The sequence below is a fragment of the Pseudomonas sp. HP_01 genome (assembly GCF_055284355.1).
This window is the reverse complement of sequence record NZ_JBTOPV010000028.1, coordinates 1-53680: the sequence shown is the minus strand read 5'-3', so window position 1 is coordinate 53680 and position 53680 is coordinate 1. Positions and strand designations below refer to the sequence as shown.

Here is a 53680-nt window from a genome sequence, read left to right as displayed (position 1 = left end):
CCCCCCCCCCCCCCCCCCCCCCCCCCCCCCCCCCCCCCCCCCCCCCCCCCCCCCCCCCCCCCCCCCCCCCCCCCCCCCCCCCCCCCCCCCCCCCCCCCCCCCGCTCCTACAGGTTTTGCGACGGAAAATCATCCGGGCTCGGCCTTAGGAATTGCGACGAAAACACGCCGCGCACCTCGAAGCCTCAGCCCAAAATCCCGCGGACGATGAAGTACAGCAGGGAAGGCCCCAGCAGGCAGCCGAGCCCGGTGTGGAAGGTCGCCGTCAGCGCGCCGTAAGGCACCAGCCGCCGATCCGTCGCCGCCAATCCGGCCGTCACGCCGCTCACGGTGCCGGCCAAGCCGCCGAAAACCATCGCTGAACGCGGGTTATCGAGCCCCATCCAGCGTGCAGCCATCGGGGTGCCGACCATCACCAGAATGGCTTTGATCAGACCGGTCGCGATCGACAGCGCCATCACGTCCGAGCTCGCACCCAACGCCGCGCCAGTCACCGGACCGACGATGTACGTTACCGCGCCCGCGCCAATGGTGGTGATGCTGACAGCATCGCGATAGCCGAACGCGTACGCCACGCAGCAGCCGACAATGAACGGCAGCAACGTGCCGAGCAACAGCGAGAACGCGCCGACCCATCCGGCCTTTTTCGCTTCGGTCGCCTGCACTTCGAAGGCCGTGGCGACGATGGCGAAATCACGCAGCATCGACCCGCCCATCAAGCCGATCCCGGAAAACAACGCCAGGTCCGCCAGCCCTTTCTGGCCCCCGGTCATCGTGCCGCCGACCCACGCCAGCACCAGGCCGATGACGATCGCAATGGCCGAACCATGGATGCGCCCGAACGTCAGGCGCTTGGACAACACCACCGAAATCCACATCACCACGCCCACGACCGCAAACGCGGTAACGAGGCCCTGACTGATCAGGTCTTTCTGAATGAGCTCCCACATATCAGCGGCCTCCTGCTGGCGAAACAGTTGGCGCGATCACCGGAAGCGGGTTCGCCAGTTCGTCCTCTTTGGGCAGTGGCTCGCCCTTGTTGATCCGGCTGATGACCGCGATCGTGCAGCCACAGACCACCACTGACACCACCGCCGCAATGACCGCGATGGGCCCGCCCTTAAGCGCCGTAACGACATTTTGCTGAGCGGCCATGGCCACAACGACCGGGATGTACATGGCGCCCCAGAAGCCGACGCCCATTTCGCAGCCTTCGCTCATGCCGCCGCGCTTTTGCATGAACAGCCGTGCGCAGATCAACAGGATCATCGCGATCCCGACGCCGCCCACGTTGGATTTGACGCCCAGCAGCACGCCGAGCAGATCACCGAGAATCACCCCCGCGAGGGTGCAGATTGCGAGTAACGCCACGCCATAAATCACCATTGTTCTAATCCTCAAATTGCATCGTCGAAGTTGTTGTTTTTGTGTTCCTTCGAAAGCAGCAGTCGGTTTATGAGTGGCGGCGTTCCTCCTCTCGCGACAGCGCGCTGAGCGTGTCCAGCCGGGCGCCCTGAAAGGCAACGGCCGATCCTTGTTCGAAGACGCGGCGTGCCAGACCGGTAAGCACAGTGCCCGGCGGCAGTTCGATGTGCAGGCGTGCGCCGCGCTCGTACGCGGTTTGCACCGTGCTGCGCCAGTCGATGACACGGCACATGTTGAACGCCAGATCGTCGCGCACCTTGTCGGCGCTGAGCATCGGCCGCGCGGTGCTGCCGCTGAGGTATTTGAGCGTCGGCGCTTTCACGCCCACATGGGCAAACGCATCGGCGAGCGCCCGCGCAGGTTCAGCCAGCAGCTCGCAGTGGGACGGCACGCTGACCGCCAGCCGCTTGGCCGCCGCAGCGCCCTGCTCTTTTGCAAGCGCAGCGACAGCCGCCATGGCCTCGTCTCGCCCGGCAATGACGAACTGGTTATCGGCGTTGATGTTGGCCAGATAGACCGGGCTCTCAACGCTATGAATTCGGGCGATCAGGGCTTCGACGGTGGGTTGGTCAAGACCGATCAGCGCCGTCATGCCGAAGCCCTGTGGATAAGCGCTTTGCATCAGCTCGCCCCGCAGCGCCACCAGACGCACGGCATCCGAAAAATCCAGAGCGCCCGCGATGACGGCGGCGGGATAAGCGCCGATGGACAAACCCGCGACCATATCAGGGCTGTTTTCATCGGCCATCAACACCCGCGCACAGGCGACGCCAGCGATCAACAAACACAGCTGAACAGCGCGTGTCGATTGCAGGGCTGCGGCGGTGTCCAGGGTCAGGACGTCCTCTTTCAAAGCAGCGCTCGCTTCTGCCAGGCAGTGCGCGACCAACGGGTGCTCCGGCAGGCCGTGGAGCATGCCCGGCTGTTGCGCGCCCTGGCCGGGAAACGCCCAGAAGCTGCTCATGCCGCGACCGCCTGCGCCAGCCACGGGTTATCCACAAGCCTCGCGCCGTCTTCGGCTTTGAGGAGCACCTGACGAGACGGTCCTGCCCATTCGCGCAGCGCCACGGCGCCAAACGGGGTTTGCAGCTGAAGGTCGATTCGGCACACCGCGCCGGCAAGCTGCTCCACCAAACGAGCGGCGTGCTGGCGATCAAAGAAATCCGGGGTGCGCAGGATGAGATCGAGATCGCTGCCGGCGTGCAGGACCGGCACGCCACTCGCCAGTTCAAAACCGGCGCCACCCGCCACGCCCCACAGCAGGCCAAGCGCGTTCATCACGGGACGGATCTGCCGTAAGGCTCGCAACGCTGGCCAATCGGCGTCAGGCGCGATGGCGATCAACGCTTCAGGCCGCACGCGCTGTTGCACATCGTCGAGCTTCATGTGAGTGGCGTAACGCTGATCCCGCGAGCGCCCCCGCACACCCACCGCCACCAGGCCGGCCGCGACACGGGCGCGGCGGACCACCACTGGATGACCCAGGCCAACGACCTCGAAGGCCCATGCCGGCGCGTCGATCGGCAACGCAGCCGCCGATAAACCCCACAAAAGATCATGGGGGAGTACCGGCTGAAAAGTGCTCATCACCACTGCGCCCGCAACAGCTCGCGAACTTTCGACGACGCCGCACGGTTGGGCGCGCCCAGGCGTGAACTCAGGTCATTGCCACCGGCGAGGGTGTCTTTGATCGCTGCAATCAGGCAGTCCTGAACCAGGGTGATATCCGACGCCGTGGGCTGCTCGATCTGACTGACCGACAGGGTTTCCCACAGCAGGCCAAGGCTGGCGTAGCTGTCGATGTCGTAGGCCATCGGCGGCACGCTGGCGGCGAGTTTTTCCAGTTCTTCGACGCTGCGCAGTGTCACCCGCGCCGCCGAGGCCTTGCCCATGGCGTGAACCATGACGCCTGGGTCGCGCAGGGCAATCAGCCGATTGGCCTGATAACCGTGGGCGAGAAACGCGCCGGACATCGCCTTGCCTACCAGCAGCCCGATCACCGGATGCCCGGCCAGACGCGCCCGAGCATAAGCGTCTACCGCCCCGGCCAGTGCCTGGTGAATACCCAGCGCTTCCTCGCGGCGGCCATAGGCTTGACTCGGCACGTCGATGATCGCGATTAATGTCCGCTTGTTGTCGCTGTCCTGATCCAGCTCGATGGCGCTGTCCACGGCCTGGGCCAGCCCCCACCCTTCAAGCAATCCGACTTCGCCGTTTTGTGCGCGGGGAAAACGATTGGCAGGGTCGGCGACCACGGCCAGGAATCGCGCCGGGCGATCACCCAGCGTGCCGTCCGCTGCTTTCACCGACGCCGGCAGCCCCGCCACTTCAGCGGCGTTTGCGGCCAGTGCATTGAACCAGCTCAATCCACGCAGAGAGTAAGCACTCATGTCCGGTCTCCTTGATAGGCGCTGCGTACGGCAGCGGGCTCGATCTGATGGCCGGTGTCCACCTGCAACAAACGCTCAAGGAACCAGGCGAACCGGCTGCTGCGTTCCTGCTCGGGCTTGCCCTTGTGCAACAGCGCGTGCACCTGTTGCTGAATGGCGCTGATGTCGTCGGCGACAAAGGCGTCCACCAGACCGCTGGCAAAACGTTGCTCGCCCCCGGTCAGGCTCCAGATGAACGGACGGTCGCGGGAGTCGTATTCCTCGATGCCGGCTTCTTGTTCGATGACTTGCGGGCCGTTCAGGCCCAGACGTGCTTCCTGGGTGACGACCAGATAACTGCACAGCGCCGCCGCGATGGACATGCCGCCGAAGCAGCCAACGCTGCCCGCCACTACGCCAATCACTGGCTGATAACGACGCAGATCAACGATGGCCGCGTGGATGTCAGCGATGGCCGCCAGCCCGAGATTGGCTTCCTGCAAGCGCACGCCCCCGGTTTCCAGCAACAGAACGGCTGCCGTGGGGATGCCCTTGCGGTTGTCTTCGGCGGCCAACTCAAGCGCGCCGGCCATTTTGGCGCCGCCGACTTCGCCCATGCTGCCGCCTTGAAAGCCGCCTTCGATGGCGCAGATCACCACCGGTTTGGCATCGATCGTGCCTTTGGCGATTACCACGCCATCGTCGGCCTGGGGCACGACGCCCTGCTTGGCCAGCCAAGGGGAAACCAGACGCTCGAAGGGATCGATCAGCTCACGAAAACTGCCGTTGTCCAGCAGTGCGCGAGCGCGTTGCCGGGCGCCGAGTTCGACGAAGCTGTGCTGCTGCAGAAGCCGCGTGCTGTCAGTCATGACCGACCTCCTCGAAACCTTGCTCCAGGCGCAGCCGAACCACGCCCGGTGTCGCGCCGAAGTCGTGGATGTCGATGCTCATGGCCGGCGGGGTCTGGCCGTCGAACATGCGCTGGAAGAGATTTTCCCAGCGCGCCGAACTGCCATTGACCGACGTCAGCACCTGGATCGTCAGCTTGCCCGGCTGACCCGGCTCCAGCAGCACTTCCAGATCACCCGAACCGACGCAACCTACCAGCGCGCGCCCCAAAGGCGGTTGCCCGGCAGGGAATTCAAAAGACAGGGTTTCCATGGTCAGACGTTCCTCGTTGCATCGCCGAGCGCAGGCTCCAGGCGATCAATAAACAGGCAAGCGGCGAGCAAATCGGCAGCGCCGCCAGGGGAGGCGTTCAGGCTCAGCAGCTGTTGATCCAGCTGATTCAGCGCGCGACGGCCGCTGAGGGTCGCGCTGCCACCGGCGTCCAGTACCCGCTGGGCACCGTGTTGCATGGCGTGCAGGCCAGCTTCACCCGCGCGATACAGCACGCAGGTATCGGACAGCGTGGTCATGATCGCCAGCAGTGCATCGAGTCGCGCGTTCTGCTCGCCATGCCCGGCGGCGCGGCTGCGGATGAGTTGCGGCAAGCCGGTTTGAGTGACGGCAGGGAAACCCGCTTGCGCTTGCCCTCGGGCACCCGTTGCGCCGTATTTTTGCGCAACGGCCTGGCCATGGCTTTGACTCTCGCCCTGATGACGATCGTCGATCATTGCCAGATGGCTGGCGCGTTGGCACAGCCCTTCCGGACAGAGATCATCGGGGTCCAGCGCTGCAGCGGTGACCAACAAGCCCAATGCCCAGATCGCCCCACGGTGGGTGTTGACCCCATTGGTGGTGCGCATCATCGCGACTTCGCCCTCGCGACCGAGTCGGCCAATGGTTTCCCGCAACAGCAAGTTGATCTCGCCAATGGCAACAGCGGCGTCGGCCATCTGCTTGAACGCCGGCCACAGCGAGAGCGCTGATGCGTGCATCAAGCCCAGGTGCAGATCTGTGTGGGCACCACTGCTGCGACGATCGACCAGCGCCGGTTTTGGCGACAGGTCGGCTTCGTCGATCAGCGCATCCACGGCCAGATCGGCCAGGCGCTCTGCCAGTGACGCAGGGTTCGGCGTTGCATCGAAGGCATCGAAAGCTACATTGAATGCGCGCATCACCAACTCCTGAATTTCGCAGGCGGGTTGTACAAACCGCCGGACCATTCCACCAGCTCGGCGACGCTCTTGGCCGCCAGCAGTTCGCGGCTGGCATCGGTGCGACGAATGCCCAAATCCTCAGGCAGCGCAATCAGCCCTTCACGGCGCATGCGGGCGGTGTCTTTCGGGTTGTGGCGCAGGCCGATGGAGGTGACGCCTGCGACGGCGGCGATCATGGCCTGACGCTCTTCCAGGCTGCGCGCCTTATACAGATAAGCGATGCCTTCTTCGGTCAACAGATGGGTGACGTCGTCGCCGTAGATCATGATCGGCGCCAGGGGCATGCCGCTCTTTTTCGCGACTTCGACAGCGTCCAGCGTCTCGACGAAAGTGGGTTTGCCGCCCTCCTGGAAAGTCTCGACCATTTGCACGACGAGCTTCTTGCCGCGTTCAAGATAGGCGTCCGGCCCGTCACCGCTCTGCTGGCGCATGTCCAGCCAGGCGGGCGTGGCGTGACGTCGGCCGCGCGGGTCGTGGCCCATGTTCGGCGCGCCACCGAAGCCGGCAAGGCGCCCGCGCGTAACGGTGGAGGAATGGCCGTCGCCGTCGACTTGCAGCGTGGCACCGATGAACAGGTCCACGGCGTACTGCCCGGCCAGCTGGCACATCATTCGGTTGGAGCGCATCGAGCCATCGTGACCGGTGAAGAACACGTCGGGCCGCGCGGCAATGTAGTTTTCCATGCCCAGCTCGGTGCCGAAGCAATGCACGCTTTCGACCCAGCCGCTTTCGATGGCCGGGATCAGCGTCGGGTGCGGATTGAGCGTCCAGTTACGGCAGATCTTGCCCTTCAGGCCCAGCGATTCGCCGTAGGTCGGCAGGATCAGTTCGATGGCTGCGGTGTTGAAGCCGATCCCGTGGTTGAGGGACTGGACGTTGTGTTTCTCGTAGATCCCGCGAATCGCCATCATCGCCATCAGCACGTGCACCGGCTTGATGTGGCGCGGGTCGCGGGTAAACAGCGGCTCGATGTAGAACGGCTTGTCGGCGACGACCACGAAGTCGACCCATGACGCCGGGATGTCCACCCGCGGCAGGTCGCTGACGTCATCCACCAACTGGTTGACCTGCACGATGACGATGCCGTCGCTGAAGGCGGCCGGTTCGATCAGGGCGGGGGTGTCTTCGGTGCTGGCGCCGGTATAGATGTTGCCAGCGCGGTCAGCCATGAAACCGGCCGAGAGCACGACGTTGGGAATCAGGTCGACCAGCAGGCGGGAATACAGCTCGATGTACGTGTGAATCGCGCCGATTTCCAGCAGGCCGTCTTCCAGCAACTGGCTGATACGCAGGCTTTGGGTGCCGGCGAAAGAGAAGTCCAGCTTACGGGCGATGCCGCGTTCGAACAGGTCCAAGTGCTCAGCACGGCCGACGCTGGGCATGATCATGTGCAGATCGTGAAGCTTCCCGGGATCGGCCTTTACCAGTGAGCGGGACAGGAAATCCGCCTGCTTCTGGTTATTGCCTTCCAGCACCACGCGATCGCCCGGCGCAATCAACGCCTCAAGCGCGGCGACAATGTTGTCGGTCGGCAGTACAACGCCATCGGCGAAGGAACGCACCAGGTCGAGCCGTCGCAGCTTTTCAGTGCGACGACGCGACCAGCGCGGGTCAAGTTTAGTTGTTGTGGTCATGCTGACTCCACGAGTTCGCTGTCGTGGGGCAGATTAGGAGGGGTTCAGGTTCGGCATCAATCAAGCAAATGCGTAAATCATTACCGTGAGAGTAATGATCAGTCAGGCCAGTTGATCTGATAACGGGTGCTGCGCCCGCCGCCAGGCAGCTTTACCAGGCAGCCTTTTTCCAACAGGTCCTGAAGATGCCGGGTTGCGGTGGCTTTACTGACTTTGGCGACCGCCTGGTATTGAGACGCGCTGATGCCGGCGGCGAAACCCGCGTCCGGCTTCTCGGACAGCAGGTTGCCATTCAACAACCGATTGAGCACCTTGGTCTGCTCCACAGAGAGGCCGTCATCCCGATGGAATTGCCAGAATCTCGCCTTCGCCAACACTCGCTCGATACGCTGCATGGCCTGCTCAAGCGTGTGGAGCAAGGTCTGTAAAAACCAGACGAGCCACTCGGTGATGTTCAGGCCACCACGTTGGGTCGCCTCCAGAATCCGGTAGTAGTCCTGACGGCGGGCGAGGATGCTCGCGGACATCGCGTAAAAGCGTATGGCCTGATGTTCGCCCTGGGCCATGGCCAGGTCAGTGATCGCGCGGGTCAAACGTCCGTTGCCATCGTCGAACGGGTGCAGCGTCACGAACCAGAAATGCGCGATGCCCGCGCGGATCAGCGGGTCGAGGGTTGGATCGGCGCAGCTGCTGTTGAACCAGTAGAAGAAGTCATCGAGCTTTTGCTCCAGGCCTTCGCGTCCAGGCGCCTCGAAATGCACAACGGGTTGGTCGATGCGACCGGACACGACCTGCATGGGCTCAGGCCCTCTGAGCGTCCCGACCTGAATGGGGTATGCCGTCAGCGCGCTCGGCTCGGGAAACAACAACCGATGCCAGTGCATCAGCCGTTCAGACGTCAGCGGCGCGGCGTGCTGTTGAGTAGCATCCAGCATCAGTTCCGCCAGCCCCTCACTGCGTGCCGTCACGCGTTCATCGCTGGCGAGCCCGAGCCGCTTTGCCAGAGAAGAACGCACCGACTCCACATTCAGTTGCTCGCCTTCAATGGCCGATGAGGTGATGACGTTCTGCAGCAAAGCGTCCAGCTCGCGCTCAACATTCGCGCCAGTGCCTGACGCGCCCATCATCCCCAATAACTGACCCTGCGCCTGGGTGCAGGCCCGCAACAGCGGCGCCAACGGCTCAACGTCCCAGGAGAAGGAAGGCCATTTGAGGTGTTGCCAAATCCACTTTGCTGACTGTTTCACGGGACGCCTCGGAGGTGTGTGAGCCGATTAGCAATCCCATTCGGCTCACGGGATGAGCCGAATATGCGGGTTATTCGGCTCAGCGTCTAGGAGGGATTTGGTAGGAGTGCGATATATATGCACCGCAGTCGACCCTTCTTGACTGATTAAACTGTCTGCTTCACAAACCTGAAATCCGAGCGCAATGTCGCAGTTGCCTGAATTGCCTTTTCCGACCCAGACTCCTAGCTTTGAAGGCGATATGTATGCCTTTCAAGCGCCTGGAGATCTCATGTCATCGACTGTCCTGTCATTTCAAGCCGATGAAGAAACAGTACAAACGCTCGATCAGTTGGCCGGCGCCACTGAGCGTGATCGGCAATATCACCTTCAGCAAGCACTGAGCCGCTACCTCGAGGCCGAGATGCGCCAGATGCACGCTATCTCTGACGGCATAGCGGACGCCGATGCAGGAAACCTTACTGACATCGAATCTGTGAAAGCGAGATGGGTGAAGCGTGCTGACAATAGCCCTGACTGACAAAGCGCAGAGTGATCTAGAGGGCATGCATGAATACTACGCAGCAATGTGCGGCTCGGAAGTAGCCAACCGAATCGTGATTGACGTGCTTGGTCAGTTGGAGTCATTGAGGACGTTCAGTGGGCTAGGCCGGCCATCACAATCCCCGGGCGTCAGGGAGCTGGTGTTAAGTCGATACCCGTATGTGGCGCCGTATCGGGTGAAGGATCATCAGGTGGAGGTGCTGAGGGTTCTAAATCACCGGATGGATCGATGACAGCACGCCGTTCACGTGGGAGCAAGCTCGCTCTGGGCCGTATCCAGGCAAAGATGGCGGTACATCCTTTAAATCTTCAGCAGATGAAATGAAGCGTTCGCGAGCAAGCTCACTCCTACAGGGGCTGTGTCCGGCATGCACCCTGCGGCGTTTGAGAGCCGGGGAGTCTCTTACAAGCTCGGCGTCACCTGAATCAACCCTGCATCCACCAACCACTCCTCAAGCGCCACAAGGTCCGGGATCTTCGCCACGGTCTCGCCCACTTGCACCGCGGCCAGTTCCAGCTCGGCCAGCGGCACGTCGACGTAGCTGAGTTGGCTGTCGAGTTTGCAGGAGCGCGGAATGCCTTGGGTCAGCAGGGCGACGAATTTGAGGTCAGGGCGGCCGCCGAGGGCGTTGAGCACGACGATGCGGGCGCGACCTCCGACACGGGCTCGGCTGCCGCAGGCGGCTTCGAAGCTGAGCAGTGGCAGACTGCGGTGGCGCCAGTTGATCGGTCCCAGGTACCACTGCGGTGCGGCGGGATCGGCGACGCTGTCTTGATAGTCGATCAGCTCGGCGACCGCCACGTTGGGCAACAGCAGGTGCCGGTCACTCAGGGGGATCAGCAACCCGGTCAGGCTGGTCAGCCGCGCCGTTTGGGTTGTGGTGTCAGACATGGGCGTGGCTCCAGTGGGCGATGCTTTCCAGCAGTGCGGCTTCCTGATACGGCTTGCTCATGTATTCGTTCACCCCAAGCGCCATGGCGTGGTCGCGGTGTTTCTGTCCCGATCGCGACGTAATCATGATGATTGGCAGGTGCTTCAATGCGTCGTCTCCGCGAATCTTGCTGACGACTTCAAAGCCGTCCATGCGCGGCATCTCGATGTCCAGCAGCATGATGTCCGGGGTGTGCTCCTGCAGCAGCGCCATGGCATCGACGCCATCTTTGGCCGTCAGCACGTTCATGCCGTTGCGCTCCAGCAAGCGGCCGGTCACCTTGCGCACCGTCACCGAGTCATCCACCACCATCACCAGCAACGGCCGCGCCTGTTCGGGTTCGACATAACGCACCGGCGCATGCCCCGCGAATTGCAGCGCGAGCAGCTTGGCGTGAAAGCGCCGGATGTGCGCAAACAGGTCGAGAATCAGCACCACGCGGCCGTCCCCCAGAATGGTCGCGCCGGCAATGCCGGGTATCGAGGAAAACTGCGGCCCGAGGTTTTTCACCACGATTTCCCGCGAGCCGGCCAGCGCGTCCACCTGCACCGCGACCCACTGATCGTGGACATGCACGAGGAGCACGGGGAGCGGCTGCGTCTGTGTCTGGCCGTTCAGTTTCGGCGGATGACCGTTACTGAGCAGCTCGCCCAGATAACGCAATTCGTAGGTGCGCCCGCTGTACTCGTAGTGCGGTGGCACCGTGTGATAACAGGTCTCCAGCTCGCTCGGCATCACGCGCACGATGCCCTCGATGCTGTTGAGCGGGACGGCGTACAGTTCTTCGCCGCACTGCACCATCAGTGCACGATTGACCGACACCGAGAACGGCAAGCGGACACGGAAACGCGCGCCTTCACCCGCCTTGGAATCAATAACCATCGAGCCGCCCAGGTCCTTGACCTCGGCGTGCACCACGTCCATGCCGACGCCGCGCCCGGAAATCTGGGTGATGGTCTCGGCGGTGGAAAACCCTGGGCGCAGAATGAACTGCAGGATGTCGTGCTCGCTCAGCTCGGCGTCGGGACTGATCATGCCGCGCTTGATCGCCTTGCGCCGCACGGCCTCGAAGTCGACACCGGCGCCGTCGTCGCGCATCTCGATGACGATGTCGCCACCTTCGTGGGCCAGACTCAGCGTGATATGCCCCCACTCTGACTTGCCGGCGGCCAGGCGCTCCTCGACGCTCTCCAGCCCGTGATCGACGGCGTTGCGCAGCATGTGCTCCAGCGGCGCGACCATGCGTTCGAGCACGTTGCGGTCCATCTCGCCCTCGGCGTTGACCACGTCGAACTTGACCTTCTTGTTCAGCTCCCCCGACACCTGACGGACGATCCGGCGCAGGCGCGGCACCATGCGCTCGAACGGCACCATGCGCGTGCGCATCAGGCTTTCCTGAAGCTCGGTATTCACCCGCGCCTGTTGCAGCAGCAGGGTTTCGGCCTCATGGGCGCGGGTGTCGAGGGTTTCCTTGAGGTCCATCAGGTCGGACGCGGACTCGAACAGCGCGCGTGACAACTGCTGCAGCTGCGAATGTCGATCCATTTCCAGCGGGTCGAACGCTTCGTAACCCCGCCGATCGACATGATGATCGCGGCTGAGAATGCGACCCTGGGTTTCGATATCAAGTCGGCGCAGCTGATCGCGCATCCGCTCGATGGTGGTTTCCATTTCGACCAGCGTGATCTGCACGTCGCTGACCTGTTGCTCGACACGGCCCCGGAATATCGAGGTTTCCCCCGCCAGATTCGCCAGGTCTTCCAGCTGCTCGGCCGGGACCTTGATCATCTCCGGGCCGGTGCGCTCGCCATCGGCCTCGGCCTGTGCAGCCACCGGATCAACAGCGGGCACTGGCAGCGGAGCCGGCACCTCCTGAGGTTTCTCGGCAGGCTCGCGGGCGGCTCCGGACGAGGTGTAGTGAGCGATGCTCTCGATCAGCAGCGCCGGGTTGGGCAACGGTTCATAAGCGCGAACGGCATCGACCATGTCGGCGAGCATGTCGTGGCCGCTTTGCAGCAGGCCGTTGAGCAGTGCGCTGTTTTTAAGCGCGCCCGTCGACAACCCTTCATACAACGACTCCAGCTCATGGGCCAGATCGCCAATCGGCCCGATCTCCACCATTCGCGCACCGCCCTTGAGCGTGTGCAGATCGCGCAGCAGGTTTTCGACTTCCAGCGGGTTCTGAGTGTCGGCTTGCCAGCGCACCAACGCCCCGCTGCTGCTCTCGATGATGTCGTCGGCTTCTTCGAGGAAGATTTCCAGCAGTTCCGGATCGCGCTCGTCCAGCGAGTGAATCATCGAACTGACGTTGCGGGTCGCGCCGTCATTGGGCAGCAAATAGCAGTTGCGCTGACGAAACTCGCGAATCTTCTCGATCAGCGGCGCGGGACTGGTCAGCGGTGAATGGTGCTGCAACTGCTCAAGCATCAGCGACAGGTGATCGTGGCTGTGCACCAGCAGTTCGGCCAGTTGCGGCGAATAACCGCAACGTCGGTCGAGCAGGCCTTCGTACAGCGATTCCAGCTCGTGACCGAGGTCACCCACCGGGCCGATTTCGGCCATGCGCGCGCCCCCTTTGAGGGTGTGCAGGTCACGCTGCAACGATGACAGCGGCAGCGGGTTTTCCGGGTCGTCGAGCCAGCGCTGAAGCGCAGGGCCGGCGATGTCGAGAATATCCACCGCCTCTTCGAGGAAGATTTCGACGATTTCCTGATCGAAATCATCACTCGCAGGCTGGACGGGCTTGGCAAGGCGCTCGCTGACTTCCTCCATCTCCATGATGCGGGTCGCCCCACCGCCATCACTTTTGATAACGCCCATGGCGCCGGGGTCCAGCCCTTCGGCAAGCAGACCGCGCAAGGCGCCCACGCGCTCGGGGCACGGTTGGACTTCCTGTCCGGCGGCGACCTGGTCGAGCATGTTGATCAGCGCTTCGTGGGCCTTTTCGGCCTCATCGAAAAACCGTTCGCTGACCGCAAGGCTGCTTTCCTCCACCGCGCCGTACAGGTCGAGCAGCGCCTCGCAAAGCTCATCGACCTGAGGCAGGTCGGCCAGGTGCGCGCCGTGGCCAAGCATGGTCAGCTCGTCGAGCAGCGCGTTCAATTCCTGGCGATGGCCGGGGTGCTGGCGCCAGTCTTTGAGCAGGTTGTCTGCGTCCAGCAGGATGTCCATGCCTTCAGCCAGAAAGCTCGAGATCAGCTGCGGATTGCGTCGCGTGCGCAGGCCATTGCTGTCGTCGCTCAACGCATCGGCCAGTCGCGCGTCGAGCAGCTCTTGGGCCTGCTGAATCAGTGCTGCGGCGCCTTCGATGGGCATCAGCGGGTCGGCATTCAGCTGGGACAGGCCTTGTCGGAACAAAGGCTCGGCCGCACGCAGCAGGTCGATTTCGCCCTGGCCGACCGCAATCAGGTTGGTCTTGAACTCGCGCACCAATTGATCCAGCGGGCTCGCCAGCTCGGCGATCGGCAAGACGCCGGCCATGTACGCGCTGCCTTTGAGGGTGTGCAGCGCACGCAGCAAATCGTTGCTGAACACCGGCGCATCGGCGTCGTGCGCAGCGTCGAGGTAGCGGCCCATCGTGTTCAGGTGGGTGTGAGCTTCCTGGCGGAAAATCTCCAGCAACTGCGGATCGAAACCCTCTTCATCCTCCAGCCGCTGCGCAGGCTCGACATCGCCCGCCTCACCCTGGGCCAGCGCATGGGCCTGAGCCGCCAGTTGGTCGACATCGTCACGCTGGCGCTGAACATCTTCGGCGAAATCGCGAATCACGTCCGGCAGTAAGGCCTGCACGTCCGTGAGCAACTGCTGCACCCGCGTGTCTGGCTCGACGCTGTGTTCCAGTACGCGGTTCAGCAGGTTTTCCACCGACCACGCCAGCTCGCCCAGAATCAGCGCACGCACCATCCGGCCGCTGCCTTTGAGGGTGTGAAACGCACGACGGATCTCGCCCAGCGCCGAGAGATTGCCCGGATCGGCGCGCCAGCGCGGTACGTACTCGCGCAGTGCTCCAAGCATCTCATCGGTTTCTTCCAGGAATACTTCCCGCAGCTCGTCATCGATCGCCTGCTCGCCCTTGGGCGGCGGCAACAGGCTGGCCGGCATATCGCGCGCCGGCGGGTTGACCGCCGATAACGGGCTGGCCAGCACTTCGGCAAGGGTCCGACTCGGGCTGACCAATGCCTGGCGCTCGTGCAGGTCTTGCAGCTCTTCTTCGCTGATGACTTCTTCGAGCACCGGCACATCCAGCGCTTCGGGGGCTGGCGAGTAACCGAGCCGGGCGAGACTTTCCTGGGCCAGATCCAGCACGTGTTCGCCGGGCGCTTCCGGGTCTTCGGCCATGCGTTCGAGGTAATACTCGACGCCGATGATCACGTCCGCCAAGTGATCGAGCTGCGAGGCAGCCGGGCTTTCGGTGTCAACCAGCAAGTGCTCGGTGATGTAGTCGTTACAGGCCGCCAGCAGCCCGGATGCCCGGGCCAGCGGGATCATCGCCAGCGCGCCGCGCACCTGAACCAATTGCTCCGACAGCGGCAGCAGACGTGCCCGGTCCAGCTCGCCGTCGACGTAGGCGTCGATCACATCCTTGGCCTGCTGCAGGACGATGCGCGCTTCCTTGATGACCAGTTGGTGAATCTGGCTGAGGTCGGTGGTCGGCAGGCGGCTCTCTTCGGGGCTGCTCTGGTTGACGGTCCCGGCCATGCCCGCCAGGGTCGATTCGAGGTACAGCAACGCCCCGGCGACGTCCATTAACGTGGCATCGTCGGGCGCGCGTTGTCCCTGAGCCATGCCCTGCACCACGGTCATCTGATCAATGATGACTTTGCGCGGCTGCCCAAATCCCAGCACCGCCAGGGTGTCGGCGATCTGCCGCAGCGGCGGCAGCAACGCACTCAGCTCACTGACGTGCTGGCGATCTCCGCGCACGAAGACGTCCAGCCGCTCCTTGGTACGCACCAGTTCATCGCACAGGGCGATGATCACCGAGCGCATGGCGTCGCGATCCGGTCCGGCCATGCGCGCGCGTTCTTCAGCGACCAAGGCGCTGTGCGGCAGGGCATCAGCCAGCGCGTACTGGTCCTTCAAGTCCGTCATCTTCTGCGCCTCGCTGTCGGACTTGGCGATGTAAAACAACAGGCTTTTCAGGAGTTCGTCGGGCGCAGGCTGATTGATGCCTTCGACGCCCTGATCCAGCAGGCGTTTGAGTTCTTTGTCGGCGTCCTTGAACAGGCTGCGCAGCGCCGGACTGTTGGTGAAATTGCCGCTGATCATGTTTTCAACCAGCGCCGAAGCAATACGCCACAGCGGCTCAAGCGGGGCGTCCGCGCACAACACCTCAAGCCGGGCGAACACTTTGCCCATGTAACCGAGTTGGGTCTGCACGTCTTGATCCCGGAGCAGCCCGACCAGTGCCGTTTGCAGCGTTTGCCGCAGTTTGCGCAGCTTCGCGGGCAGTTCCGGGCTGTCGCGCTCGGCCAATGCGTCGGGATCAAGGGCGGGGATGGACAGCAATTGCGGCGAGAACAGGCTGGTCTCGGACAGCAGGCTTTCGCCCCGGGCGCTGCGCAGATCGTTGAGCAGCGGCAGCACCACCAGCGGCAAATCACGGCGAGCGGAATGCACACGCTCCAGGTAGACCGGCAGTTGGGTCATCGCCAGATTCAGCAGCTGAATCGCTTCGCTTTCCTGGGCGACATGACCCTGCTTCAGCGCCAGCGCCAGCTGCTCGATTTCCTCGGCGAACAGCGCGGCGCCGTAGAACTCGATCATCTGCAGGCTGCCGTGAACCTGATGGATGAGATCAAGGCACACGTCCATCGACGCTGCGTCTTGGGGCCGGGCGACGAAGGTGTCCAGCGCCTGTCGAGCGTGCGTGAGTGTTTCGGCTATTTCGCCTTTGACCCACTCTAGGGCCACGTAATCGTGACGGTCAGCCATGGTGACTCCGGTTGCCTGTGCCTTGACGCTGCTTCATTTGCATTAACGGGGCTATCAAACGGGCTTTCAAGACGGCCCTCAATGCCGCGATGTCGGCAGCGTGAAGCCGGACACCGAGCGGCGCATCTCGCTGGCCATCTTCGCCAGATTGCCCATGCTCCGGGCGGTGGCCGCCGTGCCTGAGGTGGTCTGCGTCGTGGTCTGCTGAATGACCAGCATGGTCGAGGATATCTGCTGACCCAGTGCCGCCTGCTGCTGCGCTGCATTGGTGATGCTTTCGACCAGCGCGGCGAGGATTTTGGACACCCCTTCGATTTCCTCGAGCGCGACACCGGCATCCTGCGCCAGCCGGGCACCGCGCACCACTTCGGCTGTGGTCTGCTCCATGGAGATCACCGCTTCGTTGGTGTCGTTCTGAATGGCGCGCACCAGCGTCTCGATCTGCTTGGTCGCCGACGACGAGCGCTCCGCCAGCCGCTGGACTTCATCGGCCACGACTGCAAAACCGCGACCGGCATCACCGGCCATGGAGGCCTGAATCGCGGCATTGAGCGCAAGAATGTTGGTCTGGTCGGCAATGTCATCGATCAGGCTGACGATGTCGCCAATTTCCTGGGAAGACTCGCCCAACCGCTTGATGCGCTTGGAGGTGTCCTGAATCTGCTCGCGGATGTTGTCCATGCCGGTGATGGTGTTATGCACCACCTCGTTGCCCTTGTTGGCGATGGTCACGGATCGCTCGGCCACCGTGACCGACTCGGACGCATTGGCCGAGACCTGATCGATGGAAGTGGCCATGTCATGGATGGCGTTGGACGCCGCTGCGATCTGCAACGCCTGATGCTCGGACGCCGCGGCCAGTTGCGTCGCGGTGGTCTGCGTGTCTTTCACGGCGCCGAACACTTGCTCGGCGGTGAGGTTGATGGTCGACACCAACTCGCGCAGCTGGTCGATGGAGTAGTTGATCGAATCGGCAATCGCGCCGGTGAAATCCTCGGTGACCGACGCGGCCACGGTCAGGTCGCCGTCCGCGAGGTTCTCGATCTCGTCGAGCAGGCGCATGATCGCGTTCTGATTGCGCTCGTTCTTCTCGGCGGTTTCGCGCAGTTGCCGGTTGGTTTCGCGCACCATCACCAGGCCAATCAGGATGATCGACGCCAGGGCCAGCAGGCCCAGGATGTAGCCGCCATAGCTGTACGCCGCGCGACCACCGGCCATGTGCTCGAAACTGTTGGCCAGCACCGAGGCTTCGTCGAGGAGCGTCTGCGAAAGGTTGAAGATGCTGCCCGACGCTTCACGGACCTCCAGCAGTTCCGGCGAGGTTTCGAGGATTTCGTCGACCGAGCCGGAGACGAACTGGAACAGCTCGGCGATCTCGGCCAGCCGCGCGCGCGCATCGCGGTCTTCGACCTGGGCGATCTTCAGCGTGGCATTACCTTCGAGCATGCCGTTGAGCACCCGCCCGAACTGGCTGGCATCGCGACCGAAAGCGTCCGCTGCCTGGACCGCCGTTTCGTCGCCCGATAACACCGTGTTAACTGCGCCCAGTATCCGCTCGGCCAACAACGACTGCCGTTGGGCGAGGGCGACCTGGCTGGCAGGCGCGCGGGTTTGCAGAAGAATGTCGACGACCTTCTCCGATTCGATCTGCAATTGCGGAATGGTCTCGGCGAGGGTTGCCGCCACCTGATGCAGCGAGAGCACGGTCTGCTCACGGGCAAGAATCACATCGGTGCTTTTGCGCAGGTTTTCCCAGTCGTTCTGCACGGCTTTCAGCTCATCGCTCACTGCGGCGGGCGCAGCAGGCAGGCCGGTGTTCTTGTCACCTTTCTTCAAATACTGCCAGCGCGTGTCGAAGTCGTTGCGCGCGTCGGCCAGCAACTTGAAGGCCGCCGCCTTGCCCGCCGCCGCTTCCGTGGCGTTCTTGGCAATGCGCTGGGACAGCACGCGCAGTTCGCCGGCGTGGCCGATGTATTGTTTGTCGTAGTTGGACTGCGTGCTGAGGTACGCGAAGTTGACGAACAGCAGCATGATGAAAACGATGAGGCAGATAAACAGCACGACGATCTGCGATCGACTGTGCGCGCCTTCCAGTGACTTGCCGGTATTACTCATTGCTCAGGGCTCCGCCTGATGTTCGATTTAGGAAGGGCCGCCAAGAGCGTAGTGGCTGGAATACGCACCATCCACTGTAGGAGGCGGCTTGCTGGCGACCCCGAGGTGTCAGCCAACGCCTCTGCAATGAACCCACCGCATTCGCCAGCAAGCCGGCTCCTACAAGGGCGGGCATCAGAGCGCCACGTCCATGAAATCCGGCGACTGGACCAGTGCTCTCGGGCTGAACACCTGCCAGGCCTGCTCGCGCACGAAACGCCCCTGTATGTAGGGCGCGACGCGGGGTTCGCTGTCGTGCCCCGGTTCCGGCATCAGACTGCGTTCGCTGAAATGCTGCATACCCAGCACCTCGTCGATGAGCAAGCCGACAAAGACCCCCTGAAAATCGATCACCAGCACGCGACGCTGTTTGCGCAAGGGCGAGAGCTCGTGGCCGAAGAAGGCGCACAGGTCGATGATCGGCAACAAGCGGCCGCGCAGGTTAGCGATGCCCCGGACCCATGCCTTGGCGCCCGGCAACACCGCGCAGCGCGGCTCGTGGAGGATTTCGTCGATCTCGCCCATGGGCGCCACGTAATGGCGCTCGCCCATGCGAAAGCCAATGCCGCCCCAACCCTGCTGTCGGGTTTCCTGCAGCGGCAGGCCCGCAGCGAGTGAACGGCAGCGCTGGTCGATATCGAGCAGCAGCTGGAAGGCGGTTCGTGACTGAGCCATGAGCGTCAGCCGGGGGTCAGCCCGCGAGCACCGCGTTCAGGGTTTTCATGAGGGTTTCTTCGTCCACCGGCTTGGTCAGGTAATCCCGCGCGCCCTGGCGTTTGCCCCAGACCTTGTCGGTTTCCTGATCTTTGGTGGTGATCATGATCACGGGGATCATGCTGGTGTCAGCGTCTTTGGTCAGCTGACGGGTCGCCTGAAAACCGTTGAGGCCCGGCATGACGATGTCCATCAACACGGCATCGGGCTTTTCCTGACGGGCCAGGGCCACGCCATCAGCACCGTTCTCGGCCTTGAGGACCTGATGGCCGTGCTTCTCCAGCATGCCGGTCAGCTTGTACATTTCGGTCGGCGAGTCATCGACGATCAGAATTCGAGCCATGGTGCTTCCCCATAGAAACAGCCGTCCCGCACGAGGGGGACAGCATCAAGATAGTTGTTGTTCGACTGCAACGAACCCGGGCACGTGGGCCTTGATCGCACTGAGCAGTTCTTCCTTGCTGAACGGTTTGGTCAAAAACTGATCGGAACCGACGATTCGCCCCTTGGCCTTGTCGAAGAGCCCGTCCCTTGAGGACAACATGATCACCGGAGTGGATTTGAACGCCCGGTTGTTCTTGATCAACGCGCACGTCTGATACCCGTCGAGCCTGGGCATCATGATGTCGACGAAAATGATTCTGGGATGATTGTCGGCAATCTTGGCCAGTGCGTCGAAGCCGTCGATGGCGGTGATCACTTCACAGCCGACGTTTTTCAGCAGCGTCTCGGCGGTGCGACGAATCGTTCGGGAGTCGTCGATGACCATCACTTTCAATGGGGCTGAATGCTGTTCCATATCTGCTCTACCATCGCCGCGGCGAATCAGATGGGTTGCCTTCTGCCGGGCATCTGGTTTCGGGTCGGAAGCATCGGCAAGTACCCAGTCAGTGCCAAAGCACGGCTGGCGCGACACCGGATGCCGAGCCTTTTTAGCACACTCTCCACGGTCAATCCATAAAGCCTTGCCCCTTGACCCAAAGCCGGCGCGGCGCCACCCTGACGCCTATTTTCGGCCTGTCGTGGCCATTACCGATCAGAGGATATTACCCATGAGCATTCGCCTGGGAATCGTCATGGACCCCATCGAGCGCATCTCCTATAAAAAGGACAGCTCGCTGGCCATGCTCCTGGCAGCGCAAGCCCGCGGCTGGTCGTTGTTCTATATGGAGCAGCACGACCTGTACCAGGACGCCGGCCAGGCCCGCGCCCGCATGAAACCGCTGAAAGTCTTCGCCGACCCGGCTCACTGGTTCGAGCTGGAAGCCGAGGTCGACAACGGTCTGGACGACCTGGACGTGATCCTGATGCGCAAGGATCCGCCGTTCGACATGGAGTTCGTCTACTCCACCTATCTGCTCGAACAAGCCGAGCGCGCCGGCGTGCTGGTGGTCAACAAGCCGCAAAGCCTGCGTGACTGCAACGAGAAGCTGTTCGCCACGCTGTTCCCGCAGTGCACGCCGCCGACGCTGGTCAGCCGCCGCGCGGACATCATTCGTGAGTTCGCCGCCAAACACGGCGATGTCATTCTCAAACCACTGGACGGCATGGGCGGCGCGTCGATCTTCCGCCACCGCGTTGGCGACCCGAACCTGTCGGTGATTCTGGAAACCCTGACCAAGCACGGCCATGAGCAGATCATGGCGCAGGCGTATCTGCCGGCGATCAAGGACGGCGACAAGCGCATTCTGATGGTTGACGGCGAACCGGTTCCGTATTGCCTGGCCAGGATCCCGGCCGCTGGCGAAACCCGAGGCAATCTGGCCGCTGGCGGTCGTGGCGAAGCCCGTCCCCTGAGTGACCGCGACCGCTGGATCGCCGCCGAAATCGGTCCGACGCTGCGGGAAAAAGGCCTGCTGTTCGTAGGCCTGGACGTGATTGGCGAGCACTTGACCGAGATCAACGTCACCAGCCCGACTTGCATCCGCGAAATCGACAACGCGTTCGGGACGGACATTGGCGGGATGTTGATGGATGTGATCGAGAAGAAGCTGCAGGCGCGGGCTTGACCAAGCCTTGAGATAACCCTCACGAGGCCCCCACCGTTTAGGAGCGCGCTTGCCCGCGAACGCGGTGTGTCAGCGAAAAGACTGAACCTGACATACCGCAATCGCGGGCAGGCGCGCTCCTACAGGGAACCGCACCTCCCACTAATCGGCCCAGCTGTATCAAACCCCAGGCAAGCCCTGACATTGCGTTATCATGCGCGGCCTGAATTTTTGCGCTAGGTGAGTAGTAATGCTGGCACATGTGCTGCCGGAGCGTGGATGAACGCTGCGGTCGACGATGATCTCCCCCTGTCCCTGACCCGCACCGGCGTGCGCCCTGCCGATCGCCTCGGGTTTACCCTGATGATCGCTGCACTGGTGCATCTGGCGGTCATCCTTGGCGTCGGTTTCACCTACGTCAAACCGGAAAAGATCAGCCAGACGCTGGAGATCACCCTCGCCCCTTTCAGAAGCGACACCAAGCCCAAGGACGCTGACTTCCTCGCCCAGGAAAACCAGCAGGGCAGCGGCACCCTCGACAAGAAAGCGGTGCCCAAGACCACCGAAATCGCCCCGTATCAAGACAATCAGATCAACAAGGTCACGCCACCGCCTGCCGCCAAACCGGTGGTCAAGCAGGACGCGCCGAAGACGGCTGTCGCCACGAAAGCCCAGTCCCCGCAAAAGACAGTCGCCAGGCGCGACGAGGTCAAGCCGGAAGAACAGAAGAAAGCCGCACCGACCATCGACAGCACGCAGCTGAACAGCGAAATCGCCAGCCTCGAAGCCGAGCTGGCGGATGAGCAGCAGGCCTACGCCAAGCGTCCGAAGATCCACCGCTTGAGTGCGGCCTCGACCATGCGCGACAAGGGCGCCTGGTACAAGGAGGACTGGCGCAAGAAGATCGAGCGCATCGGCAACCTGAACTACCCGGACGAAGCCCGCCGCAAGCAGATCTACGGCAGCCTGCGGATGATGGTGTCGATCAATCGCGACGGCTCCCTGTACGAAGTGCTGATTCTCGAGTCATCGGGCCAGCCGCTGCTGGATCAGGCCGCACAGAAGATTGTCCGGCTGGCCGCACCGTTTGCGCCATTCAGTGGCGATCTGGCCGATATCGACCGGCTTGAAATCATCCGCACCTGGAAATTCGCACGCGGGGACAAGCTGTCGAGTAATTGATCAGCCAATACCGCGCGATATGAAACCTGACCTGCGTCGCGATTTATCCGCCCGTGAGTCGGTTCTGCCAGTTGTCACAACAGCCCCGCAACGCCACACTAGGGCTCATGAAAAACGTCTCTCCGTCGTACCTCAAACACCAGTTTCTGATCGCCATGCCCCACATGCACGATGAGAACTTCGCTCAGACCTTGACCTACATCGTCGAGCACAATGCCAATGGCGCCATGGGTCTGATCATCAATCGACCGCAAAGCCTGTCGCTGGCAGACGTCCTCGAACAGCTGCGCCCCGAATTGCCGCCTCCGGCGCGGTGCAAGGACATCGCCATTCACCTTGGCGGGCCGGTGCAAACCGATCGCGGTTTCGTCCTGCACCCTTCGGGTCAGGTGTTCCAGGCAACCGTTGATTTGGGCGGCATTTCGCTCTCGACTTCTCAGGATGTCCTCTTCTCCATCGCAGACGGTTACGGCCCTGATCAAAATCTGATCACCCTCGGCTATGCCGGTTGGGACGCAGGCCAGCTTGACGCCGAGTTCGCCGCCAATGCGTGGCTCAACTGCGCCTTCGACCCGGCAATCCTGTTCGAAGTAGAAAGCGAAGACCGTCTCAACGCTGCCGCCGCCAAACTGGGCGTCAATCTGAGCTTGCTGACCAGCCAGGCGGGCCACGCCTGATGGCCGGACTGCGTCTGCTCTTGGGATTCGACTACGGCACCAAACAGATCGGCGTGGCGGTCGGCCAAGTGATCACCGGACAGGCACGCGAGCTCTGCACACTGAAAGCGCAGAACGGCGTGCCGGACTGGGACAAGGTTCAGGCGCTGATCGCCGAGTGGAAGCCGGATGCCATCGTGGTCGGCCTGCCGCTGAACATGGACGGCACGCCGAGCGAGATGAGCGCACGCGCCGAGAAGTTTTCGCGCAAGCTCAACGGCCGCTTCAACTTGCCGGTTTACACCCACGACGAGCGCCTGACCACGTTCGAGGCCAAAGGCGAGCGCGCCTCTCGCGGCCAGCACGGCAGCTACCGGGACAATCCCGTGGACGCCATCGCCGCAGCGCTTCTGCTGCAAGGCTGGCTTGAAGCCAACACCGCGCTGTTTGAAACCTGATCCATCTACGCTGAACCGAATTCGATTTACTCCGGACGTTCGTGCAGCGCACGCCGGGGCACCTGAAGGAGCAACCATGAGCCTGCCAAATCCCGCCGAACTGATCAGCCAGATGGCGATTGATCTCAACGCGCATCTGAACAAACGCGGCATCCAGGAGCCTCGTTTCATCGGCATTCGCACCGGTGGCGTGTGGGTCGCGCAGGCCCTCCTTGAGGCCCTCAACATTCAGTCGCCGCTTGGCACGCTGGACGTGTCCTTTTATCGCGACGACTTCAGCCAGAACGGCCTGCACCCGCAAGTGCGCCCTTCGGAGCTGCCCTTCGAAATCGAAGGCCAGCATCTGGTGCTGATCGATGACGTGCTGATGAGCGGGCGCACCATCCGGGCGGCGCTCAACGAACTGTTCGATTACGGCCGCCCGGCCAGCGTGACCCTGGTGTCGCTGCTGGATCTGAACGCCGCCGACCTGCCGATCCGGCCGAACGTGACGGGCGCGACCCTGTCACTCGCGCCAAACGAGCGGGTAAAGCTGTCCGGGCCAACGCCGCTGACGCTTGAACTGCAAGACCTTTCAACCGATTCCGCCGCCCTCTAAGAGTCCTTTGCGATGACGCCTCTCGACGCCAAGCGCCCGCTGCAACTAAACCATCAGGGCCAGCTGCAGCACTTCCTCTCCCTCGACGGTTTGCCCCGCGAGCTGCTCACCGAAATCCTCGACACCGCAGACTCCTTCCTCGAAGTCGGCGCCCGGGCGGTAAAGAAGGTCCCGTTGCTGCGCGGCAAGACCGTGTGCAACGTGTTCTTCGAAAACTCGACCCGCACCCGCACCACGTTCGAGCTGGCGGCGCAAAGGTTGTCGGCGGATGTCATCACGCTGAACGTATCGACCTCCTCCACCAGCAAGGGCGAGACGCTGTTCGATACGCTGCGCAACCTTGAGGCCATGGCCGCCGACATGTTCGTCGTGCGCCACGGTGACTCCGGTGCAGCGCACTTCATCGCCGAACATGTCAGCCCGCAGGTCGCGATCATCAACGGCGGCGACGGCCGTCATGCGCACCCGACCCAAGGCATGCTGGACATGCTGACCATCCGCCGCCACAAGGGCAATTTCGAAAACCTCTCGGTGGCGATCGTCGGCGATATCCTGCATTCCCGCGTCGCGCGCTCGAACATGATCGCGCTCAAGGCGCTGGGCTGCCCGGACATCCGCGTGGTCGCGCCAAAAACCCTGCTACCGGTGGGCGTCGAGCAATACGGCGTGAAGGTGTACACCGATCTGACCGAAGGCCTGAAGGACGTCGACGTGGTGATCATGCTGCGCCTGCAACGCGAACGCATGTCGGGCGGCCTGCTCCCGAGCGAGGGTGAGTTCTACCGACTGTTCGGCCTGACGACTGCACGCCTGGCCGGCGCCAAGCCCGACGCCATCGTGATGCACCCGGGCCCGATCAACCGGGGCGTGGAGATCGAATCGGCAGTAGCCGACGGCCCCCATTCGGTGATTCTCAACCAAGTGACATACGGCATTGCGGTGCGCATGGCCGTTCTGTCCATGGCCATGAGTGGCCAAACCGCCCAACGTCAGTTCGAGCAGGAGATCGCCCAGTGAAGTTCAGCATCCTCGGCGCTCGCGTCATCGACCCTGTCAGCGGTCTGGATCAAGTCACCGACATCCATCTTGCAGCGGGCAAGATTCTCGCCCTCGGCGCGGCACCTGCCGACTTCAGCCCGACGGAAACCATCGACGCCGCCGGCCTGATCGCCGCCCCCGGCCTGGTCGACCTTAACGTGTCGTTGCGCGAGCCGGGTTACAGCCGCAAGGGCAACATCGCCAGCGAAACCCGCGCCGCAGCAGCAGGCGGCGTCACCAGCCTGTGCTGCCCGCCGCGTACAAAACCGGTGCTCGACACCTCCGCGGTCGCCGAGCTGATCCTCGACCGCGCCCGCGAAGCCGGCCACAGCAAGGTCTTTCCCATAGGCGCCTTGAGCAAGGGTCTGGAAGGCGAGCAACTGGCCGAGCTGATCGCCCTGCGCGACGCGGGCTGCGTGGCGTTCACTAACGGCATGGTGAATTTCCGCAGCAATCGCACGCTGTGCCGCGCCCTCGAATACGCGGCGACGTTCGATCTGACGGTGATTTTCAACTCTCAGGACCACGATCTCGCTGAAGGCGGTCTGGCCCACGACGGCCCGACGGCTGCTTTCCTTGGTCTGCCGGGCATTCCGGAAACGGCTGAGACGGTGGCACTGGCGCGGGACCTGTTGCTGGTCGAGCAAAGCGGTGTGCGCGCGCATTTCACGCAGCTGACCAGTGCGCGCGGGGTGGCCCTGATTGCCCAGGCCCAGGCACGCGGCCTGCCGGTGACGGCGGACGTGGCGCTGTATCAGTTGATCCTGACCGACGAGGCGCTGACGGGCTTCTCCAGCCTGTACCACGTGCAGCCGCCATTGCGCACACGTGCCGACCGCGACGCATTGCGTGACGCGGTGAAGTCGGGTGTGGTGCAAGCGATCTCCAGTCACCACCAACCCCATGAGCGTGACGCGAAACTGGCCCCGTTCGGCGCGACCGAGCCGGGCATCAGCAGCGTGGAGTTGTTGTTGCCACTGGCGATGACGCTGGTCGAGGACGGTCTGCTGGATCTGCCGACGCTGCTGTCACGCCTAAGCTCCGGCCCCGCCGAAGCGCTGCGCCTGCCCGCGGGAAGGCTGATCGCAGGCTCGCCTGCGGACGTGGTGCTGTTCGACCCTGCCGCGTCCACTGTCGCCGGCGAGAAATGGCTGTCGAAAGGCGAAAACTGCCCGTTCCTCGGCCATTGCCTGCCGAGTGCCGTGAAGTACACGTTTGTGGATGGGCGGGTGAGCTATAACGGTTGAGATTCCCAACCGTAACCTTGTAGGAGCCCGCTTGCTGGCGAACGCGACAGAGGCCGACCATTAGTGTTGGCTGACACGACGCATTCGCGGGCAAGCGCGCTCCTACAAAGAGTATTGCGTTCGACGCCGATTGCGCAGGCTACGCACGTCCCGTGTAGGAGCGCGCTTGCCCGCGAAAAGATTCACGCCCCCGCGAAGACGAATCTGACACCCTGCAGACGGATTCTCAGGGCGCTGCGTGCAACGCAGATTACCCTGTTGGTACGGTATGTTACCTACGAGCGTTCTTCACCGATATCTGCTCATTCAGCGTCCAGAAGTCGTACAGCACGCCCAGCAGCGCCAGACCTCCCGTGAACAGATAAATGATCCCGGTGATCCATTTGCCCTGATACATGCGGTGCACACCGAACACGCCCAAGAAGGTCAGCAGAATCCAGGCAAGGCTGTAATCGGTCGGGCCAGCGTTGAACCGCAGGTCTGCTTCCCGATCCATCGCAGGGATCAGGAACAGGTCAATCAGCCAGCCGATGCCCAACAGCCCCAGTGTGAAAAACCAGATCGTGCCGGTCACTGGCTTCCCGTAATAAAAACGGTGAGCGCCTGTAAATCCCACAATCCAGAGCAGATAGCCCATGACCTTGCTGTGGGTGTCCGGACGTTGAACGTCGGGTTGATAGGTGTTCATTGTTGACCTCGCTTGCTGCAATAGAAAAAAATATGCGTAAGTTTTGTGACTTTCGTGACGCCTTCCGACGTATGGCTTGAACCTCTCTTCAATCGTGCAAACCCTTGTTCTGCAAGGTGATCAGCACATCAACATGACAATTCTGCGGCCTAAACTGACTTTGAAGGCAGTAAATTGTTCGACAAGTGGCCTCAGAATTTCGCAAAAAGCTGTTATAAAGTTGCGCGCTGACCAACATGAGCCCTGCCTAATGCGTCCATTTTTCAAGACATGGCTGACTATTTGTCTATTTATGCCACTGGCCGCCCACGCCACCAATCGTGAGCAAACGCTTCCACCGAGCTTCACCGGTTTCACCGCCAGGTCCGAGTCGCCGGAATCCGTTTCACGCAACATCGCCGCTCAACGAGCGGCCATGGCTGCACTGGAACAGACGGCTACTCCACTCGAGACCTCTGGCAAACGCGTGAAAGCTGTTAAAGGGAAGCCATCCCGCAGCACTCGCAAGATTTCGCAAAACACTGTCGCCCTGGCCAACACGGCGCAGATGGGTACCAAACAAAGCAGCACCGTGGTCAACCGGGCGGTTAACGCCATCGGTACACCTTATCGTTGGGGCGGCACCAGCCCAACAAAAGGGTTCGACTGCAGTGGGCTTGTGAAATATGCCTTCAACGACGTGAGCGAAGTCGATTTGCCGCGCACCTCCAACGCCATGGCCGAAGGCCACGGGCAGAAGGTTGACCGCAAGGATTTGAAGCCGGGCGACTTGCTGTTCTTCAACATCAAGAGCCGCAAGGTAAATCACGTTGCCATCTACCTCGGCAACGACCGGTTCGTTCACGCGCCACGCCGTGGCAAATCCGTAACGATCGATACGCTGAAGAAGCCTTACTGGGACAGCCATTACGTCGTCGCCAAGCGTGTGCTGCCAAAGCAGCCGCCGAGCCAGAAAGGCACCGTGCGCATCGCCCAGCGTTGATCGCACACGCCGCCTGACAAACAACACAGTGGGGAGCGGAGTCATTCGCTCCCCACCGTCGTTTGCCCTCCCGATCAAAAATTGTCCGGCGTCTTCGCCTTCTCCCGCGCACTCTCGCGCGTGATCAGCCCCTTGCTGATCAGATCCTTCAGGCACATATCCAGCGTCTGCATCCCCAGCGATCCCCCGGTCTGAATCGACGAATACATCTGCGCCACCTTGTCCTCGCGGATCAGGTTACGAATCGCCGACGTGCCGATCATGATCTCGTGGGCCGCAACCCGACCTCCGCCGACCTTCTTCAGCAGCGCCTGGGACACGATGGCGTGGAGCGACTCCGAGAGCATCGAGCGGATCATCGACTTCTCCTGCGCCGGGAACACGTCGACGATACGGTCGATGCTCTTGGCAGCGGACGTGGTGTGCAGCGTGCCGAACACCAGGTGGCCGGTTTCGGCTGCCGTCAGCGCCAGGCGAATGGTTTCGAGGTCGCGCAGCTCACCCACCAGAATCACGTCAGGGTCTTCACGCAGCGCCGACCGCAGCGCTTCGGCGAAGCCGTGGGTGTCGCGATGGACTTCGCGCTGGTTAATCAGGCTTTTCTTGGACTCGTGGACGAATTCGATCGGGTCTTCGATGGTGAGGATGTGGTGGTGCTTGTTGCTGTTCAGGTAATCGACCATGGCCGCGAGGGTGGTCGACTTGCCCGAGCCGGTCGGACCGGTCACCAGAACCAGGCCGCGCGGTACGTCGGTAATCTTGCGAAACACTTCGCCCATGCCCAGCTCTTCCATGCTCAGGACCTTCGACGGAATGGTCCGGAACACCGCGCCGGCGCCGCGATTCTGGTTGAAGGCGTTAACCCGGAAGCGCGCCACGCCCGGCACTTCGAAGGAGAAGTCTGTCTCCAGATCTTCCTCGAAGTCCTTGCGCTGCTTGTCGTTCATGATGTCGTAGATCAGCGCCTGAACCTCTTTCTGGTCCAATGCGGGCAGGTTGATCCGCCGCACATCGCCATCGACGCGAATCATCGGTGGCAGGCCGGCAGAGAGATGCAAGTCCGACGCGCCTTGCTTGGCACTGAAGGCCAGCAGCTCGGTAATATCCATACAGCTCCTCATCACATAGAATGCCGCAAACTTTAGCCCTGCTGGCGCAAATCAATGTCCACGATAGCAGAGAACATTTCAACGCTCGCCGAGCGAATTCGTAGCGCAGCGCAAGCGGTGCAGCGCGACCCGGCCTCTGTCGGCCTGTTGGCGGTGAGCAAGACCAAACCGGCGAGCGATCTGCGGGATGCCTACGACGCAGGTCTTCGCGATTTCGGCGAGAACTACCTTCAGGAAGCCCTCGGCAAGCAGGCCGAATTGAGCGACCTGCCCTTGATCTGGCATTTCATCGGCCCCATCCAGTCCAACAAGACTCGCGCCATCGCCGAGCACTTTGCCTGGGTGCATTCTGTGGACCGTCTGAAAATCGCGCAACGGCTGTCCGAACAGCGTCCGCCAGAACTGCCGCCCCTGAACATCTGCATTCAGGTCAACGTCAGCGGCGAGGCCAGCAAGTCAGGATGCAGCCCTGAAGACCTGCCCGCACTGGCCCAGGCCATCAGCACGCTGCCGAACTTGAAACTGCGCGGGCTGATGGCCATTCCCGAACCCACCGACGACCGCGACGAACAGAACGCTTCGTTCGCCGCCGTCAGCACCCTGCAGGCACAACTGGGCCTGCCGCTGGACACGCTTTCCATGGGCATGAGCCACGACCTCGAAGCTGCCATCGCACAAGGCGCGACCTGGGTGCGGATTGGCACTGCCCTCTTCGGCGCCCGCAATTATAGGCAGCCTTAACCTTTGCCCCACAGGAAACCGTTCATGAGCAAAACCCGTATCGCGTTCATCGGCGCCGGTAACATGGCCGCCAGCCTGATTGGCGGCATGCGCGCCCAGAGCGTCGACGCTGAGCTGATTCGTGCCAGCGACCCTGGCGCAGAAACCCGCGAGCGCGTGGCAAAAGAACACGGCATCAAGGTGGTCGCCGACAACGCCGAGGCCATCGAAGGCGCCGATGTGGTGCTGCTGGCGGTCAAGCCGCAAATGATGAAGTCCGTGTGCGAAGCGCTGAAGCCGGCGCTCAAGCCTCATCAACTGATCGTGTCCATCGCCGCCGGGATTACCTGTGCCAGCATGCGGGCCTGGCTGGGCGAGCAGCCCCTCGTACGCTGCATGCCGAATACCCCGGCGCTGTTGCGCCAAGGTGTCAGCGGCCTGTACGCCACGGCGGATGTCACCGCGGCCCAGCGCGAGCAGGCCGAGACGTTGCTGTCGGCGGTCGGGATTGCATTGTGGGTCGATGAAGAAGCGCACATCGATGCCGTGACAGCGGTGTCGGGCAGCGGCCCTGCGTATTTCTTCCTGCTGATCGAAGCCATGACCGCCGCAGGCGTCAAGCTCGGCCTGCCCGCTGACGTCGCCAGCAAGCTCACGCTGCAAACCGCGCTGGGCGCTGCACTGATGGCCACCGGCAGCGACGTCGATGCGGCCGAACTGCGCCGCCGTGTGACATCGCCTGCGGGCACCACCGAAGCCGCCATCAAATCGTTCCAGGCCAATGGCTTTGAAGCAATTGTGGAAGAGGCGTTGAGCGCCGCTGCACATCGCTCCGCCGAACTCGCCGAACAGCTGGGCAAATAAGGAGCAATTCATGAATGCACTCACCGGCGCCACGATTTTCGTCATCCAGACGCTCATCAGCCTGTACCTGACCATCGTTCTGCTGCGCTTCGTGCTGCAGTTGGTCAAAGCCAACTTCTATAACCCGCTTTGCCAGTTCGCCGTTCGTGCCACTCAGCCGTTGCTGAAGCCTATCCGGCGCATCGTGCCGAGCGTCTTCGGGCTCGACACGTCCTCACTGCTGCTGGCGATCGTCATTCAGGCGCTGCTGATGGCCTTCGTACTGATGATGACCTACGGCACCATCGGCGATGTCCCACACCTGTTGATGTGGTCGATCATCGGCGTGACCTCGCTGCTGCTGAAAATCTTCTGGGTTGCGATGATCATCATGGTCATCGTGTCGTGGATCGCTCCGGGCAGCCACAATCCGGCCGCCGAGCTGGCCTACCAGATCAGCGAGCCTATCCTGGCACCATTCCGCCGCATCATCCCCAACCTGGGCGGTCTGGACATCTCGCCGATCTTCGCCTTCCTGGCGATCCAGGTGCTGCAGTCCTATGTCATGCCTGAACTGGCTGCATACGCCGGCATGCCGCAAGAGCTGTGGCGGTTGATTTAAACGCTGCGCCTAACCCTTGTTGACGGTACCGCCAGGTTAATAGCCTGGCGCGGACCAGATGTAGGAGCGCGCTTGCCCGCGAAGGCGTCGGAACATCCAACATGGTCGTGTCCGGTCTACCGCAATCGCGGGCAAGCGCGTTCCTGCAGGGCCTTGGGCCGAAGCCAGATTGCCGGTTGTCGCGGGACTTTGTTGCCGCACCCCCGCGCGATCTTTAGACTTACGCCTCATTTCAGCGAGAGCAGGTCGATGTCCACGGTCTTTCCCAAAGATTCTGTCGGTCTAGTCACGCCGCAAACGGCGCATTTCAATGAGCCGCTGGCCTTGGCCTGCGGACGTTCCCTGCCTGCCTACGACCTCATCTACGAAACCTACGGTCAGCTCAACGCCGCCAAGAGTAACGCGGTGCTGATTTGCCACGCGCTGTCGGGTCATCATCACGCAGCGGGTTATCACAGCGCCGAAGATCGCAAGCCGGGCTGGTGGGACAGCTGCATCGGCCCCGGCAAGCCTATCGATACCGATAAATTCTTCGTCGTCAGCCTGAACAACCTCGGTGGCTGCAACGGCTCCACCGGCCCCAGCAGCCTCAATCCCGAAACCGGCAGACCCTTTGGCGCCGACTTCCCGGTATTGACGGTCGAAGACTGGGTGCACAGCCAGGCGCGTCTTGCCGACCGACTGGGCGTCGATCAGTGGGCGGCCATCGTCGGCGGCAGCCTGGGCGGCATGCAGGCGCTGCAATGGACGATCACCTACCCCGAACGCGTGCGCCATTGTCTGGCGATTGCTTCGGCGCCCAAGCTGTCGGCGCAGAACATCGCGTTCAACGAAGTCGCGCGGCAGGCGATCCTGACCGACCCGGAATTCCACGGCGGCTCGTTTCAGGAACACGGCGTGATTCCCAAGCGCGGCCTGATGCTGGCCCGTATGGTCGGGCACATCACGTACCTGTCCGACGACTCGATGGGCGAGAAATTCGGCCGGGGCCTGAAAAACGAAAACCTCAACTACGACTTCCACAGCGTGGAATTCCAGGTCGAAAGCTACCTGCGGTATCAGGGCGAGGAGTTTTCCGGTCGTTTCGACGCCAACACCTACCTGCTGATGACCAAAGCGCTGGACTACTTCGATCCGGCCGCCAACTTCAACGACGACCTTGCCGCTACCTTCGCCAATGCCAGCGCCAGGTTCTGCGTGATGTCGTTCACCACCGACTGGCGCTTCTCCCCGGCCCGCTCGCGGGAACTGGTCGACGCGCTGATGGCGGCGAAAAAGGACGTCTGCTATCTGGAGATTGATGCGCCTCAGGGCCACGACGCCTTCCTGATCCCGATCCCGCGCTACTTGCAGGCCTTCTCCAGCTATATGAACCGAATTGCACTCTGAGGACACCATGAGAGCCGACCTGGAAATCATCCAAGACTGGATACCGGCAGGCAGCCGTGTGCTCGACCTCGGTTGCGGCGACGGCGAATTGCTGGCCTGGCTGCAGGAGCACAAGCAAGTCACGGGCTATGGCCTGGAAAACGACGCCGATAACATCGCCCGCTGCGTGGCGCGGGGCGTCAATGTCATTGAACAGGATCTGGACAAGGGGCTGGGCAACTTCGCCAGCAACAGTTTCGATGTCGTCGTCATGACCCAGGCGCTTCAGGCCGTTCACTACCCGGACCGCATCCTTGACGAAATGCTGCGCGTTGGCCGCCAGTGCATTATCACCTTTCCCAACTTCGGGCACTGGCGTTGCCGCTGGTATCTGGCGAGCAAGGGGCGGATGCCGGTTTCCGAGTTCCTGCCGTACACCTGGTACAACACGCCGAACATTCACTTCTGCACCTTTGGCGACTTCGAAGAGCTGTGTCGCGGTCGGTCGGCGAAGGTCATTGATCGGCTCGCGGTCGATCAACAGCATCGCCACGGCTGGGCCAGCAAGCTTTGGCCTAACCTGTTGGGTGAAATCGGCATCTATCGCGTCAGCAGCCCAGGCTTGCAGGACCACCAGATTGCCGTGTGACCTGCGCTAAGGGGCGTTGAAAGCCCTGTCGGCCAGCGCCAACACTGAAGTAAAAGCGGGCAACAGCGACGCACCCAGGCTCAGCTTCAATCAGCAGATTTTATGCAGCCGATTTCACGTAGCCGATTTTCACGGACTCATCATGAACCTCACCCAGCTCGTACTGGCCAGCCATAACGCCGGCAAACTCAAAGAACTTCAGGCCATGCTCGGCGCCAGCGTACAGCTGCGCTCGATCGGCGAGTTCAGCACCGTGGAACCCGAAGAAACCGGGCTGTCGTTCGTCGAGAACGCCATCCTCAAGGCGCGCAACGCTGCGCGGATTTCCGGTCTGCCGGCACTGGCCGATGATTCGGGACTGGCGGTGGATTACCTGGGCGGTGCGCCGGGCATTTACTCCGCGCGTTACGCCGACGGCAAGGGCGATGCGGCGAACAACGCCAAATTGCTGGACGCCCTCAAGGACGTCCCCGCCGAACAACGTGGCGCCCAGTTCGTCTGCGTTCTGGCCCTGGTGCGCCACGCCGACGACCCGCTGCCGATCCTCTGTGAAGGTCTGTGGCACGGCCGCATGCTCACCGCCGCCAGTGGCGACCATGGCTTCGGTTATGACCCGTTGTTTTGGGTGCCGGAGCGCAACTGCTCCAGTGCCGAACTCACCCCGGCTGACAAAAACCAGATCAGCCACCGCGCCCGCGCCATGGCCATTCTGCGTCAGCGTCTGGGGCTGAGCCCTGATCAGCAATGACTCAGGATTCCACCACCCGGCCGCTGATTCTCGGCGCGGCCGGTTTCTCCTCTGAGCAGCCACGGGCGCCCCTTGCCGAGCTGCCGCCGCTGTCGCTGTACATCCATATCCCGTGGTGCGTGCGCAAATGCCCGTACTGCGATTTCAACTCACACACGGCAAGCCCGGTGTTGCCGGAGCAGGAATACGTCGACGCGCTGCTGGCCGATCTCGATCAGGACCTGCCCCACGTCTATGGCCGCGAGCTGAGCACCATCTTTTTCGGTGGCGGCACGCCCAGCCTGTTCAGCGCCGACGCGCTGGGCCGTCTGCTGCGGGGCCTTGAGCAACGCATCCGCTTCGCACCCGACATCGAGATCACGCTGGAAGCCAATCCCGGCACCTTCGAGCAGGTGAAATTCAGCGCCTATCGGGGCCTGGGCATCAATCGGCTGTCCATCGGCATCCAGAGTTTTCAGGAAGCCAAGCTCAAGGCGTTGGGACGTATCCATAACGGCGATGAGGCCGTGCGCGCTGCCGACATGGCGCGCCGGGCGGGTTTTGATAATTTCAATCTGGACCTCATGCACGGCCTTCCGGACCAGTCCCAGGAAGACGCCCTCGGCGATCTGCGTCAGGCGATCGCCCTCGCACCGACTCACCTGTCCTGGTATCAGTTGACCCTTGAGCCGAACACCGTGTTCTGGAATCAGCCGCCAACGCTGCCGGAAGACGACATTCTCTGGGACATTCAAGAGGCTGGTCAGACGCTGCTTCGGGACAACGGCTACGGTCAATATGAAGTATCGGCCTATGCCCAGCCGGGACGCGAAGCGCGGCATAACCTGAATTACTGGAGCTTCGGGGATTTCATCGGGATCGGTGCGGGTGCCCATGGCAAACTCAGCCACCCGGACGGGCGCATCATCCGCACCTGGAAGACCCGGCTGCCCAAGGATTACCTCAATCCGGCCAAGGCCTACCAGGCTGGCGAAAAGCTGCTGCCGCTGGACGAGATGCCCTTTGAATTCCTGATGAACGCCCTGCGCCTGACAAAAGGCGTGGACGCTGCATTATTTCAGCGCCGCACCGGTCTAAGCGTCGATTCGCTCGCCAGCGCCCGTCTTGAGGCGGAACAACGCGGCTTGCTGGAGACCGATCCGTTACGGCTGGTGGCGACCCCTCGCGGCCAGTTATTCCTCAACGACCTGCTGCAGCACTTTCTTCTGTAAGGCTCAACACTAAGGACACTGAATGGAATTCGTACTCGACTTGCTGGCCACCGTCTCGCGCTGGAGTCGCAGCAATTTGTCGGAAATCGCCCTGGCATTGGTGGGCTGTCTGCTGATTCTTTTCGGGACCGACATCAAGGGCTGGATCGAAGGCCGCCTCGGCAGCTTTGCCGGCGCCCTGCGCATTCCGATCATGGCGCTGCTCTGCACCGTCGGCAGCGGCGCTGCGCTGATTTATGCCACGCCATGGGTCGTGCGCGGCCTGAGCCAGTTCAACAACTACAGCCTGGCGCCGGTGTTGGTGGTGGTGCTGGTGTTGATCGGGGTCGTGGCGGATCGGAAGTAACCGACCGGAAATGCAAAAGCGCCCTTGCCCACCATGGCGGGAAGGGCGCTCTCAAGACATCACTCTCAGCTGTTGCCGAGTGTGATCAGCCCATTAGCGAATGCTCTGGATGCTGCCTTTGTTACCGGTCACTTTTACGTTCACTTGCTTGAAGATGAAGTAATCGTTGACGGTGACTTCGTAACGCGGCGCGACGATCAGGTCGGAACCGGACGACTTGACGGCCTTGAACGCAGCGGCTGCCTTGGTGGAGGAGATCGGATCCGGCAGAGGCAGGCCGATGCCGCCGCCACCGCTCGCGCCGCCGTAGGTCACGCCGTCCGCAAACTGAGTATCACCACCGATGTTCAACCAGCCGAACAGCACATTGGTGGAAGACTCGCCGCTGATGGCTTCACCGACTTTGACGTCAGCCTTCAGATCAGTCTTCACGTCGCCGGACAGCGAAGCGCTTGGCTGGCTGACGTTGTAGCTGACACAGCCGCTGGTGGTCGCAATCAGCGTGGCGATCGCAGCCATTTGCCAAAACTTGTTCATCTTCATTCCTCGTCATCAATATTGATATATGCAACGGCGGGGACTATGAAGATCAGAACTGAAAATGGATGTCGGACGATTCCGAAGACCTTGTAGCCTCCTTAGGAAGAAATCGAAGGGTTCGTCATACAAGGCAATTGGCGGGCTGAAATGTGCGGTAAAAACTCAAAAGCGGCCACTGTCGGGCCGCTCCTGGTCAAGAAGTGATCAGGCGAGCTTCTCGAACTTCAGATCCCAGACCCCGTGACCGAGGCGTTCGCCACGGCGTTCGAACTTGGTGATCGGACGTTCCGCAGGGCGCGGAACGCATTTACCGTCTTCGGCCAGGTTGCGGTAACCCGGGGCCACATTCATCACTTCCAGCATGTATTCGGCATACGGTTCCCAGTCAGTCGCCATGTGCAGCACGCCGCCCGGCTTCAACTTGGTGCGCACCAGCTCGGCAAATTCGGCCTGGACGATACGGCGCTTGTGATGGCGCGACTTGTGCCACGGATCAGGGAAAAACAGCATCAGCCGGTCCAGGCTATTGTCAGCCACACAGCGGTTAAGCACTTCGATCGCATCGCAATCGTAAACCCGCACGTTGGTGAGACTCTGGGTCAGCACGCCGTTCAGCAAGGCGCCAACGCCCGGACGGTGCACTTCCACGCCGATGAAGTCCTGCTCTGGCGCGGCGGCAGCCATCTCCAGCAGCGAGTGCCCCATGCCGAAACCGATTTCGAGGGTGCGCGGGGCGGAGCGGCCAAAGACCTGATCGAAATCAACGGGAGCGTCTGCCAGCGGCAGCACGAATAGCTCCTTGCCTTGATCCAGGCCGCGTTGCTGACCTTCGGTCATGCGGCCGGCGCGCATCACGAAGCTTTTGATGCGGCGGTGATTACTGTCATCGCCTGGCGCTTTGGCATTTTCGTCATTCATCACTTCGTCGTCCGGAAGTGGGTCGGGCGTTTGCGAATCAATCATCAACGGGCTCTTACTTGATCAGACCATCCAGCGGCGAAGATGCGCTGGCATAGAGTTTCTTGGGCATACGACCGGCCAGGTAAGCCATGCGGCCAGCCAGAATGGCGTGTTTCATGGCTTCGGCCATCAACACCGGATGCTGGGCGTGAGCGATCGCTGAGTTCATCAGCACCGCTTCGCAACCCAGTTCCATGGCGATGGTGGCGTCGGACGCAGTGCCGACACCGGCATCCACCAGGACCGGGACTTTCGATTCTTCGAGGATGATCTGCAGGTTATACGGGTTGCAGATCCCCAGGCCAGTACCGATCAGGCCCGCGAGGGGCATCACCGCGCAGCAACCGATTTCGGCGAGCTGGCGGGCAATGATCGGGTCATCGCTGGTGTATACCATGACGTCGAAGCCGTCCCGAACCAGCGTTTCCGCCGCTTTGAGGGTTTCGATGACATTAGGGAACAGGGTCTTCTGGTCAGCTAGGACTTCCAGCTTGACCAGATTGTGACCATCGAGCAGCTCACGGGCCAGACGGCAGGTGCGCACGGCCTCGATGGCGTCGTAGCAACCGGCGGTGTTCGGGAGGATGGTGTAGCGATCCGGCGGCAGCACGTCGAGCAGGTTCGGTTCGCCAGGGTTCTGCCCCAGGTTGGTCCGGCGCACGGCAACGGTAACGATCTCGGCGCCCGAGGCTTCGATGGCCAGTCGGGTCTGTTCCATGTCCGTGTACTTGCCAGTGCCGACCAGCAGGCGCGACTGAAAAGTACGACCTGCCACGGTAAACGGCTTGTCGCTGCGAACGTTGCTCATCTGAAATCCTCTTTACGGTTGAGGTTCTTGCAGTGATTGCGGATCAGGCCGGCGGCACGTCGAAGGCTAGCCGCCACCGATGGCGTGCACCACTTCGACCTGATCGCCCTCGGTCAGCGTCGTAGCGGCATGCTGGCTGCGCGGGACGATGTCCAGATTGAGCTCGACGGCGACTCGGCGCCCGGTCAGATCCAGACGTGTCAGCAATGCCGAAACGGTCTCGCCGTCGGGCAGCTCAAAGGATTCACCGTTCAACTGAATGCGCATGCGAGGGGCAGCCATCATTTTAGGGGGCGAGCATTCTAGCCCGATCGGTCGGTATGACCAAGGCAAAGCCACGCCATTCGTCTCAGGCGTGGCCGAGGGTTGCTGCGCGCTCGACATAAGCGCACGCAGTGGGGATCAGAGCGTGTCGAGGCCCAGGCGCCATGCCGTCCAGCCAAGAATCGCCCAGCCGATCAGGAAAAACAGGCCACCGAAGGGGGTGATGATGCCCAGCTTGGTCGCGCCGGTCAGCGTCATCAGGTAGAGACTGCCGGAAAACAGGATGATGCCCAGTGTGAAAGAGATCCCTGCGTAGGTGACGAGCCGGCCCTGGATCTGCATCGCCAACAGCGCCACGCCGAAAATCGCCAGCGCATGAATCAGTTGGTAGAGCACTCCGGTATGAAAGACCGCCAGGTACTCGGGCGTCAGACGGTTTCTCAGGCCGTGGGCAGCGAACGCACCAAGGGCGACGCCAGTGAATCCGAAGAAGGAGGCCAACATCAGAAAGGTTCGTAACATGTACAACTCCAGGCAGGTTCGATGACGCGTGGTCTGTATAATGGCCCGCTCAACCGGTTCGGCCAAGCCATCTCTATGCTGCAATTACTCCTCCGTCGTGTCGCCAAAGGCCTGCTCTGGTTCGCAGCGGCAAGTGTCGTGCTGGTACTGATTTTTCGTTGGGTCCCTCCTCCGTTTACCGCGTTGATGGTCGAACGCAAGATCGAATCCTGGTTCGACGGTCAGCCCATTGATCTGCAGCGCGACTGGGAGTCGTGGGACAACATTTCCGATGATCTGAAAATCGCCGTCATCGCTGGCGAGGACCAGAAGTTCGCCGAGCACTGGGGTTTCGATATCGACGCCATTCAGGCGGCACTGGTTCATAACGAACGCGGTGGTTCGCTGCGCGGGGCCAGTACGCTGAGCCAGCAGGTATCCAAAAATCTCTTTCTGTGGTCGGGCCGCAGTTACTTTCGCAAGGGCCTGGAAGCGTGGTTTACCGGTCTGATCGAGGTGTTCTGGTCCAAGCAGCGCATTCTCGAGGTGTACCTGAACAGCGTGGAATGGGACGACGGCGTCTTCGGCGCCCAGGCCGCTGCGCAGCATCACTTTCACGTGAATGCGAGTCAGCTTTCCACGCAACAGGCCAGCTACCTGGCCGCCGTCCTGCCCAACCCGCGGGAATGGAGCGCCAGCCATCCCAGCAGCTACGTCTCACGCCGCGCCGGCTGGATCCGCCAGCAGATGAGGCAGCTGGGTGGGGATGAGTATTTGATGGGGCTGAATCACAGTCGAAAGTGGTAAGCCACGATCCCTGCAGGGGCCGGCTTGCTGGCGAACGCGCCCTGTCAGTGGGTAAAGAGGTGACTGACACACCGCGTTCGCGGGCAAGCGCGCTCCTACAGTTGATTTGCGTCGTCCATCAATCTGCATCCACGCCGGTAATCCCCGTGGTAACCATCTCGCAGGTCTAAAGTCCCGAGATAACATGGCATGGAACGCGGTCTGCCTCTGCCCGCAGGGCGTAGGAGCGCGCTTGCCCGCGAAGGCGTTCTCGGGGCGCCGGCCGTCACACCTGACACGACGCCTATGGATCAATCCACGCAAATCCGCAGCCGGCTTGCTGGCGAATGCGCGCGTTCAGACACTTAGCTAGCGAATGCCATATGAGGTTCACCAGCAAGCCGGCTCCGGATTGTCGTTGGGGGCAACCAGATTTAGCGTCGGACCGACAAACAAAAACGCCCCGATCATCTCGGGGCGTTTTGCGTTACGGCGTAGCGATCAGGCAGCGATCGACAGCTTCAGCTTGTTCATCGCGCTCTTCTCGAGCTGACGAATGCGCTCGGCAGAGACGTTGTACTTCTCGGCGAGGTCGTGCAGCGTCGCTTTTTCTTCCGCCAGCCAGCGTTGATACAGAATGTCGCGGCTACGGTCGTCGAGCACGTTCAGCGCTTCGTGCAGGTTGGCCGTGGAGCTGTCAGTCCAGTCGGAATCTTCCAGCTGACGCGCCGGATCGTAACGATGGTCTTCCAGGTAGTTGGCCGGCGACTGGAAAGCGCTGTCGTCGTCGGCTTCTGCAGCCGGGTCGAACGCCATGTCATGGCCGGTCAGACGGCTTTCCATCTCACGCACTTCGCGGGGCTCGACGCCCAGGCTTTCTGCTACGCGATGCACTTCTTCGTTGTTCAGCCAGGCCAGACGCTTCTTCTGACTGCGCAGGTTGAAGAACAACTTGCGCTGAGCCTTGGTGGTCGCGACCTTCACGATGCGCCAGTTGCGCAGGATGAACTCGTGAATCTCGGCCTTGATCCAGTGCACTGCAAAGGACACCAGGCGCACGCCCATTTCTGGGTTGAAGCGCTTGACGGCTTTCATCAGGCCAACGTTACCTTCCTGAATCAGGTCAGCCTGAGCCAGTCCGTAACCGGAATAACTGCGTGCGATATGCACGACAAATCGCAGGTGGGCGAGCACCATCTGCCGAGCCGCCCCTAGATCCTGCTCGTAATAGAGACTCTCGGCCAGTTCACGCTCCTGCTCAGGCGTCAGCAGTGGAATGCTGTTTACCGTATGCACATAGGCTTCCAGGTTTGCGCCCGGAACCAAGGCATAAGCAGGTTGCAAAGAAGTGGTCATACGAAAAAACCTCCGACACATAACTCGTGCAGTTCAGCACTGCGAAATTGACCGGGAACCGCTAGACAAGTTCCCTGAGCTGAAAAGTCAATAGGTGAAACAAAATTTACTAACGACGTTGTTACTCAAGACTAACGAGGTGCCAACTCTCTTAAATGGCGCGCTACCGCAATCCACGCACCGATATACCCCAACAGCACCGCTCCAAGCAAGAGCGACAAGCCGTCTGAGACCGGCACGCCAGCGAGGGCGAAATTGCTGCCGTAAAGCCCGGCCAGCCGTACCACCGCTTCGTTCAACCAGTCTAGCCCGAAAGCCAGAACACCCCAGGAAAGAACTCCCGCACCCAGCCCGTACAACGCCCCCATATAAAGGAAGGGCCGGCGCACGTAGCTGTCCGTACCGCCTACCAACTTGATGACCTCGATTTCCGTACGACGGTTCTCGATGTGCAGACGAATGGTGTTGCCGATGACCAAAAGCAACGCCGCGACCAGCAATACGGTCAGGCCGAAGACAAATCGGTCGCCCAGCTTGAGGATAGCGGCCAAACGCTCGACCCAGACCAGGTCTAGTTGGGCCTGCTGCACTTTAGGCAACTCAGCCAGACGCGTACGTAATGCCTCCAGCGCCGCTTTGTCAACTTCCAGCGGCGTCACCAGCACAACGCCGGGCAGCGGGTTTTCAGGCAGTTCCTTCAGCGCCTCGCCCAGACCGGACTGCTTCTGGAATTCGTTCAGCGCCTCATCGCGGCTGATGTACTCGGCCTCGGCGACGCCGCCCATTTCCTTGATCTGACGGACAAGGCCTTCGCCCTCACTCGGGGACGCATCCAGCTGCAGATAGAGAGATATCTGGGCAGCGCGCTGCCACGAACCGCCCAGACGCTCGACGTTACTCAGCAACAACGACAAGCCCATCGGCAAACTGAGGGCAATCGCCATCACCAGGCAGGTAAAAAAGCTGCCAATGGGCTGCTTGCCCAGACGGCGCAGGCTGTCCAGCAGACTTGAACGGTGGGCTTCGATCCAGGCGTTGAACAACTCGCCGAAACTCGGGCCGTCATCGTCATCGCGCTTCTTTTTCTTTTGCGGAGCCGGGTCGGACACCTTGGGCGCTACGCGCTCGGAGACCTTGGGACTGCGGGTGGCACTCATACGCCAGCCTCCCCGTCGCCGATCAATCGGCCGCGCTGCAACGTCAGCATGCGATGGCGCATCCGTGCGATAAGTGCCAGGTCGTGGCTCGCAATCAGCACACTGGTGCCCAGTCGGTTGATGTCTTCGAACACACCCATGATCTCGGCCGCCAGTCGCGGGTCAAGGTTACCGGTGGGTTCGTCCGCCAGCAGCAGGGCCGGGCGATGCACGATGGCGCGGGCGATGCCGACGCGCTGTTGCTGACCGGTGGACAAGTCGCCCGGGTACAGCTCTGCTTTATCAGACAACGCCACGCGCTCAAGGGCCGAATCGACGCGTTTGACCACTTCGGTCTTGGACAGGCCGAGGATCTGCAGCGGCAGCGCGACGTTGTTGAACACCGTGCGATCAAACAGCAACTGGTGATTCTGGAACACGACGCCGATCTGACGACGCAGAAACGGAATCTGCGCGGTGCTGATCTGGCCGAGATCCTGACCCGCCAGCAAAAGCTTGCCAGTGGTCGGACGTTCCATCGCCAGCAGCAGGCGTAGCAAAGTGCTCTTGCCTGCGCCGGAATGACCGGTCACAAACAAAAATTCACCACGACGTACTCGAAAGCTCAGCTCATGCAAGCCGACGTGTCCGTTCGGATAGCGTTTACCGACCTGTTCGAAACGAATCATGGGCGCTCCCGCTCGGCGAATAGGGCTTGGACGAACGGCTCGGCTTCGAAGGTTCGCAGATCGTCGATGCCTTCACCGACACCAATGTAGCGAATCGGCAGGCCGAACTGCTTGGCCAGGGCGAAGATCACGCCGCCCTTGGCCGTCCCGTCGAGCTTGGTCAGCGCGAGGCCGGTCAGCTGTACAGTCTGATTAAACTGCTTGGCCTGATTGATAGCGTTCTGACCTGTGCCAGCGTCCAGCACCAACAAGACTTCATGGGGCGCGTCGGCGTCGAGCTTGCCGATCACGCGGCGAACCTTCTTCAGCTCTTCCATCAGGTTGTCTTTGGTGTGCAGACGGCCCGCCGTGTCCGCGATTAGCACATCAATACCGCGCGCTTTGGCGGCCTGAACGGCATCAAAAATCACCGAAGCCGAGTCCGCACCCGTGTGCTGCGCGATGACCGGAATCTTGTTGCGTTCGCCCCAGACCTGCAGTTGCTCAACGGCTGCAGCACGGAAGGTGTCGCCTGCCGCCAGCATGACCTTCTTGCCTTCGAGCTGAAGCTTCTTGGCGAGCTTGCCGATGGTGGTGGTTTTACCCGCGCCGTTAACGCCCACGACCAGGATCACGAATGGCTTGTGCTGTGCAGTGATCACCAGCGGAGCTTCCACTGGCTTGAGCATTTCGGTCAGCTCGTTCTGCAGCGACTTGTACAGCGCATCGCTGTCGGTGAGCTGCTTGCGCGCCACTTTCTGCGTCAAGTTGCGCACGATCGCCGACGTTGCTTCCACACCGACGTCGGCGGTCAACAGCCGGGTTTCCAGCTCGTCGAGCATGTCGTCGTCGATGGCTTTCTTGCCGAGAAACAGGCTGGCCATCCCTTCGCCCAGGCTGGCGCTGGTTTTCGACAGGCCCTGCTTCAGGCGCGCGAAAAAACCAGGCTGCTTGGGTGCGGCGGATCCTTCGAACGGGACAGGCGGCACGCTGGTTTCAAGAACGGGCACGGCAGGTGCGGCTGGAACCACCGGCGCTGTCGTCAACGGCGGCGTCAGCGAAGGGAGATCATTGCCGGACACCGGATCAGGCAGCGCGACGGGGGTCGGCTCGATGGACGGAGCCACTTCGAACGAGGTCGTGTCGATGACCGCCGGTGGAGCGGGCACTTCAGCCAATGGAGTGGCTGCGGACTCCACGTTGGACTCGGTGTGAACCGGGATGGACGGTGTAACGTGCGGCTCACGCTCATCGGTGAAAGCGACCGGTTCTTCAGCGACAGGCAGGTGAAGCCAGGGATCTTCGACAGGGGCCGAAAGTGCTTCGGTCGTGGCGGTCTGTGGCAACGGCTGCGGCGCGGGTTGCGGCTGACGCTGGGCCGGGATGACCGGGGCGTTGTGCTGCTCAGCAACAGCCGGTGCCTGATCGGGCACGGACTCTGGCGCTGGTGCGGGGTCATTCTGCGGCGGCTCGGGAGTGACTTCCTGCGGCTTTTTGCGCAGCCATCCGAACAGGCCTTTTTTCTCGCCAGCCGGGGCTGGGGTCTTCTTGTCGTCGTTGGAACCAAACATGGAGGACGGCTATCTCACGGTAACGACGCGCCAGAGCGGCGCCTCTGAAAAATTCTGTATGGGAAACAGACTGCTTTTAGGTCCGCTTGTTCAGCGTTCGCCCTGCCACAGGGGCAGCGCAGTCCCGTTGAGGGCACTGCTCGGCCATTTCTTACGAAGCAGGCTTACGACGCTGACATCTTAGTCATGGTCGTCAGGCAAACTCGCCGCTATCCTAACACCCCCGCGCCCGCTGACGCTAAGCAGGCCGTCTCCAAGGTTCAAATCACGAATGAATGCTCTAGCCCGCTGTGCCGCAGGCCTGCTGCTCAGCACAATCTGTTTGCCCTTCGCCGCATCGGCTGCCGACCCACAACCCACCACCGAATTCACGCTGGACAACGGCCTGAAGGTCGTCGTGCGTGAAGATCACCGTGCACCGGTGGTGGTTTCGCAGGTCTGGTACAAGGTGGGTTCCAGCTACGAGACGCCTGGCCAGACGGGCCTGTCCCATGCGCTGGAACACATGATGTTCAAGGGCAGCTCGAAAGCGGGTCCCGGCGAAGCGTCGCTGATCCTGCGCGACCTGGGCGCGGAAGAGAATGCGTTCACCAGCGATGACTACACCGCTTACTACCAAGTGCTGGCCCGTGATCGACTGGCCGTTGCCTTCGAACTGGAAGCCGACCGCATGGCCACCCTGCGCCTGCCGCCTGAAGAGTTCGCGCGGGAAATAGAAGTCATCAAGGAAGAGCGCCGGCTGCGCACCGACGACAAGCCGAACGCCAAGGCCTATGAGCGCTTCAAGGCCATCGCCTACCCCGCCAGCGGCTACCACACGCCGACCATTGGCTGGATGGCGGACCTTGAACGCATGAAGGTCGAGGAACTGCGCCACTGGTATGAATCCTGGTACGTGCCCAACAACGCCACGCTGGTGGTGGTGGGTGACGTGAAGCCCGATGAAGTGAAAGCCCTGGCTGAGCGCTTCTTCGGCCCGGTGCCACGCCGCGACGTACCGCCCTCGAAAAAGCCGCTGGAGCTGGCCGAACCTGGTCTGCGCCAGATCACTGTGCATGTCGCCACGCAGATGCCGAGCCTGATGTATGGCTTCAACGTGCCTAGCCTGGCCACCGCCACCGATCCACAGTCGGTCAACGCACTGCGCCTGATCTCGGCCTTGCTTGACGGCGGCTACAGCGCGCGCATTCCGACGCGCCTGGAGCGCGGCGAAGAGCTGGTCACCGGCGCTTCATCCGACTACGACGCCTACACCCGCGGCGACAGCCTGTTCACCATTAGCGCCACGCCCAATCAGCAGAAGAAGAAAACCCTCGCCGACGCTGAAGCTGGCATCTGGCGCCTGCTCGACGAACTGAAAACCAAGCCGCCTGCCAAGGAAGAGCTGGAACGGGTCCGGGCCCAGGTGATCGCCGGATTGGTCTATGAGCGCGATTCCATTACCAGTCAGGCGAGTACCATTGGCGAACTCGAAACGGTGGGCCTGTCCTGGAAGCTCATCGATCAGGAACTGGCCGCGCTGCAAAGCGTGACGCCGGAAGACATTCAGAAGGCTGCACGCACCTACTTCACCCGCGAGCGCCTTGCCGTTGCGCATGTTTTGCCTGAGGAGAAAGCCCAATGAGCCAGCGCAACGAATCCCGCTTTGCGCGAACGCGGGCCTGCTCCTTCGCACTCGCCGTGACGTTTGGCCTGCTGGGTGCTGGATCGGCGATGGCAGAGACTGCCGCCGAAACCCCGAAAGCCATCGACAAGGCGGCCAGTACGCTGGAATCCCTGAAAGAACTGGACGGTAAAGCGCCGGCTCGCCGCTCGCTGAACATTCAGTCGTGGAATACCGCTGAAGGCGCTCGTGTGCTGTTTGTCGAAGCCCATGAGCTGCCGATGTTCGACATGCGCCTGCTGTTCGCGGCCGGCAGCAGTCAGGACGGCGCCAACCCAGGCATCGCGCTGGTCACCAATGCGATGCTCAACGAGGGCGTCAAAGGCAAGAACGTCAGCGCCATCGCCGAAGGTTTCGAAGGGCTGGGCGCTGATTTCGCAAACGGCTCCTACCGCGACATGGCGATCGCCTCGCTGCGCAGTCTGAGTGCCGCCGACAAACGCGAGCCCGCGTTGAAACTGTTTGCCGAAGTGGTGGGCAAACCGACATTTCCGGCGGACTCGCTGGCGCGGATCAAAAACCAGTTGCTGGCGAGCTTCGAATATCAAAAGCAGAACCCCGGCAAGCTCGCAGGCGATGAACTGTTCACGCGGCTGTACGGCGACCATCCTTACGCGCACCCAAGCATGGGCACGGCCAAAAGCGTCGCGCCTCTCACTTTGGCTCAGCTGAAGGCCTTTCATGCCAAGGCCTACGCCGCCGGCAACGCGGTGATTGCGCTGGTTGGCGACCTGACACGCGCCGAAGCCGAAGCAGTTGCGTCCCAGGTTTCAGCCGCGCTGCCTAAAGGCCCGGCGCTGGCACAAACCGTCGCACCGACCGAACCCAAGCCGAGTGAAACCCACATCGAGTTTCCGTCCAAGCAGACGCACCTGATGCTGGCTGAACTGGGCATCACCCGCGGCGACCCTGACTATGCGGCCCTGTCACTCGGCAACTCGATCCTCGGTGGCGGCGGATTTGGCAGCCGCCTGATGACCGAAGTGCGGGAAAAGCGCGGCCTGACCTACGGTGTGTCTTCAGGCTTCACGCCAATGCAGGCTCAGGGTCCGTTCATAATCAGCCTGCAGACCCGGGCCGAACTGAGCGAAAACACCCTCAAGCTGGTCAAGGACATCACCCGTGACTTCCTTGCCAACGGCCCGACCCAGAAAGAACTCGACGATGCCAAGCGCGAACTGGCCGGCAGCTTTCCTCTGGCGACGGCCAGCAATGCGGCCATCGTTGGCCAACTGGGCGCGGTCGGCTTCTATAATCTGCCGCTGACCTACCTTGAAGATTTCATGACGCAGTCCCAGAGCGTCACGGTCGAGCAGATCAAAACCGTGATGAACAAACATCTGGACGCTGACAAGCTGGTGATCGTGACTGCAGGTCCGACCGTCCCGCAGAAGCCGCTGCCACCCCCTACTGACAAACCCGCCGAGCAACCGCTCGGCGTTCCGGAGCACTGATGACCTCGACTTCCAAGCCGCCGCGTATCCACAAAGGGCACAAAATCCACACAGGCCTCGGCCAACTGCGGATCATCGGCGGCGAATGGCGCAGTCGGCGTCTGAGTTTCCCTGACGCCCCCGGTCTGCGGCCGACGCCGGACCGCGTGCGTGAAACCCTGTTCAACTGGCTGGCGCCGTACATCGAGGGCGCGCGCGTCCTTGACCCGTTCGCCGGCAGTGGCGCGCTGTACCTTGAAGCCCTTTCCCGCGGCGCCAGCATGGGTCTGGCGCTGGACACCAACTCGATGGCGATTTCCAGCCTGCGCGAACACCTCGGTACGCTACGTTGCACCGTCGGCAGAACCGCTACCGGCGACGCGCTCCGCCATCTGGAAACCCAGCCGGCCGAACAATTCGACGTGGTGTTCCTCGACCCGCCGTTCCACCAGGACTTGCTGATGCCTGCCTGCACATTGCTGGAAGAGCGCAACTGGCTGGCGGACAGCGCGTGGATCTACACCGAAAGCGAAACCGCGCCGTCGACGCTGGGCATGCCCGCCAACTGGCGCCTGCACCGTGAAAAGAAAGCCGGTCAGGTTCACTACGCGGTATGGGAACGCAGTGCCGTCGCAAGCTGACCTTCCCGGGTTCGTCCCGGCGTTCGGCCTGGGCAACCCGCACTCGCAGACGCTGTGGGGACCGCTGTGGCGTCCGACCACTCACCTCGAGCGCCGGCGCGAGCGCATCTGGCTGGAAGACGGCGATTTCCTCGACATGGACTGGCATGGCCCGCACGACGCAAACGTGCCGGTCGTGCTCGTGTTGCACGGTCTGACCGGATCGTCCAACTCCCCCTATGTCGCCGGGCTGCAGCACGCCATGGAAAAACGTGGCTGGGCGAGTGTCGCCCTCAACTGGCGAGGCTGTTCGGGGGAGCCGAACCTGTTGCCCCGCAGCTATCACTCCGGCGCCAGCGAAGACCTTGCCGCCGTGATCGATCATCTGCGCAAGGCCCGACCACTGGCGCCGCTTTACGCTGTCGGGTATTCCCTCGGCGGCAATATTTTGCTCAAGCACCTCGGCGAAACCGGGCTCGACAGCCACCTGCAAGGCGCTGTGGCGGTGTCGGTGCCGTTTCGTCTGGACGAATGCGCCGACCGAATCGGGCTGGGGTTTTCCAGGGTTTACCAGCGGCACTTCATGCGCGAGATGGTCGGCTACATCAAGGACAAGCAGCGACGCTTTCAGCATGAAGGTCTCAGCGATGGCCTTGCAGAACTGGCGGCGCTGGGTTCGCTGAAAGACATGCGCACATTTTGGGATTTCGACGGGCGTGTGACAGCGCCGCTGAATGGATTCGTGGACGCCCATGATTATTACCGGCGCGCGTCCAGTCGATACTTCCTCGGCGCCATCCGCACGCCAACTCTGCTGATTCAATCCCTGGACGACCCGTTCGTGTTCAAGCACAGCCTGCCTGCAGCCTCGGAGCTGTCGTCCAGCACCGAATTCGACCTGCAGAAAAAAGGCGGCCACGTGGGTTTTGTCGGCGGCACGATTAGAAAGCCGACGTATTACCTCGAGCAGCGGATTCCGATGTGGCTGACGGACGTCCATGGCGCGCAGGCAAACGACTAGTTTTTGCTGCGCCGGGCGATTGGCCTGATGTAAGGCTCACATGCCTCCACCTTAGTCCCCCGTCGCAACGCCCCGCTGCGGATCATTGATCCACTCGCTCCACGAGCCCGCGTACAGCGCCCCCAACGGATAACCGGCGAGGGCCAACGCAAACAGGTTGTGACAGGCCGTCACACCAGAACCGCAATAGGCGACGAGCTCATGGGCAGGACGGCCTTGCAAAGCCTCGGCAAACCGCTGTTTCAGTTGCTCTGCCGGGAGAAAGCGGCCATCCGGGCCGAGGTTGTCGGTGAATGCCGCGCACTGCGCGCCGGGAATGTGCCCCGCAATAGGGTCGATGGGCTCGACCTCACCCCGGAACCGCGCGGGGGCACGTGCGTCGATCAGAGTCATCGCGGGATCGCCGATGCGGGCCTGCAGCTGCTCGGCCGTCAGCACCATCGAGTCATCCGGTACGCCGTCGAACGAACCCTCGGGTTGGTGAGGCGGATCAAGACTCAGCGGCAGACCCGCCCCGTGCCAGGCCTTGAGCCCGCCATCGAGTACATACACACCGTCGCGCTTGCCCAGCCACGCCAGCAACCACCAGGCGCGGGCGGCATAAGCACCGGGCCCATCGTCATACAGCACGATATCGCTCTGATTGTTCACACCCCAGAACCGCAAGCTCTCAATCACCGTCTGTGGATCCGGCAGCGGGTGGCGGCCGGTGACACCCTTGGTGATGGCCCCACTGAGATCATTGAGCAAGTCAGCGTAGGAAGCGCCTTCGATATGGCCCTCTGCGTAGCTGCGCTGGCCATAGTCCAAATCGTCCAGCGACGAACGACAATCCAGTATCACAAGCCCGGGCTGTGTCAGACGTTCTGACAATTGTTGCGGGCTGATCAATTGTGCGATGGACATGACAGGCTCCTGCAGGCAGTAAAAAATGGCGATATGACAATCGATTGAGACAGCCGGGCCGATTCAGCCGGCGTCTTCCAGCGCCTTGGCCAATGGCACATAAAACTCCGCGCACAGCGCATTCACCGCTTCCCGCGCCTGGGGCGTGACATAGGCCAGCTCAAGCATCAGCACCTGATAAACCCCGCGACGAATCGCGTCTTCATTCAGGTGGGCGGGGGTTTCTCGCGTGGTGCACAGAAAACGTACCCATGACGTGAGGATGATCCACGCATTGAGCGTCAGAGATTCAATCTGGACTTTGTCCATGCTTAGAATCTGCGCGTCGACAAAGCCGCTGTAAATGGACATCGCCTTGATCAGGCAGTGTTGAGAAAAGCGTCGGTAACGCACCGCCAGCTCAGGATCGGTTTCAAGTAAGTGTTCGAGATCGCGGTGCAGAAAACGGTAGCGCCACATGCCATCGAGAATCGCCATCAAATAATGGCGCTTGTCTTCAACCCCCGGCAGCCGGCCCTTGGGCGGGTGAAGAAAGCTGTCGACCAGCGCTTCGTATTCGGTGAACAACTCGGCGATGATCGCCTGCTTGTTGGGGAAGTGGTAGTACAGATTGCCGGGCGACATTTCCATGTGCGCGGCGATGTGATTGGTACTGACGCTGCGCTCGCCCTGCTGATTGAAAAGCTCCAGGCTGCTGTGCACGATGCGTTCACGGGTGTTGATGCGTACGGTTTTGATGCGCGGCGCCATGTTCAACTCGAACGTCGAAACGTAACAGGGATGTGCCGGATCTTAACGCAAGCGTCGGGCTCGTTGCAGACTTCATCGCTCCATGGCAGTCGCCAGCCTGAGCCGAACCACAGCTGCGACACCAATGCCGAGCACGGCTGCCGCCAGCGTGTTGATCAAAATCACGCCGCGCAACCCGATCGGCGCCGTGAGCACTCCGACCAGCAGACCGGCCAGCGGCTGCGACAAGTTGTTCAGCAGCGTGATGACGCCAACGGTCTTGCCGAAGTCGCGCGCCGGGATGACCCGCTGACGAATGCTGCGCATGTACACGTTGAACATCTTGTCGAAGCCGACGATCAGCAGAAAGCCGACAAGATAGACCTCGGATGACGCACTCGTAGCGGTAACGAATGCCCCCAGCAGCAAGGCGATGTATGACATCGCACCGAGCAGTTTCAGCGGCAGACTGACCCGTGCCAGGACAAACAGAATCGCGATGGTTAGCAAAGCGCCCACCGCCTGGAGGCCGGCATAGTAATCTTTGCTCTCGCTGAATGAGCCGATCACCATCGCCGCCGAGCTGGCCAGCGTGACACCGACGATCAGGTTGACGCCGACCGCCAGCAGGATGATTTTCTTCAGTTCGGCCAATCGGAAGATGTGTCCGAAGGCGATTCTTAAAGGCTGCGTCCAGCTGTAGGCGTGCTGATCAAAGCGTTCCAGCGTGACATCGCTGTTGCGTTGCCAGACGCGCATCGCCAGATCCGCCGCAACGAAAACCACTGCCACACCGATCACGACACCCCACCAGTGACAGATCTCCAGTGCCAGCGCCGCTAGCAAAGGGCCGAGTACAAGGCCGCTCTGGTCGGCAATCTGAGAGTAGGAGAGCGTCTTGCCGTAGCGGTAATCCGGAAAAATATGCGGCATCACCACTTCCCGGGCCATGATCCCCTGAGTGGTCAGGACCCCACAGATCGCCGACAGCCCGATCAGCCAGCCGATGCCCCCAAACAACCCATACAGCCCCATCGCGACCAGGCAGATCAAGGCGCGGTAGATCTGGCTGATGTGCAGCAGCCGGATGGGCGAGTATCGGTCGCAAAGCGCGCCGCAAATGGGGAATGCAAGGAAGCGCGGCAACGTCTCGACAAAGAACGCCAGCCCCGCCAGGGAAGCGCTGTTGGTGGTCTGGAAAACAATCAGCGGCACCAGGAACAGGAGAACCTGATCGGCGAGGCGGGAGAGAAACAGGGAAAGGAAAAACGCCAGATAGTCCGTGCGCATTGAGACTCCGTGTCAGGTGGTGCGGGGCGGCAGTGCCGTATTTGCCCGGACAGTCTGGCGTGCGCCTGCGAGCGAATGCAAGGGCCGTTGACTTCGTAGAGCAATGACTCTAAAAGCACTGCATAACTTTAACAAGGACCGCTGCGATGCCCGTCGAATCTAATCTTTTGCCATGCGCAGACGACGCTCCTTCCCCGCGCAGCCATCTGGAGCAGGTATTCGACGAGCAACGGCGCGCGTTTGCCGCCAACCCGATGCCGGCTTTGCAAGAGCGCAAGCAATGGCTCGACCGCTTGCACACGCTGCTCAGCACCGAGCGCCAGGCGATCATCGACGCGATCAGCGCTGACTTCAGCCACCGCAGCGCCGATGAAACCCTTCTCGCCGAGCTGATGCCGTGCCTGCACAACATCCGCCACGCCCAGCGTCATCTGAAGAAATGGATGCGGCCTTCGCGCCGAAGCGTCGGCATGGCGTTCCAGCCCGCCAGCGCCAAAGTCGTTTACCAGCCATTGGGGGTGATTGGCGTGGTGGTGCCTTGGAATTACCCGCTGTATCTGGCCATCGGGCCGCTTGTGGGCGCATTGGCAGCCGGTAACCGCGTGATGCTCAAGCTCAGTGAGTCCACACCCGCCACCGGCGCGTTGCTAAAAAGCCTGCTGACGCGGGTGTTTGCGGAAGATCACGTCGGGGTTGTGCTGGGCGAGGCGGAGGTTGGCGTGGCGTTCTCTAAATTGCCGTTCGATCATCTATTGTTCACAGGCGCCACTAGCGTCGGGCGGCACGTCATGCGCGCGGCGGCGGAAAACCTCACCCCGGTGACGCTGGAGCTGGGCGGCAAATCCCCCGCCATCGTGTCCCGCGACGTGCCGTTCAAGGACGCCGCGGAACGCATCGCTTTCGGCAAAACACTCAACGCCGGACAAACCTGCGTGGCGCCCGACTACGTTCTGGTGCCTAGAGATCGCATTGACGAATTCGCCGAATCCTACAAGGAAGCGGTCACACGGTTTTACCCCGCGCTGGCCGACAACCCGGATTACACCGCGATCATCAATCAGCGGCATGTCGCGCGCCTGAATTCATATCTCGCCGACGCTCAAACCAAGGGTGCGCGGGTGATACAGCTGTTCGCCGAGGGGCAAGACCGCAGGATGCCTTTCAGTCTGATTCTGGACGTGAACGACGATATGCTGATCATGCAGGATGAGATATTCGGACCGCTGCTGCCAATCGTGCCCTACGACAAGATCGAGCAAGCATTTGACTACATCAATCAGCGACCCAGACCACTTGCGCTGTATTACTTCGGCTACGACCGGAATGAACAAAACCGCGTGCTGGAGCAGACACATTCGGGCGGCGCCTGCCTGAATGACACCCTGCTGCATGTTGCCCAGGACGACTTGCCTTTCGGCGGCATCGGCGCGTCGGGCATGGGTCATTACCACGGGCACGAGGGTTTTCTGACGTTCAGCCACGCCAAAGGCGTATTGATCAAGCAACGTTTCAACGCCTCACGGCTGATCTACCCACCCTATGGAAAGGCACTTCAGAAGCTGGTTCAGCGACTGTTCGTGCGCTGATCCTTTTGCAAACCCTGACCGACACCACGCGCCCGGCCAGCGGCAATGGATATGGAAACTTGTGGGACCGGCTTTAGCCGGGAAGGCGTCTTGCGTCACACCGCAAATCTGATGGCGCCCACACCGGCCTTTTCCCGGCTGAAGCCGGTCCCACTCTCTGAACGCGGTCACCCTGTAGGACTGGCTTTAGCCGGGAATGTATTTGGCGTCACACCACAAAATGTGTGGCGCCCACACCGGCCTCTTCCCGGCTGAAGCCGGTCCCACTATTTGAACGCGGTCATCCTGTAGGACTGGCTTTAGCCGTGTATGCGTTTCGCGCTACACCGCAAATCT

52 protein-coding genes and 3 pseudogenes are annotated in these 53680 nt (G+C 61.8%); 24 read left to right on the top strand and 31 right to left on the bottom strand.

The annotated features are described in order from the left end of the window. Positions 1 to 184: 184 nt before the first annotated feature. From madM to ACYAR8_RS16275, 10 genes are all read right to left on the bottom strand, one after another. On the bottom strand, positions 185 to 949 hold the full coding sequence (madM, locus tag ACYAR8_RS16320) for a malonate transporter subunit MadM (protein WP_074892392.1): 765 nt from the start codon (positions 947 to 949) through the stop codon (positions 185 to 187). A 1-nt stretch (position 950) separates the two neighbouring features. Then, the gene (gene madL / locus ACYAR8_RS16315) at positions 951 to 1385 is read right to left on the bottom strand and encodes a malonate transporter subunit MadL (RefSeq protein ID WP_065991198.1); all 435 of its coding nucleotides are present in this window, start codon (positions 1383 to 1385) and stop codon (positions 951 to 953) included. A gap of 67 nt (positions 1386 to 1452) precedes the next feature. Then, the gene (gene mdcH, locus ACYAR8_RS16310) at positions 1453 to 2388 is read right to left on the bottom strand and encodes a malonate decarboxylase subunit epsilon (RefSeq protein ID WP_074892391.1); all 936 of its coding nucleotides are present in this window, start codon (positions 2386 to 2388) and stop codon (positions 1453 to 1455) included. Continuing rightward, on the bottom strand, positions 2385 to 3017 hold the full coding sequence (locus tag ACYAR8_RS16305; protein WP_463580429.1) for a malonate decarboxylase holo-ACP synthase: 633 nt from the start codon (positions 3015 to 3017) through the stop codon (positions 2385 to 2387). The genes mdcH and ACYAR8_RS16305 overlap by 4 nt, the downstream gene beginning before the upstream one ends. Next, positions 3011 to 3814 carry a biotin-independent malonate decarboxylase subunit gamma gene (gene mdcE, locus ACYAR8_RS16300; RefSeq protein WP_463580428.1) on the bottom strand — a complete coding sequence of 268 codons (804 nt, stop codon included), beginning with the start codon at positions 3812 to 3814 and terminating at the stop codon, positions 3011 to 3013. The genes ACYAR8_RS16305 and mdcE overlap by 7 nt, the downstream gene beginning before the upstream one ends. Next, the gene (locus tag ACYAR8_RS16295; RefSeq protein ID WP_463580427.1) at positions 3811 to 4662 is read right to left on the bottom strand and encodes a biotin-independent malonate decarboxylase subunit beta; all 852 of its coding nucleotides are present in this window, start codon (positions 4660 to 4662) and stop codon (positions 3811 to 3813) included. Before ACYAR8_RS16295 ends, mdcE begins: the two co-directional genes overlap by 4 nt. Beyond that, positions 4655 to 4954, bottom strand: coding sequence for a malonate decarboxylase subunit delta (locus ACYAR8_RS16290; RefSeq protein ID WP_065991186.1), 300 nt, complete (start codon positions 4952 to 4954; stop codon positions 4655 to 4657). The genes ACYAR8_RS16295 and ACYAR8_RS16290 overlap by 8 nt, the downstream gene beginning before the upstream one ends. A gap of 2 nt (positions 4955 to 4956) precedes the next feature. Next, complete coding sequence (locus tag ACYAR8_RS16285; RefSeq protein WP_463580426.1) at positions 4957 to 5853, bottom strand: triphosphoribosyl-dephospho-CoA synthase; 897 nt, start codon at positions 5851 to 5853, stop codon at positions 4957 to 4959. Next, a complete protein-coding gene (gene mdcA / locus ACYAR8_RS16280; protein ID WP_463580425.1) occupies positions 5853 to 7529 on the bottom strand; it encodes a malonate decarboxylase subunit alpha in 1677 nt (558 codons plus the stop codon). Before mdcA ends, ACYAR8_RS16285 begins: the two co-directional genes overlap by 1 nt. A gap of 98 nt (positions 7530 to 7627) precedes the next feature. Continuing rightward, positions 7628 to 8776 carry a Fic family protein gene (locus ACYAR8_RS16275; protein WP_463580424.1) on the bottom strand — a complete coding sequence of 383 codons (1149 nt, stop codon included), beginning with the start codon at positions 8774 to 8776 and terminating at the stop codon, positions 7628 to 7630. Positions 8777 to 8960: 184 nt separating this feature from the next. Between ACYAR8_RS16275 and ACYAR8_RS16270 the strand changes: the two genes are divergently transcribed. Both ACYAR8_RS16270 and ACYAR8_RS16265 read left to right on the top strand, forming a co-directional pair. Next, entirely contained in the window at positions 8961 to 9296 is a 336-nt protein-coding gene (locus ACYAR8_RS16270) for a CopG family ribbon-helix-helix protein (RefSeq protein ID WP_425438897.1), read from the top strand. A gap of 25 nt (positions 9297 to 9321) precedes the next feature. Continuing rightward, positions 9322 to 9552: a type II toxin-antitoxin system RelE/ParE family toxin gene (locus ACYAR8_RS16265; protein ID WP_342742129.1), complete on the top strand. Its 231-nt coding sequence runs from the start codon at positions 9322 to 9324 to the stop codon at positions 9550 to 9552. Positions 9553 to 9722: 170 nt separating this feature from the next. Here ACYAR8_RS16265 and ACYAR8_RS16260 read toward each other — a convergent pair whose 3' ends face one another. The 7 genes and pseudogenes from ACYAR8_RS16260 to pilG all read right to left on the bottom strand — a co-directional run bounded on the left by ACYAR8_RS16260 (position 9723) and on the right by pilG (position 19852). Further along, complete coding sequence (locus tag ACYAR8_RS16260; protein WP_463580423.1) at positions 9723 to 10211, bottom strand: chemotaxis protein CheW; 489 nt, start codon at positions 10209 to 10211, stop codon at positions 9723 to 9725. Next, a pseudogene (locus ACYAR8_RS16255) lies at positions 10204 to 12105 on the bottom strand (hybrid sensor histidine kinase/response regulator); the annotation flags it as partial. The gene ACYAR8_RS16260 and the pseudogene ACYAR8_RS16255, both read right to left, overlap by 8 nt. A gap of 68 nt (positions 12106 to 12173) precedes the next feature. After that, positions 12174 to 16185, bottom strand: a pseudogene (locus tag ACYAR8_RS16250) (Hpt domain-containing protein); the annotation flags it as partial. Positions 16186 to 16263: 78 nt separating this feature from the next. Beyond that, complete coding sequence (locus tag ACYAR8_RS16245; protein WP_463580422.1) at positions 16264 to 18300, bottom strand: methyl-accepting chemotaxis protein; 2037 nt, start codon at positions 18298 to 18300, stop codon at positions 16264 to 16266. A gap of 174 nt (positions 18301 to 18474) precedes the next feature. Continuing rightward, a complete protein-coding gene (locus tag ACYAR8_RS16240) occupies positions 18475 to 19014 on the bottom strand; it encodes a chemotaxis protein CheW (protein WP_074892378.1) in 540 nt (179 codons plus the stop codon). A gap of 16 nt (positions 19015 to 19030) precedes the next feature. Beyond that, entirely contained in the window at positions 19031 to 19396 is a 366-nt protein-coding gene (pilH, locus tag ACYAR8_RS16235; RefSeq protein ID WP_065991171.1) for a twitching motility response regulator PilH, read from the bottom strand. Between the two features lie 45 nt (positions 19397 to 19441). Further along, complete coding sequence (gene pilG, locus ACYAR8_RS16230) at positions 19442 to 19852, bottom strand: twitching motility response regulator PilG (RefSeq protein WP_065991170.1); 411 nt, start codon at positions 19850 to 19852, stop codon at positions 19442 to 19444. 253 nt (positions 19853 to 20105) lie between these two features. Here pilG and gshB point away from each other — a divergent pair, with 253 nt between their 5' ends. From gshB to ACYAR8_RS16195, 7 genes are all read left to right on the top strand, one after another. Next, on the top strand, positions 20106 to 21062 hold the full coding sequence (gshB, locus tag ACYAR8_RS16225; protein ID WP_074892377.1) for a glutathione synthase: 957 nt from the start codon (positions 20106 to 20108) through the stop codon (positions 21060 to 21062). A gap of 258 nt (positions 21063 to 21320) precedes the next feature. Beyond that, entirely contained in the window at positions 21321 to 22223 is a 903-nt protein-coding gene (locus ACYAR8_RS16220) for an energy transducer TonB (protein ID WP_463580421.1), read from the top strand. A gap of 107 nt (positions 22224 to 22330) precedes the next feature. Further along, entirely contained in the window at positions 22331 to 22900 is a 570-nt protein-coding gene (locus ACYAR8_RS16215; protein WP_074892375.1) for a YqgE/AlgH family protein, read from the top strand. Further along, on the top strand, positions 22900 to 23337 hold the full coding sequence (gene ruvX, locus ACYAR8_RS16210; RefSeq protein WP_463580420.1) for a Holliday junction resolvase RuvX: 438 nt from the start codon (positions 22900 to 22902) through the stop codon (positions 23335 to 23337). The genes ACYAR8_RS16215 and ruvX overlap by 1 nt, the downstream gene beginning before the upstream one ends. A gap of 76 nt (positions 23338 to 23413) precedes the next feature. Next, positions 23414 to 23935 (top strand): bifunctional pyr operon transcriptional regulator/uracil phosphoribosyltransferase PyrR, encoded by a 522-nt coding sequence (gene pyrR / locus ACYAR8_RS16205; protein WP_108121034.1) that lies wholly within the window; start codon positions 23414 to 23416, stop codon positions 23933 to 23935. Between the two features lie 12 nt (positions 23936 to 23947). Continuing rightward, a complete protein-coding gene (locus tag ACYAR8_RS16200) occupies positions 23948 to 24952 on the top strand; it encodes an aspartate carbamoyltransferase catalytic subunit (protein ID WP_065991159.1) in 1005 nt (334 codons plus the stop codon). Then, on the top strand, positions 24949 to 26220 hold the full coding sequence (locus tag ACYAR8_RS16195) for a dihydroorotase (RefSeq protein WP_463580419.1): 1272 nt from the start codon (positions 24949 to 24951) through the stop codon (positions 26218 to 26220). The genes ACYAR8_RS16200 and ACYAR8_RS16195 overlap by 4 nt, the downstream gene beginning before the upstream one ends. Positions 26221 to 26491: 271 nt before the next feature. Here ACYAR8_RS16195 and ACYAR8_RS16190 read toward each other — a convergent pair whose 3' ends face one another. After that, the gene (locus ACYAR8_RS16190; protein ID WP_074892371.1) at positions 26492 to 26908 is read right to left on the bottom strand and encodes an NINE protein; all 417 of its coding nucleotides are present in this window, start codon (positions 26906 to 26908) and stop codon (positions 26492 to 26494) included. A 250-nt stretch (positions 26909 to 27158) separates the two neighbouring features. Between ACYAR8_RS16190 and ACYAR8_RS16185 the strand changes: the two genes are divergently transcribed. Continuing rightward, positions 27159 to 27890 (top strand): C40 family peptidase, encoded by a 732-nt coding sequence (locus ACYAR8_RS16185; RefSeq protein WP_463580431.1) that lies wholly within the window; start codon positions 27159 to 27161, stop codon positions 27888 to 27890. A 74-nt stretch (positions 27891 to 27964) separates the two neighbouring features. Here the strand turns inward: ACYAR8_RS16185 and ACYAR8_RS16180 are convergent, their stop codons facing one another. Continuing rightward, complete coding sequence (locus ACYAR8_RS16180; RefSeq protein WP_074892369.1) at positions 27965 to 28999, bottom strand: type IV pilus twitching motility protein PilT; 1035 nt, start codon at positions 28997 to 28999, stop codon at positions 27965 to 27967. Positions 29000 to 29053: 54 nt separating this feature from the next. Between ACYAR8_RS16180 and ACYAR8_RS16175 the strand changes: the two genes are divergently transcribed. From ACYAR8_RS16175 to ACYAR8_RS16140, 8 genes are all read left to right on the top strand, one after another. Beyond that, complete coding sequence (locus ACYAR8_RS16175) at positions 29054 to 29740, top strand: YggS family pyridoxal phosphate-dependent enzyme (protein WP_463580418.1); 687 nt, start codon at positions 29054 to 29056, stop codon at positions 29738 to 29740. A gap of 24 nt (positions 29741 to 29764) precedes the next feature. Continuing rightward, positions 29765 to 30583 (top strand): pyrroline-5-carboxylate reductase, encoded by an 819-nt coding sequence (proC, locus tag ACYAR8_RS16170; protein WP_463580417.1) that lies wholly within the window; start codon positions 29765 to 29767, stop codon positions 30581 to 30583. A 10-nt stretch (positions 30584 to 30593) separates the two neighbouring features. Continuing rightward, on the top strand, positions 30594 to 31184 hold the full coding sequence (locus tag ACYAR8_RS16165; RefSeq protein ID WP_074892366.1) for a YggT family protein: 591 nt from the start codon (positions 30594 to 30596) through the stop codon (positions 31182 to 31184). A gap of 249 nt (positions 31185 to 31433) precedes the next feature. Continuing rightward, positions 31434 to 32573, top strand: a complete 1140-nt coding sequence (gene metX, locus ACYAR8_RS16160; protein ID WP_463580416.1) for a homoserine O-succinyltransferase MetX — start codon at positions 31434 to 31436, stop codon at positions 32571 to 32573. Between the two features lie 7 nt (positions 32574 to 32580). Then, positions 32581 to 33201, top strand: coding sequence for a methionine biosynthesis protein MetW (gene metW, locus ACYAR8_RS16155; RefSeq protein ID WP_074892364.1), 621 nt, complete (start codon positions 32581 to 32583; stop codon positions 33199 to 33201). Between the two features lie 139 nt (positions 33202 to 33340). Continuing rightward, positions 33341 to 33949 (top strand): RdgB/HAM1 family non-canonical purine NTP pyrophosphatase, encoded by a 609-nt coding sequence (rdgB, locus tag ACYAR8_RS16150; RefSeq protein WP_074892396.1) that lies wholly within the window; start codon positions 33341 to 33343, stop codon positions 33947 to 33949. Next, entirely contained in the window at positions 33946 to 35160 is a 1215-nt protein-coding gene (gene hemW, locus ACYAR8_RS16145) for a radical SAM family heme chaperone HemW (RefSeq protein ID WP_463580415.1), read from the top strand. Before rdgB ends, hemW begins: the two co-directional genes overlap by 4 nt. 22 nt (positions 35161 to 35182) lie before the next feature. Continuing rightward, complete coding sequence (locus ACYAR8_RS16140) at positions 35183 to 35506, top strand: DUF3392 domain-containing protein (RefSeq protein WP_065991135.1); 324 nt, start codon at positions 35183 to 35185, stop codon at positions 35504 to 35506. Between the two features lie 93 nt (positions 35507 to 35599). Here the strand turns inward: ACYAR8_RS16140 and ACYAR8_RS16135 are convergent, their stop codons facing one another. From ACYAR8_RS16135 to ACYAR8_RS16115, 5 genes are all read right to left on the bottom strand, one after another. Further along, the gene (locus ACYAR8_RS16135) at positions 35600 to 36043 is read right to left on the bottom strand and encodes a hypothetical protein (protein ID WP_074892395.1); all 444 of its coding nucleotides are present in this window, start codon (positions 36041 to 36043) and stop codon (positions 35600 to 35602) included. 207 nt (positions 36044 to 36250) lie between these two features. Continuing rightward, positions 36251 to 36964: a tRNA (guanosine(46)-N7)-methyltransferase TrmB gene (gene trmB / locus ACYAR8_RS16130; RefSeq protein ID WP_463580430.1), complete on the bottom strand. Its 714-nt coding sequence runs from the start codon at positions 36962 to 36964 to the stop codon at positions 36251 to 36253. Between the two features lie 55 nt (positions 36965 to 37019). Then, entirely contained in the window at positions 37020 to 37814 is a 795-nt protein-coding gene (locus tag ACYAR8_RS16125; protein WP_074892362.1) for a thiazole synthase, read from the bottom strand. A gap of 66 nt (positions 37815 to 37880) precedes the next feature. Then, on the bottom strand, positions 37881 to 38081 hold the full coding sequence (gene thiS, locus ACYAR8_RS16120) for a sulfur carrier protein ThiS (RefSeq protein WP_074892361.1): 201 nt from the start codon (positions 38079 to 38081) through the stop codon (positions 37881 to 37883). Positions 38082 to 38216: 135 nt separating this feature from the next. Beyond that, positions 38217 to 38600 carry a DUF423 domain-containing protein gene (locus ACYAR8_RS16115; protein WP_456292246.1) on the bottom strand — a complete coding sequence of 128 codons (384 nt, stop codon included), beginning with the start codon at positions 38598 to 38600 and terminating at the stop codon, positions 38217 to 38219. Positions 38601 to 38675: 75 nt separating this feature from the next. Between ACYAR8_RS16115 and mtgA the strand changes: the two genes are divergently transcribed. Next, positions 38676 to 39386 carry a monofunctional biosynthetic peptidoglycan transglycosylase gene (mtgA, locus tag ACYAR8_RS16110; protein ID WP_074892393.1) on the top strand — a complete coding sequence of 237 codons (711 nt, stop codon included), beginning with the start codon at positions 38676 to 38678 and terminating at the stop codon, positions 39384 to 39386. 480 nt (positions 39387 to 39866) lie between these two features. Here mtgA and rpoH read toward each other — a convergent pair whose 3' ends face one another. The 4 genes from rpoH to ftsY form a co-directional block, all read right to left on the bottom strand. After that, positions 39867 to 40721, bottom strand: coding sequence for an RNA polymerase sigma factor RpoH (gene rpoH / locus ACYAR8_RS16105; RefSeq protein ID WP_037018833.1), 855 nt, complete (start codon positions 40719 to 40721; stop codon positions 39867 to 39869). 131 nt (positions 40722 to 40852) lie between these two features. Beyond that, positions 40853 to 41878: a permease-like cell division protein FtsX gene (gene ftsX, locus ACYAR8_RS16100; RefSeq protein ID WP_074892359.1), complete on the bottom strand. Its 1026-nt coding sequence runs from the start codon at positions 41876 to 41878 to the stop codon at positions 40853 to 40855. After that, on the bottom strand, positions 41875 to 42546 hold the full coding sequence (gene ftsE, locus ACYAR8_RS16095) for a cell division ATP-binding protein FtsE (protein ID WP_037018829.1): 672 nt from the start codon (positions 42544 to 42546) through the stop codon (positions 41875 to 41877). The genes ftsX and ftsE overlap by 4 nt, the downstream gene beginning before the upstream one ends. Continuing rightward, positions 42543 to 44096, bottom strand: a complete 1554-nt coding sequence (gene ftsY / locus ACYAR8_RS16090; RefSeq protein WP_463580414.1) for a signal recognition particle-docking protein FtsY — start codon at positions 44094 to 44096, stop codon at positions 42543 to 42545. The genes ftsE and ftsY overlap by 4 nt, the downstream gene beginning before the upstream one ends. 271 nt (positions 44097 to 44367) lie before the next feature. Between ftsY and ACYAR8_RS16085 the strand changes: the two genes are divergently transcribed. The 4 genes and pseudogenes from ACYAR8_RS16085 to ACYAR8_RS16070 all read left to right on the top strand — a co-directional run bounded on the left by ACYAR8_RS16085 (position 44368) and on the right by ACYAR8_RS16070 (position 48833). Further along, the gene (locus ACYAR8_RS16085; protein WP_108121025.1) at positions 44368 to 45720 is read left to right on the top strand and encodes a M16 family metallopeptidase; all 1353 of its coding nucleotides are present in this window, start codon (positions 44368 to 44370) and stop codon (positions 45718 to 45720) included. A 119-nt stretch (positions 45721 to 45839) separates the two neighbouring features. Next, positions 45840 to 47213, top strand: a pseudogene (locus tag ACYAR8_RS16080) (M16 family metallopeptidase); the annotation flags it as partial. After that, on the top strand, positions 47213 to 47833 hold the full coding sequence (gene rsmD / locus ACYAR8_RS16075; RefSeq protein WP_074892355.1) for a 16S rRNA (guanine(966)-N(2))-methyltransferase RsmD: 621 nt from the start codon (positions 47213 to 47215) through the stop codon (positions 47831 to 47833). The pseudogene ACYAR8_RS16080 and the gene rsmD, both read left to right, overlap by 1 nt. Then, positions 47817 to 48833 carry a hydrolase gene (locus ACYAR8_RS16070; protein WP_463580413.1) on the top strand — a complete coding sequence of 339 codons (1017 nt, stop codon included), beginning with the start codon at positions 47817 to 47819 and terminating at the stop codon, positions 48831 to 48833. The genes rsmD and ACYAR8_RS16070 overlap by 17 nt, the downstream gene beginning before the upstream one ends. Before the next feature lie 51 nt (positions 48834 to 48884). Here the strand turns inward: ACYAR8_RS16070 and ACYAR8_RS16065 are convergent, their stop codons facing one another. From ACYAR8_RS16065 to ACYAR8_RS16055, 3 genes are all read right to left on the bottom strand, one after another. After that, positions 48885 to 49739, bottom strand: a complete 855-nt coding sequence (locus ACYAR8_RS16065) for a sulfurtransferase (RefSeq protein WP_463580412.1) — start codon at positions 49737 to 49739, stop codon at positions 48885 to 48887. Between the two features lie 63 nt (positions 49740 to 49802). After that, positions 49803 to 50489 carry a TetR/AcrR family transcriptional regulator gene (locus tag ACYAR8_RS16060; protein WP_463580411.1) on the bottom strand — a complete coding sequence of 229 codons (687 nt, stop codon included), beginning with the start codon at positions 50487 to 50489 and terminating at the stop codon, positions 49803 to 49805. Between the two features lie 72 nt (positions 50490 to 50561). Next, the gene (locus ACYAR8_RS16055) at positions 50562 to 51758 is read right to left on the bottom strand and encodes an MFS transporter (protein WP_463580410.1); all 1197 of its coding nucleotides are present in this window, start codon (positions 51756 to 51758) and stop codon (positions 50562 to 50564) included. A gap of 146 nt (positions 51759 to 51904) precedes the next feature. On the opposite strand from ACYAR8_RS16055, the gene ACYAR8_RS16050 reads away from it, so the two are divergent. Continuing rightward, positions 51905 to 53344, top strand: coding sequence for a coniferyl aldehyde dehydrogenase (locus ACYAR8_RS16050; protein ID WP_463580409.1), 1440 nt, complete (start codon positions 51905 to 51907; stop codon positions 53342 to 53344). Positions 53345 to 53680 lie beyond the last annotated feature (336 nt).

Excerpts from the sequence above, each read along its gene's own strand:
- ACYAR8_RS16260 (WP_463580423.1), bottom strand. The coding sequence starts at position 10,211 with ATGTCTGACACCACAACCCAAACGGCGCGGCTGACCAGCCTGACCGGG.
- madL (WP_065991198.1), bottom strand. The coding sequence starts at position 1,385 with ATGGTGATTTATGGCGTGGCGTTACTCGCAATCTGCACCCTCGCGGGG.
- mtgA (WP_074892393.1), top strand. The coding sequence starts at position 38,676 with ATGCTGCAATTACTCCTCCGTCGTGTCGCCAAAGGCCTGCTCTGGTTC.
- rpoH (WP_037018833.1), bottom strand. The coding sequence starts at position 40,721 with ATGACCACTTCTTTGCAACCTGCTTATGCCTTGGTTCCGGGCGCAAAC.
- ftsX (WP_074892359.1), bottom strand. The coding sequence starts at position 41,878 with ATGAGTGCCACCCGCAGTCCCAAGGTCTCCGAGCGCGTAGCGCCCAAG.
- ACYAR8_RS16185 (WP_463580431.1), top strand. The coding sequence starts at position 27,159 with ATGCGTCCATTTTTCAAGACATGGCTGACTATTTGTCTATTTATGCCA.
- ACYAR8_RS16220 (WP_463580421.1), top strand. The coding sequence starts at position 21,321 with ATGAACGCTGCGGTCGACGATGATCTCCCCCTGTCCCTGACCCGCACC.
- hemW (WP_463580415.1), top strand. The coding sequence starts at position 33,946 with ATGACTCAGGATTCCACCACCCGGCCGCTGATTCTCGGCGCGGCCGGT.
- ACYAR8_RS16060 (WP_463580411.1), bottom strand. The coding sequence starts at position 50,489 with ATGGCGCCGCGCATCAAAACCGTACGCATCAACACCCGTGAACGCATC.
- ACYAR8_RS16050 (WP_463580409.1), top strand. The coding sequence starts at position 51,905 with ATGCCCGTCGAATCTAATCTTTTGCCATGCGCAGACGACGCTCCTTCC.
- ACYAR8_RS16285 (WP_463580426.1), bottom strand. The coding sequence starts at position 5,853 with ATGCGCGCATTCAATGTAGCTTTCGATGCCTTCGATGCAACGCCGAAC.
- metW (WP_074892364.1), top strand. The coding sequence starts at position 32,581 with ATGAGAGCCGACCTGGAAATCATCCAAGACTGGATACCGGCAGGCAGC.
- ACYAR8_RS16190 (WP_074892371.1), bottom strand. The coding sequence starts at position 26,908 with ATGAACACCTATCAACCCGACGTTCAACGTCCGGACACCCACAGCAAG.
- ACYAR8_RS16065 (WP_463580412.1), bottom strand. The coding sequence starts at position 49,739 with ATGTCCATCGCACAATTGATCAGCCCGCAACAATTGTCAGAACGTCTG.
- ACYAR8_RS16135 (WP_074892395.1), bottom strand. The coding sequence starts at position 36,043 with ATGAACAAGTTTTGGCAAATGGCTGCGATCGCCACGCTGATTGCGACC.
- ACYAR8_RS16055 (WP_463580410.1), bottom strand. The coding sequence starts at position 51,758 with ATGCGCACGGACTATCTGGCGTTTTTCCTTTCCCTGTTTCTCTCCCGC.
- ACYAR8_RS16180 (WP_074892369.1), bottom strand. The coding sequence starts at position 28,999 with ATGGATATTACCGAGCTGCTGGCCTTCAGTGCCAAGCAAGGCGCGTCG.
- mdcH (WP_074892391.1), bottom strand. The coding sequence starts at position 2,388 with ATGAGCAGCTTCTGGGCGTTTCCCGGCCAGGGCGCGCAACAGCCGGGC.
- ruvX (WP_463580420.1), top strand. The coding sequence starts at position 22,900 with ATGGCCGGACTGCGTCTGCTCTTGGGATTCGACTACGGCACCAAACAG.
- ACYAR8_RS16140 (WP_065991135.1), top strand. The coding sequence starts at position 35,183 with ATGGAATTCGTACTCGACTTGCTGGCCACCGTCTCGCGCTGGAGTCGC.
- pyrR (WP_108121034.1), top strand. The coding sequence starts at position 23,414 with ATGAGCCTGCCAAATCCCGCCGAACTGATCAGCCAGATGGCGATTGAT.
- mdcE (WP_463580428.1), bottom strand. The coding sequence starts at position 3,814 with ATGAGTGCTTACTCTCTGCGTGGATTGAGCTGGTTCAATGCACTGGCC.
- ftsY (WP_463580414.1), bottom strand. The coding sequence starts at position 44,096 with ATGTTTGGTTCCAACGACGACAAGAAGACCCCAGCCCCGGCTGGCGAG.
- ACYAR8_RS16240 (WP_074892378.1), bottom strand. The coding sequence starts at position 19,014 with ATGGCTCAGTCACGAACCGCCTTCCAGCTGCTGCTCGATATCGACCAG.
- ACYAR8_RS16245 (WP_463580422.1), bottom strand. The coding sequence starts at position 18,300 with ATGAGTAATACCGGCAAGTCACTGGAAGGCGCGCACAGTCGATCGCAG.
- ACYAR8_RS16295 (WP_463580427.1), bottom strand. The coding sequence starts at position 4,662 with ATGACTGACAGCACGCGGCTTCTGCAGCAGCACAGCTTCGTCGAACTC.
- ACYAR8_RS16175 (WP_463580418.1), top strand. The coding sequence starts at position 29,054 with ATGTCCACGATAGCAGAGAACATTTCAACGCTCGCCGAGCGAATTCGT.
- thiS (WP_074892361.1), bottom strand. The coding sequence starts at position 38,081 with ATGCGCATTCAGTTGAACGGTGAATCCTTTGAGCTGCCCGACGGCGAG.
- pilH (WP_065991171.1), bottom strand. The coding sequence starts at position 19,396 with ATGGCTCGAATTCTGATCGTCGATGACTCGCCGACCGAAATGTACAAG.
- gshB (WP_074892377.1), top strand. The coding sequence starts at position 20,106 with ATGAGCATTCGCCTGGGAATCGTCATGGACCCCATCGAGCGCATCTCC.
- ACYAR8_RS16165 (WP_074892366.1), top strand. The coding sequence starts at position 30,594 with ATGAATGCACTCACCGGCGCCACGATTTTCGTCATCCAGACGCTCATC.
- ACYAR8_RS16200 (WP_065991159.1), top strand. The coding sequence starts at position 23,948 with ATGACGCCTCTCGACGCCAAGCGCCCGCTGCAACTAAACCATCAGGGC.
- ACYAR8_RS16290 (WP_065991186.1), bottom strand. The coding sequence starts at position 4,954 with ATGGAAACCCTGTCTTTTGAATTCCCTGCCGGGCAACCGCCTTTGGGG.
- rsmD (WP_074892355.1), top strand. The coding sequence starts at position 47,213 with ATGACCTCGACTTCCAAGCCGCCGCGTATCCACAAAGGGCACAAAATC.
- ACYAR8_RS16115 (WP_456292246.1), bottom strand. The coding sequence starts at position 38,600 with ATGTTACGAACCTTTCTGATGTTGGCCTCCTTCTTCGGATTCACTGGC.
- trmB (WP_463580430.1), bottom strand. The coding sequence starts at position 36,964 with ATGAATGACGAAAATGCCAAAGCGCCAGGCGATGACAGTAATCACCGC.
- mdcA (WP_463580425.1), bottom strand. The coding sequence starts at position 7,529 with ATGACCACAACAACTAAACTTGACCCGCGCTGGTCGCGTCGTCGCACT.
- madM (WP_074892392.1), bottom strand. The coding sequence starts at position 949 with ATGTGGGAGCTCATTCAGAAAGACCTGATCAGTCAGGGCCTCGTTACC.
- pilG (WP_065991170.1), bottom strand. The coding sequence starts at position 19,852 with ATGGAACAGCATTCAGCCCCATTGAAAGTGATGGTCATCGACGACTCC.
- ACYAR8_RS16265 (WP_342742129.1), top strand. The coding sequence starts at position 9,322 with ATGCATGAATACTACGCAGCAATGTGCGGCTCGGAAGTAGCCAACCGA.
- proC (WP_463580417.1), top strand. The coding sequence starts at position 29,765 with ATGAGCAAAACCCGTATCGCGTTCATCGGCGCCGGTAACATGGCCGCC.
- ACYAR8_RS16085 (WP_108121025.1), top strand. The coding sequence starts at position 44,368 with ATGAATGCTCTAGCCCGCTGTGCCGCAGGCCTGCTGCTCAGCACAATC.
- ACYAR8_RS16125 (WP_074892362.1), bottom strand. The coding sequence starts at position 37,814 with ATGAGCAACGTTCGCAGCGACAAGCCGTTTACCGTGGCAGGTCGTACT.
- ACYAR8_RS16270 (WP_425438897.1), top strand. The coding sequence starts at position 8,961 with ATGTCGCAGTTGCCTGAATTGCCTTTTCCGACCCAGACTCCTAGCTTT.
- ftsE (WP_037018829.1), bottom strand. The coding sequence starts at position 42,546 with ATGATTCGTTTCGAACAGGTCGGTAAACGCTATCCGAACGGACACGTC.
- metX (WP_463580416.1), top strand. The coding sequence starts at position 31,434 with ATGTCCACGGTCTTTCCCAAAGATTCTGTCGGTCTAGTCACGCCGCAA.
- ACYAR8_RS16215 (WP_074892375.1), top strand. The coding sequence starts at position 22,331 with ATGAAAAACGTCTCTCCGTCGTACCTCAAACACCAGTTTCTGATCGCC.